Origin of the sequence: Tabrizicola sp., assembly GCF_041913445.1 — a bacterium.
In the GTDB taxonomy this organism is placed as follows: Bacteria; Pseudomonadota; Alphaproteobacteria; order Rhodobacterales; family Rhodobacteraceae; genus Tabrizicola.
Genome location: NZ_JAYSFG010000001.1, coordinates 1 through 53,871, shown reverse-complemented (window position 1 = coordinate 53,871; position 53,871 = coordinate 1). Strand labels below are relative to the sequence as shown.

Below are 53,871 nucleotides of genomic sequence, written 5' to 3'. Positions count from 1 at the left end.
GCCGCAACGATCCGGTCCTGGGCGCGCTCCCCGAGACCTTCCCGATCTTCCAGTGGCACTCCGACACCTTCACCCTGCCCACTGGCGCCACCCACCTCGCCCTCAGCCCCACCGCCCGCCACCAGGCCTTCCGCATCGGCCGCGCCACCTACGGCACCCAGTTCCATTTCGAGGCGAGCCGCTCCGTGGTCCAGGACTGGACCCGCACCTTCCCCGACCTCACCGACCGCATGTCCCCCGGCTGGACCACCCGCCACCCGGAACTCGCCCGGACGCGGGGGCAAGAGGCCGACGCCCACGGCCTCACCCTCGCCCGCGCCTGGGTCAGCCTGATCGCCTGACCTGATCCCTTTCACCTGGATCCAAATATTCTCCGGGGGTTTGGGGGTGGAAAACCCCCAACAACCGAGCCGGTTGCGCGCCCTTCGCGCGCAGAGGCGAGACAAAAGGCTCGCGCGTCAGCGCTCAATTCAAAAGTCGCCCCGGCCCGGCCCTCACGCCTCCGCCGCGTTGGTCACCGAGGCAAGCTTCCCCCCCGGCCAGCGCTTCAGCACCCACCAGGCGATCGCGGGGATCACCCCCAGCCCCACGGCAACCAGCGCCAGACCCGGCCAAAGCCAGGCCCCGCCCGCCACCAGCATGGCACTCGCCATCGCCGCCAGCGGAAAGGTGAAGGCCCCCCACAGGGGCGATGGACCCGACTCCGCCACCCAGCGCCAGCCGGCCAGAAGCAGGATCGCATAGACCGTCCCCAGCCCCAGGAACAGCGACGCCAGCACCGGCTTGCCCAGAAGCCCCGCCACCAGCGCCAGCAGTGCAGCCGGGGCCAGATGAATCGCCAGCAAAGGCCGCAGGGGCGCAGGCGGCAGGGCCCCCGCGAACTGTCGCAGGCTCAGGCCCCAGATCACCACCACCACCGGGATCAGCGCCCAGAACAGCACCTCGGCAAGGATCTCCCACCCGAGTGCCAGTGCCGGTCCCGCCGCCACGATGAAGCCCACGAAGCTCAGATGCAGCGTCGGGTTCACCGTGCGCGCCTCAGGCGGCAGGCCCGCCAGCAGCCGCACCAGCAGCACCGCCAGCACCAGATGGCCCACCAGCGCCGCGATCAGCAAGACCGCCCCCACCGGTGCGCTGTAGACCCCGACCAGCCCTGCCGCGACCATCCCGCCCATCGTCAGCGTCGCCAGCCCGGACCGCCCCGGCAGGACCCGCAGGTCCTCCCTCACCACACCCGGCCGCCGCACCAGCTTCACCGCGTAAGCCACGGCCGCGAAAGCCCAAAGCGCGACCACCAGCCCGGCAACAAGGTCGCCCGGCCCTATGTCCCAGCCCAGCCGCCCCAGACCAATCCGCAACGCCGAGGCCAGCCCCAAAAGCCCCAGGATCGACGGGAACACCGCCGGCGGCATTCGGGCGAAAAGCTTAGGTCGCCGCGGCGGAAATTCGGGCGGCGGATAGCGCTTCGGGCGCGGCTCACGGGTCATTCGGGCCTCCGGTCAGGCGGGATCATGGTGAAGCAATCGCAAAGGCCCGCGCCCAAGTCCTTGATCCTGCTCAACCCGAATTCCCGTTCACCGTGGACATTACCCCCGCAGGACCGGAAACCAGTCCTCCCGCAGCCGCTGCCCCGCGACCATCCCATGCCCCGGAAAGGGCGGCGAGGTCGGCCCCGGTCGCTCCACATACCGCGCGTCCTCGCCCACCAGCCGCAGCGAAAACGCCCGCCGCCGGTTCTGCGTGGTGTTCCCCCGCGCCCCGTGCAGCGTCCGGAAGTTGAAGGCCACCGCGTCCCCCGGCTCCATCTCCCACTCCCGGATCTCCATCCCCTCCGCCTCGGGGTCCGGGACCGGCATGTAGTCGTCCTCGCCGGGATAGAAGTTCGTCTCCGACATCCACCGCGTCGGCAGCACGTCCTTCGGCCACAGATGCGACCCCGCCACGCAGCGCAACGCTGCCTCCTTCACCGGGTCGAGCGGGGACCAGAACGACACCGTCTGCTTGCCTTCCACGAAGTAATACGGCCCGTCCGTGTGCCAGGGCGTGGGCTTCGTGGTCCCCGGCTCCTTCACCAGCACGTGGTCGTGGAACATCTGCACCCGTTCCGACCCCATCAGCTTCGCCGCCACCTCCGCCACCCCCGACTGCCGGATCACCGCCGCGAATTCGGGCACCTTGGTCCAGTTGCAGTAGTCGTCGAAGAAATACCCCGGCTCCCCCGGCTTCAACGTCGCCATCTGGTTCGTCGGGGCCGCCATGTTCCGAGCGACCCCCGCCCGCAGCATCTCCACCCAGTCGGCCCAAAGCCCCTTCACCAGCACCACCCCGTCGCGCTGGTAGGCCTCGACCATCTCTTCCGTCACCGTGACCATGCGGCACCTCCCCTTTGGCCCGCACCCTGCCCCGACGGACCCGTCAGGGCAAGACCAGGCAGGTCGCCCCCAGCCGCCGCAACTCCGCCCCCGTCCCCAGCTTGAACCGCGCGAGCCCCGGCGCGGCCTCGCTGTCCACCGACCCCAGGTCTAGCCATCGGACCCCCTCGGTCCACAGGGCCTCGGCCGCGCGGGTCAGCATCAGCTGGTGCACCCCTGCCGCACGCGCCACAGGCGAAGCCCAGGCAAGATGGTAGCTGGCCGAGCTCCCGTGCCGGACCAGGCACATCGCCGCCTGCATCGCGCCCGCCTGCCGCCATTCCCAGATCCGCAGCGCTTCCTCCGGCAAAGCCCGGGTGAAACCGACCGGCAGCGCCCGGTACCGCCGGTCCCTGCGCTGCGCCGCTTCGGCCGCCACCAGGGCCTCCAGCGTCGCGCCATCCCCGCGCCGGACGCGCAGACCCGCCCGCTCTGCCTGCCGAAGATGGCCACGCCAGTTCCGCGCCATCGCGTCACGCAGGTCCGGCCCCAGTGCCCAGACGGCATGGTGCATGGGCGTCACGAGCGGCACCAGCCCGAATCCCGCCACCCCCACCTCCGGCGTGGCCAGCGTCAGCCCTGGCCAGCGCGCGAGCCGTCGCAGCCCCGCACGGTCCAACCCGGCCACGCGAGAGATCAGCCGCACCCGCCCCCGCTCGACCGCCAGCACGCCGTCCAGCCATCGCACCCGCGCCCCACAGTCAGCAACCGCAGCCGCATAGACCGCGCTTTGTTGCAAGGGCTGGAACTCTGGAGTGACGCCGCAATCGAACATGACGCCATTAACGCCAGGGAAACCTTTCCGGGCCCTTAATGCCGTATGAAACCCGTCTCTCTACGCAAGTTCTCCGCCCCGACGCCGCGGCTCACCCTCTGGGTGCCAGCCGCGCTCGCCCTGGCACTCTCGCTTTTCTGGCTTGGCCTCCTTGCCCTGATTCCGCCCTGACCCTACGGAAAACTTTGACGCCCCGGTGACCCCCCGTTATGGTCCCCCGGTCCAAACCGTGTTGAGTAGCCGCACCGCGATGAACCTGAAGGAACTCGCCCAGAAACTCGGCCTCTCGGTTTCGCGTGCCCTGAACGGTTACCCCGAGGTCAATGAGGCCACCCGCGAACGGGTCATGGCCGCCGCCAAGGAACACAACTACCACCCGAACACCCGCGCGATCCGCCTGGCCACCGGCCGCGCGATGGCCGTGGGCCACGTGATTCCCATTGCCACAAGGCATGAGATCGTGAACCCCATCTTCGCCGACTTCATCGCCGGCGCGGGCGAGACCTACAGCCGCAACGACTATGACATGCTCCTCTCCGTCGTCCCCGACGAAGACGAAGAGCAGACCTACCGCACCATGAAGGTGAAGGGGAACGTCGACGGCGTGATCGTCCATTCCCCGCGCGAGAACGACCCCCGGATTCCGCTTCTGAACGAGATCGGACTGCCCTTCGTCGTCCACGGCCGCGCCACTGGCACCAGCGCCCCCTATTCCTGGCTGGACGTGAACAACCGCCGGGCCTTCCTGCGTGCGACCGAATATCTTCTGGACCTCGGCCACCGCCGCATCGGCCTGATCAACGGGCTCGAATACATGGATTTCGCCATCCGCCGCCGCCGCGGCTATGTCGAGGCGCTGGAGGCGCGGGGTCTGACGCCGGACCCATCCCTCATGGCATCGGACGAGATGACCGAAGTCGCGGGCTTCCGCGCCGCCGAACGGATGCTGCGGCTCCCCGACCCCCCCACCGCCTTCCTTGCCGCCTCGATGATTTCGGGCATGGGCGCGCGCCGCGCCGTCGAGGGTGCGAAGCTCACCCTTGGCCGGGACGTCTCTGTGATCGTCTTCGACGACGACCTCAGCTACATGAAGAACGGCGAGGGCACGCCGATCTTCACGGCCGTGCGTTCCTCTGTCCGCGAGGCGGGCCGGCTGGTGGCCGAGCTGCTTCTGGACCGCATCGCCAACCCTGACCAGCCCCCGGTTGAGCGGATGCTCGACGCCGAACTGGTCGAGGGCAGTTCGACCGGTCCCGCGCCGAAACCCTGATCCGAAGCGCTTTCAAAGGACTGGCGCGGCCCGCCGTTTCCCCGTATCACCCCTGCCATCTGCCCCACCTGATCCCGGACCGGCCCATGACCCTTGCGATCCTTGCCGATATCGGCGGCACCAACACTCGCGTCGCACTGGCCGACGGCACCCGCGTGCGGCTCGACTCGATCCGCCGCTTCCCCAATGCCGAATACCAGGCGCGGGGCCAGGACATCGCCCATGTGCTGCGCGACTACCTTGACCAGACAGGGGCCAGCGTCTCGGGCGTCTGCGTCGCGGCGGCGGGGCCCGTGCAGGATGGCGTTGCCGAGATGACGAACCTCGCCTGGGTGATCGACGCCGACAAGCTGACCGGCGCGACGGGCGCAACCCGCGTGGCGCTTCTGAACGACCTGCAGGCCCAGGGCCAGGCGCTTGGCCATGTCGCGCCCGAAAACCTGCGCCGCGTCATCGACGGCCCGCAGACGCAAGGCGCGATGCTGGTCGTGGGCCTCGGCACCGGCGTCAACGCTGCCCCCGTCCACCCCGCGCCCCGGGGCCGTGTCGTTCCGCCCTCGGAATGTGGCCACGTGAACATGCCCGTCCGGACCGAGGAAGACTTCCAGCTTATCCGCTTCATCGAGCAGAAGCTGCGCGCCGAAGGCGATGTCCCCCATGCCGGGGTCGAGGAAGTGCTTGCCGGCCGCGGCCTGGCCAATCTTCACGCCTTCGCCGCCTATGCCGCCGGCCATCCGGCCAGCCTGACCTCGGCCGAGGTGCTGGCCGCGCTCGACGCGGGCGATGCGATCGCCACCCATGCGGCAAAGCTTTACGTGCATATCCTGGGCCAGATGCTTGCCGACCTGGCGCTGATCCACCTGCCCTATGGCGGGATCTTCCTGATCGGCGGCATGGCCCGCGCGATGACCCCGCATTTCGGCCGGTTCGGCCTTCAAAGCTCATTCCGCGAGGCACGGCGGGTGGATCTTCTGCAGAAGGACTTCTCGGTCACCGTGGTCGAAGACGACTACGCCGCCCTGACCGGCTGCGCAGTGTATCTCGAAGCGCAGGGCTGATCCCTGCGCCTGCGAAATACAATACTTATGCCCTATCAATGACTTGCCGGCCGAATTTCAACCGGGTTCTGGCCGATGCAGGCTTCTCAGCCCTTACCCGCTGATCCCCAACCGCTCGCGGATGAACTGCAGCGCCACGCCAAGCCCGTCCGGCGCGATCCCGTGCCCCGTGCCCTTCATGACATGGCCATAGGTCGGAAACCCCGCCGCCGTCAGTGCGTCCCCTGCCTTCCCCATGTCCGAGAACGGCACCACCGGGTCCTGATCGCCATGGACCAGCAGCACCGGAGGTTTCACCTTCGTCTCAGCCGCCAGGGCCTCGGGGCGCAAGAGGCGGCCGGAGATCGCCACGATTCCCGCAACCGCCCGGTCGCGCCGGGGGGCGACATGCATCGACATCATCGCGCCCTGGCTGAAGCCCATCAGCACCAGCCGGTCCGGCGTCAGGCCCTCGTCCTCCAGCACCTGGTCCAGGAAGGCATCCAGATCCGCGGCCGAGGCGACCAGCCCCGCATCGGCCTCCGCCTGGGCCGAGCCATCCAGCCAGGGAACCGGGAACCACTGGAACCCGAAGCCCCCGCCCCGGCACGGCTCGGGCGCGTCGGGGGCGACGAAGGCCAACCCCGGCAGATGCGGCGCCATCGGGTCGGCGAGGCCCAGAAGGTCAGCCCCATTCGCACCATAGCCATGCAGAAAGACGATCAACCCCGTGGCTTGGCCCTTCTCGGCCCCGGCACGGCCATAGCGCAATTCCCGCATCCTCAGATCCCTTCCCGCTCCTTGGCAACCCGGTAGTAGGCCCAAAGGATGCGCGCCGCAACCGACCGCCAGGGCGACCAGTCCTCGGCCATCCTGCGCAACACCTTGTCCGTAGGCCGCGCCTCCAGCCGGAACAGAAGCCGCGCCGCCTCCTGGAGGGCCAGGTCACCAGGAGCGAACACATCCGCCCGCCCCAGGGCGAACATCGCATAAATCTCAGCCGTCCAGACTCCGATCCCGGGAACCGCAACCAAAGTCCGCACGACATCTTCATCAGGAACGCCTCGCAAGCCATTGAAATCGATACCAGCCTGCGCCAGCGCCCGCCCGTAGCGCGCCTTCTGCCGGCTCAACCCCGCCGCCCGCAACTCCTCATCCGAAGCCGCCGCCATTGCCGCCGCCTCGGTCAGGCCCATCGCCTCCAGCCGCCCCCAGATCGCCCGCGCCGAGGCGACCGAGACCTGCTGCCCCACGATCGCCCGCAGAAGTGCTGCAAATCCGTCCGCCTCGCGCCGCAACGGAAGCGGCTCGCACAAGGCCAGCGCCTCGGCAAACTTCGGCTCCCGGCGGCCAAGCCAGTCCGCGCCTTCCGCAACGCAGTCCAGCGAAGTGATGATCCGTCCCACCATGTTTCATCTTTGCCCAAATATCCTCGCCGAAGGCAACCGACATCGCCCCTTGCCGTTCCGCATCAAGGCTCCTACCGATAGACATGCCCAACGACTCCATCGCCCGCCGCAACGTCCTCGTCCTCGTCGCCGCCCAAGCCATCCTCGGCGCGCAACTGCCGATGATCTTCACCATCGCCGGACTGGCAGGCTCCTCTCTCGCCCCGAACGTCTGCTGGGCCACGCTGCCCATCACGATGATGGTGATCGGCTCGATGCTGACCGCGACCCCGCTCTCCATGCTGATGCAGCGCTTCGGCCGCCGGACAGGCTTCTTCTTCGGCGCCGCCGGGGGCGCGGCAGGCGCCGCCATCGGTGCCTGGGGCCTCTCGACCAGCAGCTTCACCCTCTTCTGCCTCGGCGCGCTCATTTCGGGCATCTACATGTCCGCAAACGGTTTTTACCGCTTCGCCGCCGTCGATACCGCCTCGGAAGCCTTCCGCCCCAAGGCCATCTCCTGGGTCATGGCCGGGGGCCTCCTCTCCGCCGTCGTCGGCCCGCAACTCGTGAAGGTCACCGCCGACGAGATGGCCGTCCCCTTCCTCGGCTCCTATCTTGCCGTGATCGCTCTCAACCTCGTGGGCTCCTTCCTCTTCCTCGCGCTCGACATCCCCAAGCCCAAGCCCCCGGCCGAGGGCAGCCCGCTGGGTCGCAGCCGGGCCGAACTGATCCGGACGCCTACGATCCTGGTCGCGATGATCTGCGCTACGGTCTCCTACGCGCTGATGAACCTGGTGATGACGTCCTCACCCCTCGCGGTGGTGGGCTGCGGCTTCACCAAGGGCAACGCCGCCGACATCGTCACCGCCCATGTCCTCGCGATGTATGCGCCCTCGTTCTTCACCGGCCACCTGATCGCGCGCTTCGGGACCGAGCGGATCATCGCAATCGGCCTCACGATCCTCGCCGCCGCCGGGGCCGTCGCGATGGCGGGCGTGCAGCTGGAGAACTTCTTCATCGCCCTCATCCTCCTCGGCCTCGGCTGGAACTTCGGCTTCATCGGCGCCACGACGATGCTGACCAGCGCCCAACGCCCCGAGGAGCGTGGTCGCCTGCAGGGCCTGAACGACCTCGTGGTTTTCGGCGGCGTCACGATGGCCAGCTTCTCTTCGGGCGGGCTGATGAACTGCTCGGGCGGCTCGGTGCAGGCGGGCTGGCAGATGGTCAACCTCGCCATGCTGCCATTCCTCGTGCTCGCGGGGGGCGCGCTGATCTGGCTCTGGCTCCGCCCCGAGACGCGTCGCGCCTGAGCCCGATTTCTTCGAAGAAATCGGTCCGGAGTTTTCGAAAACTCCGGCCCTACCAGCGACCCGTAAGCGCCTGCCAGAGCAGTCCCCAGCGTTTTCCGGCCTCGGACATTTCAGGTGAGGATCGCCCGCCAACCACCTGACGCAAAAGCGCTTCCGTCTGCCAGCCCGCCAGCAGCGCCGGCGCGATCTCCTTCGACACCGCCTTGCGCCCCTTCCGGGCCTGGGCAAGCTTCTCCAGCCCTCGCCGCGCCAGGTCCTGGGGACCGAGGCCCTCGGGCAACGGCTGCCGCCCCCGCGCCGCAAGGGCCGGGATGGCGCGTATATACATCGCCGCCGCCGCCGCCCAGCCATAGGCCCGCACCGGGGCTTCCGCCGAATCCGGCGCCCCTAGCGCCCGGGCGGCCAACCAGACCAGTCCCGCACCGGTATCCTCGAGATACTCCGCCAGCCCCTCCACCCCGTCATGCGGCTCGCGGTGGATGTCCCAGCGTCGCGCGGCGATCAGGCGATCCATCACCTCGACCGGCAGGCCGAAGTCCCGGATCAACTCGTGCAGCGGCCCCGCCACCTCATGCGCCCGCGCCGCGCCCGAGGCGGCATTCTCGACCACGTCGCGCCACCATTGCAGGCGCATCTCCGCGATCAGCGGCTCCTGCGTCACCCAAGGGGCGCGCGCAACCTCCAGGTTGAAGGCGTAAAGCGGGAAAAGCTGCGCCCGCGCGTCGACCGGCGCCGCCATCACCGCACGGAACCGGTCCGGGTCGCCCCGTTGCACCAGCTCCGCGCAGGCGGCCACGCTCACTTCGGCGCTCCGAAATCGCGGATCAGCTTCCACTGGATCGCGTCGAGAAGCGCCTCGAAGGACGCGTCGATGATGTTCGCGCTGACCCCCACCGTCGACCAGCGATGCCCCTGCCCGTCCTCGCTGTCGATGATGACCCGCGTCACGGCCTCGGTCCCGCCATTGGTGATGCGCACCTTGAAGTCGACCAGCTTCATGTCGTCGATGCAGGCCTGGTAGGGCCCCAGGTCCTTGGCCAGCGCCTTGGCCAGCGCGTTCACCGGCCCGCGGTCGTGGCCGTCCTCGTCCATGCTGTCCGAGACCGACATGTTCTTCCGGTCACCGATCTTCACCACCACCACGGCTTCCGAAAGTGAGATCATCCGGTCGTACCTGTTCTTCCGCCGCTCCACCGTCACCCGGTAGCGCTTGACCTCGAAGAACTCCGGACACAGCCCCAACTCCCGCCGCGCGACCAGCTCGAAACTGGCCTGCGCCCCGTCATAGGCATAGCCCTGATCCTCGCGGGCCTTTACCACCTCGATGATCCGGCCCAACCGCGCGTCCTTCGGGTCCACCTCGATCCCCGCCGCGGCCAGCCGGGCGCGCAGGTTCGACAGCCCCGCCTGGTTCGACATCGGGATGACCCGCTCGTTCCCCACCAGCGCGGGATCGATGTGTTCGTAGGTCGTCGGGTCCTTCAGGATCGCGCTGGCATGGAGCCCCGCCTTGTGGGCGAAGGCGCTCGCGCCCACATAAGGGGCAGACCGCAGCGGCACCCGGTTCAGGATGTCGTCCAGCATGCGGGACGTCTTCAACAGCCCGGCCAAAGCCTCCGGCGTCACGCCTGTCTCGAAGCGGCTCGCGTAGGGCTCCTTGAGCAGCAGCGTCGGGATCAGCGTCGTCAGGTTCGCGTTCCCGCAGCGCTCTCCCAGCCCGTTCAGCGTTCCCTGGATCTGCCGCGCCCCGGCCTCCACCGCCGCCAAGGAGTTTGCAACCGCGTTCCCGGTGTCGTCGTGGCAGTGGATTCCGAGCCGGTCACCCGGGATGCCCGCCGCGATCACCTCGGCCGTCACCCGGCCCACCTCGGCCGGCAGCGTCCCGCCGTTGGTGTCGCAGAGGACGATCCAGCGCGCGCCTGCGTTGAGGGCAGCTTTCAGGCAGGACAGGGCGTAGGCGGGGTTCGCGCGGTAGCCGTCGAAGAAGTGCTCGGCATCGAACAGCGCCTCGCGGCCCTTGGCTACCAGGTGGCGGATCGAGGAGGCGATGGCCTCGCGGTTTTCGTCCAGGGTCACGCCGAGGGCGGTGGTGACGTGGAAATCGTGGGTCTTGCCGACGAGGCAGACCGCCGGGGTGCCTGCATTCAAGACGGCGGCGAGGACGTCGTCGTTCTCGGCCGACCGGCCCACGCGGCGGGTCATGCCGAAGGCGGTGAGGGTGGCTTTGGTCGCCGGGGGGGCGGCGAAGAAGTCGGAGTCGGTCGGGTTCGCGCCGGGCCAGCCGCCCTCGATATGGTCGACCCCCAGCCGGTCAAGGGCCCGGGCGATCTGGGCCTTCTCGGCGGTGGAAAACTGGACGCCCTGGGTCTGCTGGCCGTCCCGCAGGGTGGTGTCGAAGAGGAAAAGGCGGTCGCGGGTCATGGGCGTGTCCACGCAGGACAGGATTTCAGGGCGAGCGATTTCAAGGACTTGCGCGCGGGCGTTAACCTGGTGTCAACGGTTGGGCCGGGCCAAAATCCTTCGAAGGATTTTGCAAATTTCTTCGAAGAAATTTGTCCGGAGTTTTCGAAAACTCCGTAGTCGCGCGGGGTGGTCACTGAAGCGCCTCCAGCTTAGCCGGGTCGAAGTTGGGACCGGGGACGAGTTCGATGCCTGCCTTGGACATCCGGACCTCGACCCCTGCGGCGATCAGGGCGGCTTTCAGAGCATCGACGGCGGAGAAGTCCTTGGATGCCATCGCGGCGGTGCGCAAGCTCGACAGACGCTCTGTCTGCACGCTCAGGTCAACTTCGGGTGCAGAGGCCCAGTCGCCAAGCCCGTCGCTCAACAGCCCAAGAAGCCCCGCCGACGCCTTCATCCCCGCCCAGTCCCCCTCGCCCGCCGCCGCATGCAGCGCGGCCAGTGCCCCGGCTGTGTTCAGGTCATCCGCCAGCGCCTCGACCACGCCGGGCAGTGGCACTGACGCCTCAACCGACGCCGTCGCCGCCCGCCACTTCCGCAGCGTCGCCTCGGCCTGCCGAGCCTTCTCGGCCGTCCAGTCCATCGGGCTGCGGTAATGCGTCATAAGGAAGACGAAGCGGATCACCTCCCCCGGGATCCCCTGGTCCAAGAGATCCCGCACCGTAAAGAAGTTGCCCAATGACTTGGACATCTTCTTCCCCTCGACCTGCAGCATCTCGTTGTGCAGCCAGTAGTGCGCGAAATCCCCGTGCGGATGGGCGCAGGCGCTCTGCGCGATTTCGTTCTCATGGTGCGGGAACTGCAGGTCCAGCCCTCCGCCGTGGATGTCGAACGACTCCCCCAGAAGCTCATGCGCCATGGCCGAGCATTCGATGTGCCAGCCCGGCCGCCCCTTGCCCCAAGGCGAGGCCCAGCCCGGCTCCTGCCCCGAGGACGGCTTCCACAGCACGAAATCCATCGGGTCTTCCTTGAACGGAGCGACCTCGACCCGAGCGCCGGCGATCATGTCGTCCACGCTGCGGCCCGACAGCTTGCCGTAGTCCTTGTAGGACCGCACCCGGAACAGCACGTGTCCTTCGACGGCATAGGCATGTCCCGAGGCGATCAGCCCCTCCGTCATCGCGATCATCTGGCCGATGAATTCCGTCGCGCGGGGCTCGTGGTTCGGCCGCAAGGCCCCCAAAGCGTCCATGTCGGCGTGATACCAGGCGATCGTCTCTTCGGTCCGCTGGTGGATCAGCTCCTCCAGCGTGCCCGGGGCGCCTGCCTTCTGCCGCCGTAAGGCCTCGGCGTTGATCTTGTCGTCGACGTCGGTGAAGTTGCGCACATAGGTCACGTGGTCCGGCCCGTAGACGTGGCGGAGGAGGCGATACAAAGTGTCGAACACCACCACGGGCCTGGCATTGCCCAAGTGCGCGCGGTCATAGACGGTGGGGCCGCAGACATACATCCGCACGTCGTCCGCCCGGATCGGAACGAATTCCTCTTTCCGGCGCGTCTTCGAATTCGTCAGGCGGATCGTCACCATGTCAGTCCCTCAGGCACGCGGGCATCCCGCGCGGGGTGGCTGTTCAATCCGGGAGAGGAATGACGAAGCGCCCGCGCGACCGAAGTCAGCGGGTAATGCAGCAGATGCAGATGTTGCGCAATGTCGTCATGGGTGGGACACTTACATCAGCCCCCGGCAACCGCCAAGGAAAATCCTGACCCATGCAGGACCGCGCCTTCGTGAACGCCCACTGCGCCCGCTTTCCGGGGGCCGAGGTCAGCCAGCCCTTCGGCCCCGACCACGACTGCTGGAAGGTCGGGGGCAAGATGTTCGCGATCATCGGACAGGCGGGCGACGGCGTCAGCGTGAAGACCGACCATGTCGAGACCGCGCGCCTGCTGATCGAGACCGGACGCGCGATCCGCGCGCCTTACCTGCACGCCTCCTGGGCGCGGATCCCCTTCGGCTGCGTCAGCGACGACGAATTGCGCGATCGCATCGACACCTCCTACGCGCTGATCCGGGCGGGCCTGCCGCGGAAGGTGCAGGCTGCGCTGGGATAGGCGTCAGTTGCCCTGGCGGCTGAAGCTGCCACGCACGTCGGGACCAAGGCCCAGCCAGCCAGCCACGGTCTTTGCGACATGGTCGGTGATCATCGACTTCTGGCTCTGCCCCTTCCGCCGCGCCTCGCGCATCGCCTTGCCAGAGAGCGCGGGCAGTTCGGCGCGGATCGGGGTCGGCGGCACCAGCACCTCGCCCGTGGCGGCATCGGCCACCTGCGCGACAAGGCGGATGTTGTGGACGCCGGCGTTCTCGAAGCGCTGTTCGGCCTCGAAAGTGAGGGCGTGGAAGCGGGTCACGGTCACCGCGATGATCACCCGCCGCCCGCCGGAGAGGCCCGCCGCGCCCCGGCGCACCGCGGTCTCGATGATGGCCTCGACCTGCGCATAGCGGTCGCCCATCGGGTCCTCGCGCCAGACGATATCGGCGGTGGGCAGGTAAGTCTTCGCCTCGGACGCCGTCAGCGTCCGGGGCACGCTGACCTGCACATCGCCCAGCTTCCAGCCTGCGGCCAGCACCGGGGGAACCTGGGTGTATTCGGTCTTGAAGCTGGCCCCCGGACCGACGCAGGCGGCAAGTGCGAGGCCGGTAAGGCCCATAAGGGCGGCACGACGGGTCAGGGACATGAAACCTCGCAACAAGGTGGTGACGCGGCGGACCTTAGCCAATCCCGATGGCCGGAAAAAGGAGCTTGCGTGTCGGCATGGGGGTGGAAGCTTGCCGATTTTCCGGCGACATGCTTTGTGCCGCGGGAAAACGGGGGGCTGGCGATGGATCACGAAGGCTTGCGGCACTGGTCGAAGCGGGCGGCGGACTGGGCGGCGGACTACCACGCGGGCCTGCGCGACCGCCCGGTGCGTGCGCCGCTTCATCCCGGGGCCATAGCCCGGCAACTGCCCGACGCGCCGCCCGACGCGCCCGAGCCGATGGAGACGATCTGGTCCGATTTCGAATCCATCGTGCCGGACGGCATGACCCATTGGCAGCATCCCCGCTTCTTCGCCTATTTCCCGGCGAATGCCGCCCCGGCCTCGATGCTGGCCGAACAGCTGGTCAATGCGATGGCTTGCAACGCCTTGATCTGGCAGACCTCTCCGGCCGCGACCGAGGTCGAGCAGGTGATGGTCGACTGGCTGCGCCAGGCCGTGGGCCTGCCCGAGGGCTTCGTGGGAACGATCCACGATTCCGCGACCAACGCCACGCTCTCGGCGGTGCTGACGATGCGCGAGAAGGCGCTGGAGTGGCGCGGCCTGGAGGAGGGTCTGTCCGGTGGGCCGGTGCTTCGCTTCTACGCCAGCGCCGAGACGCATTCCTCAGTCGACAAGGCGATCCGGGTGGCGGGGATCGGGCAGCGGAACCTGGTGAAGGTGGCGACGGATTCCGACCGAGCCATGACCGGCGCGGCGCTTCAGGCGGCCATTGCGGCGGACCGGGCGGCGGGCTTGCAGCCTGCGGGCGTGATCCTCTGCGCGGGCGGGACCAGCGTGGGCGCTTTCGACCGGATCGGCGAATGCATCGCGGTGGCGAGGGCCGAGGGCCTGCCCACCCATGTCGACGCGGCCTGGGCGGGCTCGGCCATGATCTGCCCAGAGTTCCGCGGGCTCTGGGCCGGGATCGAGGGCGCCGATTCGGTCGTCTTCAACCCGCACAAGTGGCTTGGGGCGCAGTTCGACTGCTCGGTCCAGCTTCTGTGCGATCCCGGCGCCCAGGTGCGCACCCTGGGCCTGCGTCCGACCTACCTGGAAACCGCGGGCCGAGAGGAGATCGTCAACTTCAACGAATGGACGGTGCCGCTGGGCCGCCGCTTCCGCGCGCTGAAGCTGTGGTTCGTGCTGCGCGCCTACGGGCTGGACGGCCTGCGCACGCGCATCCGCAACCATGTCGCCTGGGCGCATGAGGCGCGCGACGCGCTGGCCGCCCTGCCCGGGGTCGAGATCGTGACCGAGCCGCGGCTGTCGCTCTTCAGCTTCGCGCTGGCGACCGATGCCGCGACCGAGGCGCTGTTGCAGCGGATCAACGACGACGGGCGGATCTACCTGACCCAGACCCGCGTCGACGGGCGCTTTGCGATCCGGGTGCAGGTGGGATCATTTGACTGTTCCAAGGAAGATGTCATGCTGATCGCAACGACTGTTCAAGAAATGCTTGCCTCATGTTCCTCCGAGTCCTTTTCCTCGCGCTGACGCTTGCCGCGCCGGTTTTCGCCCAGACCCTTCCCGACCCGCAAAGCGACACTCTGTCGGATTTCGCCGACGTCCTTGACGCCACCGAAGAGGGCCGGATCTCCCGGCTTCTGACCGAAACGCGTGCGGCGACGGGCGTGCAGATGGTGGTGGTGACCATGCCGGGCATTGCCAGCCAGGGCGGCGCCGGACAACGGATCGAGGACTATGCCAAGACGCTTTTCAATGCCTGGGGCGTCGGCGAGGCAGACCGCAACGACGGCATCATGCTGCTTCTGGACGTCGAGGCGCGCGAGGCGCGGATTGCCCTCGGCGCAAGCTACGACCCCGTCTATGACGGCCGCGCCGCCCGGGTCCTGTCCACCGCCGTCCTGCCGTCCCTGCGCGCGGGCAACTATGCCGCGGGGATCGAGGCCGGCGTCGCCTCGGCGCGCGACCGGCTGATCACGCCCTTCCTCGCAGGGACGCCGGTCTCGGTGAATGACGGCTTCGAAAGCCCGGATGGCACGTCCGGGCCACTGAACCTGCTCCTGGGCGCGGGTGCGGTGGCCGGGATCGCGGGCTTCGCCTTCTGGCGCAGCCTCCGGTCGCGGAAGACCTGCCCCAACTGCGGTGCGCCGCGGCTGGACCGGACCAGCGAGGTGATCCAGATGCCCACCAAGCGCGAAACCGGCCTCGCGATGCACCACCTGACCTGTGCGGCCTGCGGCTTCAATGACCACAAGTCCTGCCCCATCGGCTGGTCCAGTCGTGAAGCCCGTCGCGGCCGCTCTTCCTTCGCGTCCGGCGGGGGCCGGTCCTCGGGCAGCAGCAGCGGCTTCGGCGGCGGGCGCTCCTCGGGAGGCGGGGCGAGCGGGAAATGGTAGCCCGTCCAGGTATTTGCGCGGCGCTCTTGATCCTGGCGCAGCCTGCCTTGGCGCAAAGCCCGCAGGACCGGATGTTTCCGGACGCTTCAACCTGCTACGCGCGTATCTACAGCGCCGGGCATCTGGCCCAGCACCCCGCCCAGCAGGTGACCACGATGCGGCTTTCTCCGGCCAAGCTAGGCGACGACCCGCGACTTCTCCTCCACGTCGAACTCGTCCTCCGTGGCACGCCGGGTGGGGCGTTCGAAGGCTATGGCCTGTGCGAGAACGAGGGCGGCTCGCTTTACTGTGCGATGGAGGGGGATGCGGGCGGCTTCAGCATCGACCAGCGGGACGACGGCGCGATCCTGGTGGCGGTGTCGAGCCTTGGCATGTCCTTCGAGAACGATTCGGGCTTCGTCACCCTTGAAAGGAACAAGGGCGACGACCGCAGTTTCCTTTTGCGCCCGTCGCCCTGCAAGTGATCTGCGGCGCGGGGCCTGCACCCCACGCCGCATGGATCCGCCTTAGAACTGCAGCGAGACCTTCGCCTTGACGGTGGTCGCGTCAAAGTCCACGCCGGTCGCGTCAAAGTCGTTGAAGTCGTGCTGCAGCACTTCGCCACCGACCGTCCAGCGGTCGTTCACCGCGTAGTCGAAGCCCAGGCCGTAGACGAGGCCATTGTCGCTATAGTCCACGCCGCCGACGGTGGCATCGGCCTGCGCCACACCCAGCGCACCGTAGACCAGGCTGTTGCCGATCTCGCGACCGGCGGTCAGCTTCAGGGCCGCGACGCTGTCAAGCTCGCCTGCCGTGTCGCCCAGGTCGATCGAGGCCTTGTCCCAGGTCAGTTCGGTACCGGCGACCCAGTTGCCCAGATCCCAGCGATAGCCCGCATGGACGCCGCCCAGCCAGCCGTAGCCGTCCAGGCCCTCGGGCGTGGAATCGACGTCACCGTAGCCCAGCTGAGCACCGACATAGGCGCCCGACCAATCCGGACCGGCCGGAACGACTTCCTGCATCACCGGCGCGATGACCGGCTCTTCAGCAACGGCAACGGGACCACCGGCGAAGGCCGGGGCGGTCAGGGCAACGGTAGCAAACAATGCTGCGATAGTTTTCATTTCTGTCTCCTTGTTCTGGCCGACCGTAACGCCCGTCTGTGCGGACAAGTTCCGGTCGGCTCGGATGAGGGAATGGGCATCTAGCCCCCCAAGGGCAATGCCACTTCACGCGCGCTTGATGGAACTTCATCCGGCACGGCGGAGATCAGCCGAGGAACCCGAGGATTTGGGCCGCTCTCCGCCGGTTCCCGTGGCTCAGGCCCGCTCGGCGAGATCCAGCCACTCGGCTTCGGCGGCCTCAAGCGCGGTCTGCCGTTCGGCAAGCGCCTCTGTGGCCTTGCGGAACTTGACCGGCTCGCGGCTGAAAAGGTCCGGGTCGGCCAAGAGGGTCGACAGCTTGGCGATCTCGGATTCCAGCTTTTCGATCAGGGCCGGCAGATCCTCCAGACGCTTCCGTTCCGTGAAGCTGAGCGCTTGGGATTTCGCCACCGGCTCGGGCTTCGACGCCGGAGCCGCCGAGGGCTTCGCAGCCGTTTTCGCTGACTCGGCAATCGCTTGCGGGCGTTGGTTCGCGTAGTCAGACCAGCCTCCGGGATAGACGGTGGCCTTGCCGTCGCCCTCCATCGCCACGGTCGAAGTCGCGATCCGGTCGATGAAATCGCGGTCGTGGCTGACCAGCAGCACCGTCCCGTCATATTCGCCCAGGATGTCCTGCAGAAGGTCCAGCGTCTCGACGTCGAGGTCGTTGGTCGGTTCGTCCAGGATCAGCAGGTTCGACGGCTGCGCCATCAGCTTGGCCAGGAGAAGCCGCGCGCGCTCGCCCCCCGACAGGCTGCGCACCGGGGCGCGGGCCTGCGCCTCCTGAAAGAGGAAGTCCTTGAGATACGCGACCACATGCTTCGGCGTGCCCCGCACCATCACCTGGTCGGACGAGCCAGACACGCGCATCAAGGGATCGACAGTCAGGTTGTCCCAAAGGCTCGCCTCCAGGTCCAGCCGCGTGCGCGTCTGGTCGAAGATGGCGATTTCCAGGTTGGTGCCCAGCGTCACCTTCCCGGCGTCAGGTTGAACTTCGCCCGTCAACATCTTGAGAAGCGTGGTCTTTCCCACCCCATTCGGGCCGACGAAAGCCACCCGGTCGCCCCGCAGGACGCGGATCGAGAAGTCCTTGACGATAAGCTTGTCGCCAAAGGACTTGGTGAGCCCCTCGGCCTCGATCACCTTCTTGCCCGAGGTCGGGCCCGACGCAAGCTCCAGCGCCGCCGTCCCCTGCCGCCGGATCTGCGCCGCGCGGTCCGCCCGAAGTTGCTGCAGCGCGCGGACGCGGCCCATGTTGCGCTTCCTGCGCGCGCTGATGCCTTCGACGGCCCACTTGGCCTCGTGCTTGATCTTGCGGTCCAGCTTGTGGCGCGCCTCGTCCTCTTCGGCCCAGACCGTCTCGCGCCACTCCTCGAAGCCCTCGAACCCGGCCTCGCGCCGGCGCACCTCGCCCCGGTCGATCCAGAGCGTGGCTTTCGACAGCGCGCGCAGGAAGGCGCGGTCGTGCGAGATGAGGACGAAGGCCGTGCGGGTGGTGGAAAGCTCGGCCTCCAGCCATTCGATGGCCTGGATGTCGAGGTGGTTGGTGGGTTCGTCCAGCAGCATCAGCTCGGGCGCCTCGGCCAGAAGCTTGGCCAGCGCGGCGCGGCGGCGCTCCCCTCCGCTGGCGGTAGCAACGGGGGTGGCCGGGTTGAACTTCAGCCCCTCGGCCACCACGGCCAGGCGGTAGTCCTGCCCTTCCGGCAGGTTCGAGGCCGCGAAATCGCCCAGCGTGGCAAAGCGCGACAGGTCCGGCTCCTGCTCCATGTAGCCCACGGTCACGCCGGGGGGCACGGTGCGGGTGCCCCGGTCAGCCTCGACCAGCCCCGCCATCACCTTCATCAGCGTCGATTTCCCCGACCCGTTGCGCCCGACCAGCGCGATGCGGTCCCCAGGCTGGACGGTGAGCGAAAGGTCGTCGAAGACCGGGTTCCCACCGAAGGTCAGCGAGATGGAGGAGAGCTGAAGAAGGGGTGCGCGTGCCATGCCGGCGAGGTAGAGGGGGATTTGACCGGCGTCAACGTATCAAGGTGCAGGACGCGGCATGGTGACGGAAAAGGAGATCCGCATGGCCCCGCTTGACGGCATCATCATTCTGGACCTGACCCATGTGCTGGCAGGTCCCTTCTGCACGCAGACTCTGCAGGACCTTGGCGCGCGGGTGATCAAGGTCGAACGGCCGGGGACGGGTGACGACACGCGGGCCTTCCCGCCGTTCGTGGCGGGCGAAAGCGCCTATTTCGCGACGCTGAACGCGGGCAAGCAGTCCATCGCGCTGGACCTGAAGGCTGCCGGGGACCGCGCGATCTTCGACCGCCTGGTGGCCCGCGCCGACGTGCTGGTGGAAAACTACCGTCCCGGCGTGATGGCGCGGCTGGGCTACGGGTGGGAGGTTCTGCACGCCAGGCATCCTCGCCTGGTTTACGCCGCGGTCTCCGGCTTCGGCCAGACCGGCCCGGACGCCCTGAAGCCCGCCTACGACATGGTGGTGCAGGCACGCGGGGGCGTGATGTCGATCACCGGCGAGACGGGTGGCCCTCCGGTACGCGTGGGGGCCTCGATAGGCGACATCGTGGCGGGGATGTATCTGGCGCAGGGGGTCCTGGCGGCGCTTTACCAGCGCGAGAAGACCGGCGAAGGGTCGTTCATCGACGTGGCCATGCTGGATTCCCAGCTGGCGATCCAGGAACACGCGGTGGCCATCGCCTCGGCGACCGGCGTGGCCCCCGTCCCGACCGGAGCGCGGCATCCCACCATCACTCCCTTCGCCACCTTCCGCGCCGCCGACGGGTTCGTGGTCATCGCGGCGGGCAATGACGCGATGTTCGGCAGGCTCTGCACGGTCCTCGGCCTCGACATCGCGGGCGACCCGCGCTTTGCCACCAACGTCGCGCGCTGCGAGAACCATGCGCTTCTGAAGCGGCTGATCGAGACGGTGACGCTGGGCGCGCCCGTCGCGCACTGGCTGCAGGTGCTGGACGCGGCGGGCCTGCCCACGGCGCGGGTGCAGGACATGGTCGAGGTGCTGAAGGACCCCCAGCTTCGCGCCCGGAACATGGTGCTTCCGGTCACGCCGCATCCCGGCGGGCCCGCCTTCATCGCCACGGGCAATCCGATCAAGATGTCGACGCTGCCCGAAGTCACGGCCCTGCCCCCGGCCCCAAGGCTGGACGGGGACAGGTCCGGGATCCTGGACTGGCTGGATCGGGACTAGGCCGGAACGACCTTGGCCCCGCGCCGCATCGGCAGCAGGAACAGGGCCAGGAACACGAGGTTCGGCAGGATGTTCAGCGCCGCCCCCGCTGCCACCGAGGCCGCACTGTCCACGAGGAACCAGCCCAGGACCGAGGCACGGATGATCCCCCGCACCGCGTCCGATGCGTGCTCCAGCGGCTCTCCGGCCAGCTGCCAGATCATCAGCCCCCAGCCCAGCATCACACCGCCCCCAATGGAAAGCGCAAGGCGCGTCTCGGAGGCCGCCAGCGTCTCGGCCCCGTCGAAGGGCCAGACCAGAAGGTCGGTCAGAAGCCGCACCCCGATGTTCAGCGCCGGAACCGCGGACAGCGCCAGTGCAAGCCCCGTCACCATCGTCACACCCGCCGCAAACCGCAGGCCTTTCTGTTCGGACGTCATCATGCATCTCCTTCTTCTGATGAGGCCCTCAGGAAAGCCTGTCCGGGGAAGCGGTCCAATTCCCTGACAGGTAAGTGTCTTGCACCCGCCCTTGCGCTAGACTGGCCGCAAGGAGACCCCCCATGCACGCCTTCCCCACCGCGCTTCGCCAGTGGCGCCGCACCCGTCGCCTGAGCCAGCTGGACCTTGCCACCGAGGCCGAGGTCTCGCCCCGTCACCTGGCGTTTCTGGAGACCGGGCGCTCGCGTCCCTCCAGGGGCATGGTCCTGCGGCTGGCCGAGGTCATGGGCCTGCCGCACGGCGACCAGAACGGCCTTCTCTCGGCCGCCGGGTTCGCGCCGCAGTTTCCGGTCCTGCCGCTGGCCGCCGAGGAGATGGCCCAGGTCCGCGCCGCGATGGGCTGGATGATCGACCGCCACGCCCCCTACCCCGCGCTGATCCTGGACCGGCTCTGGCGGATCGTCGCGATGAACCCGCCCGCCGCGCGGCTTTTCGGCGCGGTGGGGTTTGTCGAGGGCGCAAGCCTTCTGGACGCCCTGTCCGACGCCACGGTCTTCTCGACCCTGATCGAGAACTGGATCGAGGTCGGCCACCACACCGCGCTGCGCCTCAGGGCCGAAAGCGCCCGCGCCGGGGGGATCGACGCCTTGGACCGCGCCGTCGCCGCGCTGATGGCCAACCCCGAGATCGCCGCCCACCAGCCCCGCGCCACGGGCCGGGCCATCCTGCCGACGGTTTACCGGCTGGGCGACCGGCGGCTGGCGATGTTCTCTACCTATGCCCAGTTCGGTGCCGCCGAGGAGGTGGCGCTGTCGGACATGAAGATCGAACTGATGTTCCCCGCCGATGCGGAGGCGGAGGCCGAGTTCGCCCGTCTGGCCGAAGGGTAAGCGGGTCGGGACGGCTATCAGATTGAGCGCCTTGCGGCGCGAAGGCCTTTTGTCTCGCGCTTTTGCGTGAAGGACGCAAAAGCGCTCGGGTGGCCTCCGGCGGGGATATTTGCGCAAATGTGAAAGGGGATGGGGGGCGCGCGCTGCGTTGTGCCGCGCTGGTGACGGAATGGCGCTGCCAGTTGCCGCATTCCAGCATTGCGGTCGGCCAAAGCCGCATTAGAACCGGCAGAGCATGAGCCGCACCGCTGCCATCCGCATCGACGCGCAGGACTGCGCCCCCGCCCGCTGGGACGACCCGGCGCGCGGCACGCTGTCGTGGCGTACGCTCATTTCCGGCGAGGTGACCCCGAGCGAGGCGCTCGTCTGCGGCATCGCCGAGATGCAGCCCGGCGAGACCTTCGCGCTTCACCGCCATGCCGAGCCGGAGGTCTATTTCGGTCTTGCGGGCGAAGGTATCGTCCTTGTCGACGGGGCGGCGCATCGGCTGGCACCGGGGGTAGCCCTTTACATCCCCGGAATGGCCGAGCATGGCGTGCCCGAGGTGACCGAGCCCTTGCGTTGGTTCTACACCTTCGCCCGCGACCGTTTCGACCAGATCACCTACCACTTCACCCATGAAGACCCCGTACAGGGGCAGAGGCCAGAATGACCGATCAGGACGCACTCGTGATCTTCACTCCCTCGGGCAAGCGGGGGCGCTTTGCGCTGGGGACGCCGGTCCTGACCGCCGCGCGGCAGCTGGGGGTGGACCTCGATTCCGTCTGCGGCGGGCGCGGCATCTGTTCGAAGTGCCAGATCACGCCCGGATATGGCGAGTTCCCCAAGCACGGGGTGACGGTGGCCGAGGACGCGCTTTCGGAGTGGAATGCCGTCGAGGACCGCTACAAGCGCATCCGCGGGCTGATCGACGGGCGGCGGCTCGGCTGCCAGGCCAAGGTGATGGGCGACGTGGTCATCGACGTGCCGCCCGAATCCCAGGTCCACAAGCAGGTCATCCGCAAGTCCGCGACCGAGCGGGTCATGGTCATGGACCCCGCCACCCGCGCCGTCTATGTCGAGGTGGAAGAGCCCGACATGCACGAGCCCACCGGCGATTTCGAACGCCTGGCGCGCGCGCTGAAGGACCAGTGGCAGGTCGACGGGATCGAGGCCGACCTCTCGGTCCTGCGCCGGTTGCAGCCCGTCCTGCGCAAGGGCGAATGGAAGGCCACCGTCGTCCTGCACAAGGGCAACCATGATGCCAGGACCCGCGTGCTGGACATCTTCCCCGGCTTCCATGAAGGGCCGCTTCTGGGCCTTGCCGTCGACCTCGGCTCCACCACCATCGCCGCGCATCTCTGCGACCTCTCGGACGGCCGTGTCCTGGCGTCGTCGGGCCTGATGAACCCGCAGATCCGCTTTGGCGAGGACCTGATGTCCCGCGTCTCTTACGCGATGATGAACCCCGGCGGCGATGTCGAGATGACCCGCGTGGTGCGCGAGGCGATCGACACGCTGGCCAAGGCGATTGCCGAAGAGGCGGGCGTCGACCCGGCGGCGATCTACGAGATGGTCATCGTCTTCAACCCGGTCATGCATCACCTGTTCCTGGGCGTGGACCCGGTGGAACTGGGCCAGGCGCCCTTTGCGCTGGCGACCTCGGGCAGCCTCAGCCTCGATGCGCGCGACGTGGACCTGACGAGCCTCAACCGCAACGCCCGGGTCTATGTGCTGCCCTGCATCGCGGGCCATGTGGGGGCGGATGCGGCCGCCGTGGCATTGTCCGAACAGCCGAACCAATCCAAGGACATGGTCCTGATTGTTGACGTGGGCACCAATGCCGAGATCCTCCTCGGCAACGAAACCCGCGTCCTTGCCTGCTCCTCTCCCACCGGCCCCGCCTTCGAGGGCGCGCAGATCTCCAGCGGTCAGCGCGCGGCGCCAGGTGCCATCGAGCGGGTGGAGATCGACCCTGCGACGAAGGAGCCGCGCTTCCGGGTGATCGGCTCCGACCTCTGGTCCGACGATCCGGGCTTTGCCGCGGCGACCGCCACCACCGGCGTCACCGGCATCTGCGGGTCCGGCATCATCGAGGCTGTGGCCGAGATGCGGATGGCGGGCCTTGTGGACGCGGGGGGACTGATCGGCGGGCCGGACCAGACCGGGACGGCGCGCTGCGAGGCGACCGGGCGGACGCACAGCTACCTCCTTTACGACGGCAGCGCCGAGGGCGGCCCGAGGATCAGCGTCACTCAGGGCGACATCCGGGCAATCCAGCTGGCGAAATCGGCGCTTTACGCGGGCGCGCGGCTGTTGATGGACGAGATGGGCGTCGACACCGTGGACCGCGTGACGCTGGCCGGGGCCTTCGGCGCGCATATCAGCCCCAAGCACGCGATGGTCTTGGGGATGATCCCTGACGTGCCGCTCGACAAGGTCACCAGCGCCGGCAACGCCGCCGGGACCGGCGCGCGGATCGCGCTCTGCAGTGTCGCGGCACGCGACCAGATCGAGGCGACCGTCCACCAGATCCACAAGGTCGAGACCGCCATCGAGCCCCGCTTCCAGGAGCATTTCGTCAACGCCAACGCCATTCCGCACGCGGTCGATCCCTTCCCGAACCTGAACGGGATCGTCCATCTGCCTGATGTCAGCTTCAACACCAAGCAGTCCGGCGACGAGGGCGGGCGCAGGCGGCGGCGCGGATAAGTCCTTGCGTGCGGGGCGAAAATCCGTAACGTCGCCGGCATGGACGATCCCGTCGCCGATTTGATAACGAAATGCGCGGCGGGCGACCGCGCCGCCTTCCGCTCGCTCTATCGTGTCAGCTCGGCGAAACTCATGGGCGTGCTCCTCCGTATGTTGGGAGAACGCGCAGAGGCGGAGGATGCCTTGCAGGAGGTCTACACACGGGTTTGGCTCCGCGCCGGTCGCTATGATCCGACGAAGGGCCGGGGTATGACCTGGCTGATCGCCATCGCCCGCAACCTGGCCATCGACCGCCTGCGCGCGCGGCCCGAAGCGACCTCGGACGAGGGGTTGGACACCGTCCAGGACAGCACGCCTCGGGCCGAGACCCGGCTGGTGGCGCAGGGCGAGGCAAAGCGGATGGCCGACTGTTTCGACACGCTTGACCCCGACAAGGCCGACGCGGTGCGTGGGGCCTATCTGAACGGGCTGTCCTACCTGGACCTCGCCGCGCGCCATGCCGTGCCGCTCAACACCATGCGGACATGGCTGCGCCGCAGCCTTCTGAAGCTGAAGGAGTGTCTGGAAACATGACCGACGCTCCGCTCACCCCCCGCGAAGCCGAGGACGCGCTGGCGGCCGAATATGTGCTGGGCGTCCTCGACGCGGCCGAACGCGCCGAGGTCGAAGCCCGCATCAAGCGCGAACCCGCCTTTGCCGCCCGCGTCGCTGACTGGGAAGACAAGCTCTCGGGCCTGAACGACGGCTTTGCCGAGGCCCCTGCCCCGAACCTCCTGCCGAAGATCGAAGCGCGGCTGTTCCCCAAGCAGCCCGGCACCCGGAGGTTCGGGCTTCTGGGCTGGCTGTCGGGCGCTGTGGTCGCCACGGCTCTGTCGCTGGCCGCGGTCTCGGTCCTGGCCCCGCCGCGTCTGACGCCCGTCGCCACCCTTGCCACGGCGGACAACCGGCTCGCCTACCGTGTCACCCATTTCGGCGGCAGCCTGCAGGTCACCCGCGTGGCCGGGGTTCCGGCCGTCGCGGGTCAGGTGCACGAGCTTTGGGTCATCGCCCCCGGCGCCAACCCTGTCTCGCTAGGCCTCTTGCAGGACCGCCCGCTGACCGTCGCCTACCCGGTCCCGCCGGCGGGCTTCGTGCTGGCCGTGTCCATCGAACCCGAGGGCGGCTCGCCCACCGGCGCACCCACCGGCCCTGTGATCCTGACCGCCGAAATCGGCGCCTGATCACGAAAGCGTGAGCGCAATCGCCCCGCGAAACTTCGGCAGAAAGCCTCCGTTCCTTCAGGTGTGAGGCGGGAATGACCCCGCCCGTAACCGGAGGAAACGACCCGATGAAATCCCTGAAGCTTGCGACCGCGATCCTGGCCCTGACCACCGGCATGGCTCTGGCCGAGAACCCGATGGTCGGCGGCGCGCCGATGTACGAAGACAAGAACATCGTCGAGAACGCTGTCAATTCGAAGGACCACACCACGCTCGTCGCCGCCGTGCAGGCCGCGGGCCTGGTCGAGACGCTGCAGGGAGAAGGCCCCTTCACCGTCTTCGCGCCGACGAACGACGCTTTCGCCAAGCTGCCCGCCGGCACGGTCGAGACGCTTCTGAAGCCCGAGAACAAGGACCAGCTGACCAAGATCCTGACCTGCCATGTCGTCGCGGCCAACGCGCTTGCGGCCGACATCAACAAGATGATCGCCGATGACGGCGGCATGCACCCGGTCAAGACCGTGGGCGGCTGCGAATTCACCGCGATGGTCGAAGGCGACGCGATCAAGATCAAGGACGGCCAGGGCAATGTCGCCACCGTCACCATCGCCGACGTCAAGCAGTCGAACGGCGTGATCCACGTCATCGACACGGTGCTTCTGCCGGCGATGTGATCCCCGAACCTGGCGCGCGGGAGGGTCACTACTCCCGCGCGTCCGGACCGCGTCCGGGGCAAAGTCATGTCCCCTTCCACCCCCGGCCTCGGCAGGTCTTCGGGCGCAAGTCCGAAGACCTTTTCCTTATGAGCAAATGAAAAGGCCGCCCGAAGGCGGCCCCGTCCTATTCTGCGGCTTCCTTCGGAGGATCGCCGTCGGGCTTGTCGCCCTTGGGCTTGCGCGGGCCGCGCTGGCGGCGCGGGCGGTCCTCTTTCCCGGCCTCGGCAGGCTCGGGTGCAGGTTCGGGTTCGTTCCGGCCGCGCGTCTGCGATTCCGGCGTCTCGATCAGCCCGGTGTCGTCGCCGGCATCAAGGTCGATCACGTCGCTTGCCAAAGCCGGCTCTTCCGCCGGGAAGCTCCGCTCTTCGCGGAAGTCGCGGTTGAAATCGCGCCGCTCGCCACGGTCCGGCCGGTCGCCGCGGTCCTGCCGTTCGCCCCGGTCACGATCGCGATCCCGGTCGCGGCGGTCCTGCCGGTCCTGCCCCTCGCGCCGATCCTGCCCCTCGGGCCGGTCGCCGCGCGGCTGGTGCTGCTGTCCGCCGTTGCCGTTCTGGCCGCCTTGCTGGCCACCCTGCCCGCCGTTCTGCCCGCCGTTCTGCTGGTACTGCTGCTGGCGCGCCTCCTGTTCGGCCGCCATCTCCTTCATCGCCTCGGCGAGCATCCGGGTGTAATGCTCGGCATGCTGCAGGAAGTTCTCGGCCGCCACGCGGTCGTTCGACAGCTGCGCATCGCGCGCGAGCATCTGGTACTTCTCGATGATCTGCTGCGGCGTGCCACGGACCTTGCCCTCGGGACCCGAGGAATCGAACACGCGGTTGATGATGTTGCCGAGGGTGCGCGGGCGGTTCTGGTGGAACGCGAGCGTTTCTTGGAGGAGCGCATCTGGTCCTTTTGATGGCTTTGGCCTGCGACCGCCGCCCCTCATGGGCTGCAATTTCGGGTCAGCAGGGCCTGGGCAGTGCGTCATCGGCAGGTGGGAACCCGCGCGCGACATTGGCCACTAACCACAGGCTTTCCCGTGTGACAAGGGATAATTGTGCATTGGTGCGGGATTCAGCGCGGCTCAGGCGCAGCCGCAACTGTCCCCACCGGGTTTTTCGCCGCTCACCACCCGGTCGCGCCCGTCCAGATCGGGCAGGACACGCACGTCCTGTAACCCTGCGACAGCGAACAGATCGGCGACCGCGGCACCCTGCGTGGGCCCGATCTCCACCAGAAGCCGCCCGCCCGGCATCAGCCGCGCCCCCGCGCCCCGCGTGATGGCGCGGTAGGCGTCCAGCCCATCGCCCCCCGGCGTAAGCGCCAGATGCGGCTCCCAGTCGCGAACTTCGGGTGCCAGCGCGGGCATCTCCTCGGCGGCGATGTAGGGCGGGTTCGACACGATCAGGTCATAGGCGCCGGTCACGCCCGCGAACCAGTCCGACTTCCGGAACCGCGCCCGCGCCTCCAGCCCCAGGTCGCGGGTGTTCCCCATCGCCACCTGCAGCGCCGCGTCCGAGATGTCGGTCCCAAGCCCCCGCGCCATCGGCATGCCCTTGAGGCAGGAAAGCAGGATGCAGCCGCTTCCGGTGCCAAGGTCGAGCATCTTGAGGAAGGGCCGCGACAGAGCCTCGGCCACCAGGGTCTCGGTCTCCGGCCTCGGGTCCAGCACGTCGCGGGTGACGCGGAACGACAGGCCCCAGAACAGCCGCCGCCCGGTGATCTGCGCCACCGGCTGCCGCGCCCTGCGCGCTGCAAGGGCCGCGTCATACATCGCCTCTTGCGGCGGGGTCATCTCGTCCTGCAGCTTCAGCGTCAGCCGGTCATGGCCGATCCCCAGCGCATGGGCCAGAAGGACCCGCGCATCGCGCGCCGCGTCCTCGATCCCGGCCTCCTGCAACTCAGGGATCGCCCGGCGCAGCGCGTCCTGGGCCTTCATCCCTCCATCTCCGCCAGCCGTTCGGCCTGGTCATGGGCCACAAGCGCGTCGATGATCTCGCCCAGGTCGCCCGCCATGATCTGCGGCAGCGCGTAGAGTGTCAGGTTAATCCGGTGGTCGGTCATCCGGCCTTGCGGGAAGTTGTAGGTCCTGATCCGCTCGCTCCGGTCGCCAGAGCCGATCTGGCTCTTCCGGTCCGCCGCGCGTTCGGAATGCAGCCGTTCGCGTTCCGCCTCATAGAGCCGCGCCCGCAGGACCTGCATCGCGATCTCGCGGTTCCTGTGCTGCGACTTCTCCGAAGAGGTGACCACGATCCCCGTTGGCAGGTGCGTGATCCGGACGGCCGAATCCGTCGTGTTCACGTGCTGCCCGCCCGCGCCACTGGACCGCATCGTGTCGATCCGGATGTCACTGGCGGGGATGTCGATGTCCACTTCCTCGGCCTCGGGCAGCACCGCCACGGTGGCCGCCGAAGTATGGATTCGCCCCTGCGCCTCGGTCTCGGGCACCCGCTGCACGCGGTGGACGCCGGATTCGTATTTCATCCGGGCATAGACGCCCTCGCCCTCGATCAGGGCCGAGAATTCCTTCAGCCCCCCGACGTCCCCCGCCTGTTCGCTGATGATCTCGAACCGCCAGCCCATGCGCTCGGCATAGCGCTGGTACATCCGCGCCAGGTCACCGGCGAACAGCGCCGCCTCGTCGCCGCCCGTGCCCGGCCGGATTTCCAGGATCGCCGGCCGCGCGTCGGCCGCGTCCTTCGGCAGCAGCGCCAGCCGCAGGGCCTGCTCCATCTCGGGGATGCGCGCTTTTAGCCGGGGCAGCTCCTCCTCGGCCAGCGCCTTCATCTCGGGGTCGGCCAGCATCGCCTCGGCCTCGGCCAGGTCGTCCAGCGACCGGCGATAGGCGCTGATCTCCTCCACCACCGGCTTGAGGTCGGTGTATTCCTTGGAAATCCGCGCAATCTCGGACGGCGCGGCCGCACCTGCGTTCAGTTGCGCCTCGAGATACTCGAAACGCTCGGTGATCTGGGCAAGCTTGTCCAACGGAACCATGGCCGGGGGTTTGGCAGGCGGGTCCGCGGGCGTCAAGGCCCGGCTAGCGCGGGCCGTAGATGTCGATGATCCGGCGCCTGAGGCCGCCCAGGGCGCGATCGGTCCAAAAGAGCTTGCGGCCCTTGCGGTCGGTGAACTCCGCCCCTTCCGGCAGGGCCGCCAGGTCCTCGCCCTTCAGCTTCACGCCGGGGAAGGTCACTGCGATCAGCCCCTCGCGGCGGCGGCGGATCCAGGGCAGGCTCGCGCGCAGATGTACCAGCCAGCGCCAGGGCTGCATGTATTCGGTCGGGAACTTGACCACCAGCGAGGTCGGCACCGCCCGCATCACCGGCTGCGCGGACCAGGAGATGAAGCGTTCGTCCGCCATCATCGGCTTGATCCCATGCGTCCCGTGCCGGGCGACAAGCTCGCGGTAGCGGGCGGCGACATAGGTGGAATGGGCAGGATGGTAGACGACAACCGAGGAATTGCCCCGCGCATAGCGCTTGCCCTTCGTGGCCCGGTGCAGCCAGCGTGCGACCCGGCCGAAGGGAAGGAGCGCGCTTTGCAGGATGGCGATCGTCTCGGGTCCCTCCATGATCGTCAGAAGGCGCGACAGGTCACCGAAGACCAGGGTGTCGAGGTCCAGGAAGATGGCCGGCATGTCGGCGGGCACCACGCCCGGCTCGAAGAGGCAAAGCTTTGCCTGGCAGCCGCTCTGCCGCATCTCGGGCTGAAGGAACCAGTCGGGGATGTCGCGAAGCTCGACCCCGGGCTCCAGCCCCGGACGCGGACGGTCGGACAGAAGGACGAACCGCTTCAGGCCCTGGGCGTGCCTGCGCACCTGCTGGATCAGCCGGTTGATCTCGGCGACCGGATACCGCTCGCCCCAGGCGATCAGCACGCATTGCCAGGACGGAACGGGATGGGACATGGGGGCATCGACCGGACTGCAAGGGTTCACGCGCTCATCGCACGGCCGCCGGGGGCCGCGCAAGCCGCCCCGCGCCTCAGCCTTGGGTCAGCGCCTGCGCCCAAGCCTGCAGCCGCGCCGCGTTGACCCCCATGTCGCCGCGTCCGAAGCGCAGGCGGGCGTAGATGTAAAGCCCGTCCGGCCGGACCTCGGCCGTCGTGTAATCGGGAAAGCCCCAGAGCGCGCTGCGTGTCACCCAGGTGATCCGCCCCTCTTCCACGCTGCCCACAAGGCGCGTGGTGCGCGGGGTGGCCAGCGCCACGGTATCCAGCCGCGCCAGAAGCTCCCGCGCATCCGCGCTTTCCAGCCGCAGGCTTGCCGACCCTTCGGCCGGGACCACCACGCCCCAGGGCCCGTCACCAAGGGGCGCGACATGCCAGCGCGCGGGGTCCGAAGGCGCAAGGCGGACATAGCCCGCGAAGACCACCAGCGCCGCCAGAAGCCCCCAGACCAGCCATGCCGCCATGCGCCCTCTCCTCACCTTTGCGTCCGCGCCCAATGATAGAGGCAGATCAGCTCATAGGCCACATGCGCCCCGGCCACCGCCGTCGCCCCCGTGGTATCATAGGGCGGCGAGACCTCGACGACATCCCCGCCGACAAGGTTGATCCCCGCCAGGTCGCGCAGCATCGCCGCCACCTGCCAGCTTGCCAGCCCGCCCCAGACCGGAGTCCCCGTCCCGGGCGCAAAGGCCGGGTCCAGCGCGTCGATGTCGAAAGTGAGGTAGGTGGGCCGGTCGCCGACGATCCCCTTCACCGTCTCCACGACCCTTTGGACGCCCCACTCATGCGCCTCGCGCGCGGTGATGACGTTGACGCCCAGGTAATCCTCGGTCGTCGTCCGGATCCCGATCTGGACCGACCGCTTCGGATCGACGAGCCCCGCCTTGACCGACTTGTAGAACATCGTCCCATGGTCGATCCGCGCCGGGTTGTCGTCGGGCCAGAGGTCCGAATGCGCGTCGAAGTGGATCATCGAGACAGGTCCGAACTTCTCGGCATAGGCCTTCAGGATGGGATAGGTGATGAAGTGGTCACCCCCCAGCACGATGCTCCCCGCCCCCGCCTTCAGGATGGTGCGGATGTGGTTGGTCAGCGTCTCGGGAAACTCCGGCACATTGGCATAGTCGAAGGCCACGTCGCCGTAGTCGATGACGTTGAGGTCCTCCAGCGGGTCCGTCCCCCAGCCCGGCGGCGGGTCGTAGGGCATCAGCGCCGAGGCTTCGCGGATCGCCCGCGGGCCGAAGCGGGTGCCCGCGCGGTGGCTGACCGCCTGGTCGAAGGGAACTCCGGTGATCGCCAGGTCCACACCCGTCAGGTCCTTCGTATAGGTCCGCCGCAGGAAGGAGGTCGCGCCGCCGAAGGCGTTTTCATAGGAATAGCCCCGGTGCGAATTCCGGGTGAACGCAGTGTCGACCTGCGTCTTCGCGTCTTCAAGTGCCATGATTGGTCTCGGGTCTTGCAGCGCAGTCGTTCAGCGGAGACGCGCGGATCCGGTCCGGGCAAGAAACCCGCCCCGCGCGCGCCTGTCAAGCGGGCGATTTCTTCGAAGAAATCGCATCGGAGCCTTCGAAGGCTCCGGTCCGGAGTTTTCGAAAACTCCGGCCCCCTACCCGATCCGGTGCCCTTCCCGCACCAGCTCGTCCGTGACCTGCCGGATCGCGCGTTCCAGCACCTCGACCACCTCGTCCACCTGGGCCTCGGTGATCACCAGCGCCGGGGACATCACGTTCAGGTGCCCAAGCGGCCGCACCATCATCCCCATCGCCTCGGCCGCGTCCGAGATGCGCTTGGACTCGTTCACCCCGTCCGGCAGGGGCTCCTTGGTCAGCTTGTTGGCCACGTTCTCCACGCAGACCATCAGCCGCCGCCCCCGGACCTGCCCCACCAGCGGCAGCGCCTCCAGCCCCTTCAGCCGGTCCAGGAAATAGTCCCCGACCCGCGCCGCATTTTCCAAAAGGCCCTCGTCCTCGATGATCTCGATCGACTTCAGCGCCGCGGCGCAGGCGACCGGATGGCCGGAATAGGTGAAGCCGGATGTGAACCACCGCTCACCTTTCTGGGCCATCGCCTCCCAGATCCTGTCGCTGAAGATCAGCGCGCCGAGCGGCAGGTAGCCCGAGGTCAGGCCCTTCGCGCAGGTGATCATGTCCGGCACCACGCCGAACTCGGCCTCGCTGGCGAACCAGTGCCCCAGCCGCCCGAAGGCCGTCACCACCTCGTCCGCGATGAAGAGGATGTCGTGGCGCTGGCAGACCTCCCACATCCGGCGCAGGTAGCCCTGCGGCGGCATGATCACCCCGCCACTGGCCTGGATCGGTTCCGCGATGAACCCGCCGATCCGGTCCGCGCCTACGCGGTCGATCAGCGCCTCGAACTCCGCCACCAGCGCGTCGCAGAACTGGTTCTCGCTCATCCCCTCGGGCCGCCGGTAGGTGTTGGGCGGGGTCAGGTGGTGGATGCCGGTTTCCTTGTAGCGGAACTCCTCCACCCGGTCGCCGGGACGCTTGCCCACCGACTGCGACAGGTAGGTGGAGCCGTGGTAGGAATGATCCCGCGCCACGATGTCGGTCTTGTCGGGCCGGCCCATGCAGGACTGGTAGAACCATACCATCCGCACAGCCGTATCCACCGCCGTCGACCCGCCAGTCGTGAAATGCACCCGGTTCAGGTCGCCCGGGGCCAGCTGCGCCAGCTTCGCCGCCAGCCGCGCCGAGGGGTCATTCGTCACATCGACGAAGGTGTTCGAGAAAGCGAGCTTTTCGACCTGTGCGGCAATGGCCTGCGCCATGTCCTTCCGGCCCAGCCCCACATTGGTGCACCACATGCCGCCCACGGCATCCAGATAGCGCCGCCCCTCGGCATCCCAGAGGTAACAGCCCTCGCCTCGCTCGATCACCAGGGACCCCTCTCGTTCGAAGGGGCCGAAGTTGGTCCAGGGATGCAGAACGTGGCTGCGGTCCATTTCCCAAAGCGAATTCGGGCTGGGCCGTGCCAGGGCCATGGGGGCGGTCATGTGGGATCTCCGTGTTGAATGACACAAATGGATAACAAGCCGAGCCTAGCATTTTGATCAAAACCGGACCAGCCCCCACCCTGTTCCAAAGGTTGGGGGTGACCCAGATATGGTGTCCAAAGGTTGATCGGGACCCCATTAGGACCGTCGCCAGCCGAACCGGCAAACGGCCCCGATTCGCGGCTTTCATCTTTGCCGCAAATATCCTCGGGGGGTCCGGGGGGCGAAGCGCCCCCGGGGCCGCGTCCTAGAAAAGCTTCTGCTTCGCCTTCGCGACGCTGAACCCGTGCCCCTCGGCATTGGTGCAGGTCATGCCCGTCTTGGCCGAGACGCAAGAGATGCCGCCCAGCGACAGGGCCTCGCCATAGGGCAGAACCGGATTGCCCGGATCGGCCACCGTATCCGACACGCAGGCGAGGTAACCCTTGCCGCGATCGTCCACCGCGAAAGACGAACCCCAGTCGAACTCGCAATCCGCCGGCGCGCGGGTGTAGCTTGGCGTCAGCTCCCGCAGGTCGCAGCGGGCCGAGGCGAGGTTGTCACCCCGGAACAAGGCACAATGGATGTTGCCGGTGGGCGACTGGAAGGTAACGTAGTCGTCTGAAAAGGCGGGACCGGCCAGGACAAGGGCGGCGAAAAGGACCGACAGTCTCAAAGGGAATCTCCTGATGCGGCGAGGGACCGGCGGACCCCCAGAATGCGGGAAGAAGGCGTGACAATCCATCTCTCCGTCAAGGCAGCTTTCGCCTACACGCTGCCGGTCTTCGCCTGCGCCTTCGTCATCGGAGCCATCCGCGTGACACTGGTCGCGCCTGCCACGGGCCCCCTCCTCGCCGTGGCGCTGGAGGTGCCGCTTGTGCTGGCACTGTCCCGGCTCGTCGCGGGCCGCGTCCTGCGGCGCTGGTCCCCGGTCGGGTCACAACGCCATGCGATGGCAGCCTTGGCCTTCGCGCTTCTGATGCTGCTGGAGCTTGCGACGGCTGTAGCCTTCGGTCAGACCCCGGTGCAGTTCCTGACCGCCATGACCACGCTTGCCGGCGCCCTCGGCCTGGCCGGACAGATCGGTTTCGCACTGATCCCGCTTGTCCGTCAGGTCAGCGGCTGAGCCCGCTCCACCAGCCGCGCGAAGAAACTTGCGCCCACGGGTGCCGCCTCGTCGTTGAAGTCATAGGCCGGGTGGTGCAGCCCCGCCCCCGGCCCGGTGCCGAGGAACAGGTAGGCCCCCGGCCGCGCCTCCAGCATGTAGCTGAAATCCTCCGACCCCATCTCGCGGCCCGCCCGCGCATCGACCGCATCCGCGCCCGAGACTTCCCGGGCCACCTCGGCGGCAAACTCCGTCTCGTCCTCGTGGTTGATGGTCGCAGGATAACCCCAGTCGTAATGGATTTCGGCCCGCACCCCATAGGCCGCCGCATGGCCCTCGACGATCTCGTGGAACCGCTTCTTCAACAGCGCCCGCACATCCGGCTTGAAGCTGCGGATCGTCGCGCAGAAGAAGCCATCCTCGGGGATGATGTTGTTCGCCGTCCCGGTGTGGATCATCGTGACCGAGATCACCGCCTCGTCCATCGCATAGACATTGCGCGGGATGATCGTCTGCACCGCCTGGACCATGCCGACGATGGCCACCACCGGGTCCACGCATTCGTGCGGCGTCGCCCCGTGCCCGCCCTTCCCGGTCACCTTGACCGTGGCCGTGTCGACCGAGGCCATCAGCGGCCCCGGCGTGGTGTGGAAATGCCCGAAGGGCACATTAGGCGCATTGTGGATGCCATAGACCTGTCCGATCCCGAACCGGTCCATCACACCCTCCTGCACCATGACCTGCCCGCCGCCACCATCCTCTTCGGCCGGCTGGAAGATCAGCGCCACGGTGCCCCTGAAGTTCCGCGTCTCCGCCAGGTACTTCGCCGCGCCCAGAAGCATCGTCACATGCCCGTCATGCCCGCAGGCATGCATCTTCCCCTTCTCGGTCGAGGCATGGGGCGCCCCCGTCAGCTCTTCGATCGGCAGCGCATCCATGTCCGCCCGCAGCCCGATCACCGGCCCCTCGCCCTGGCCCTTGATCAGCGCCACGATCCCGGTCTTCGCGATCCCCTCGTGGATCTCGTCCACTCCGATCTCGCGCAGCCGTTCCACGATCCAGGCCGCCGTCCGGTGACAATCGAACGCGAGCTCCGGGTGCTGGTGCAGATACCGCCGCCACCCCTTCATTTCCTCGGCGTAAGAGGCGATACGGTTCAGAACGGGCATGTCGGACTCCTTCGGACGTGACCTTTGATCAAATCGCAAAACCCCGGTGGCCGCAATGACCCAATCCCCCCTTGACCGCGACGTCATCCAGCTTGCCCCCTCCGGAATCGACCGCCTCCTCGCCATCATGGCCGCGCTCCGCGACCCGCAGACCGGCTGCCCCTGGGACATCGAGCAGACCTTCGCCACCATCGCCCCCTACACGCTGGAGGAAGCCTTCGAGGTCGCCGACGCCATCGACCGCGCCGACTGGCCCGACCTGAAGGGCGAGCTTGGCGACCTCCTCTTCCAAGTGGTCTACCATTCCCAGATGGCCGCCGAGGCCGGGCACTTCACCTTCGCCGACGTGGTCACCGCCATCTCGGACAAGATGATCGCCCGCCACCCGCATGTCTTTGGCACCGAGTCCCGCGACAAGACTGCCGAACAGCAGACCCGCGACTGGGAGGCGCAGAAGGCCCGCGAACGCGGCCCCCAACGCACGCTCGACGGCATCGCCGCCTCGCTCCCCGCCCTGACCCGTGCCCTGAAACTCCAGAACCGCGCCGCCCGCGTTGGCTTCGACTGGCCCTCCACGGACGAAGTCCTCGACAAGCTCGTCGAGGAAGCCCGCGAGGTCGTCGAGGCCCGCGACACCCTCACCCACGCGGCGCTCACCGAGGAAATCGGCGACCTCCTCTTCGTCATGGCCAACCTCGCCCGCCACCTGAAGGTCGATCCCGAACAGGCCCTCCGCGCCGCCAACGCGAAATTCACCCGCCGCTTTGCCCGCATCGAGGACTGGCTCGCCGAACAAGGCAAGCGCCCCGCCGACAGCGACCTGGCCGAAATGGATGCGCTCTGGAACCGCGCCAAGGCCGAAGACAAGCTGGCCCCCTGACCTTTCATCTTTGCCCAAATATCCCCGCCGGAGGCTCCGACGCCTGTCCCAAGTGCTTCGGCAAATTTTCCGACCCTTTCACTCAACCTCTTGACCCAAGCAAAACAGTCAGGTTTAAGCGCCTCATGAAACCTGACAAAAGGAGTCAGCCAATGCTGCGTCTCTCGACCCTTGCCCTCCTCGCCTGCTCCGTCCCGGCCCTTGCGCAAGAGATCAACGTCTACTCGCACCGCCAGCCGGAACTGATCCAGCCGCTCGTCGACGCCTTCACCGCCGAGACCGGGATCAAGGTGAACGTGGCCTTCGTGGACAAGGGCATGGCCGAGCGTCTGGTGGCCGAGGGCGACCGTTCCCCCGCCGATCTCGTGCTGACCGTCGACATCGCGCGGCTCATGCAGATCGTCGAGGCCGATGTGGTCCAGCCGGTCCAGTCCGAGGTCCTGGAAGCCAACATCCCGGCCGAGCTTCGCGATCCGGAAGACAAGTGGTTCGGCCTGACCGCCCGCGCCCGGATCGTCTATGCCTCCAAGGACCGCGTGCAGCCCGGCGAGGTCACCACCTACGAAGACCTCGCTTCTGACAAGTGGAAGGGCCGCATCTGCTCGCGCTCGGGGCTCCATGACTACAACGTCGCTCTCCTTGGCGCGATCATTGCCCATCATGACGAGGCCTATGCGACCACCTGGGCCGAGGGCGTGAAGGCCAACCTCGCCCGCAAGCCCGACGGCGGCGACCGCGACCAGGTCAAGGCCATCGCGGCCGGCGAATGCGACATCGCCATCGGCAACACCTATTACATGGGCCAGATGCTGGCCGACCCGGAACAGGTCCCGGCGGCGGAATCGGTGAACATCGTCTTCCCGACCTTCGAGAACGGCGGCACCCACCTCAACATCTCGGGCGTGGCCATGACCAAATCCGCGCCGAACAAGGAAAACGCGCTGAAGTTCATGGAATGGCTCTCGGGCGACGCGGCGCAGAAGATCTACGCCGAGACGAACCACGAATACCCGGTGAAGCCGGGCGTCGAACGCTCTGCCCTCGTCACCTCCTGGGGCGAGTTCACGCCGGATTCGAAGACCCTCGCCGAAATCGCCGCACAGCGCCCCGCCGCGGTGAAGATCATGGAAACGGTCGACTTCGACGGTTGATGGGCCGCAGGTCGGGGTTCACCCCGACGCCCCTGGGGCGCGCCGAAAGCGCGCCCTTTTCAATTGCAGGAGACGAGCCGGGTGAACCCTTGCGCGACCTCCGCCAGCTCCTCCGGCGCAACCGGGGCCGCCGCTTCGGCCACCACCGGCTCGACCCCGTTCTGCGCCAGGAACAGCTTGGCAATCTCGCCCCGGATCGCGAAGTTCACGTTCTGCGGCACCGTGCCATAGCTCTCCATCGCATATGCATCGCTCAGCCGCGCCACGACCACGCCGACGACCTGACCCGCCCCGTTCAGCACCGGCCCGCCCGAGTTGCCAGGCTGCACCGGCGCTGAAATCTGCATGTTGATCCCGTCTCCTCCGATCCCCTTGGTGCTCGTGACCGCGCCGCGCGTCACGTTCAACCCGCCCAGAAGTCCCGACAGCGGATAGCCCACCACCGTCACGTCCGAATTCAACCGCGCCGGACTGTCGGCGAAGACCGCTGGCGCCGCTGCCGAAAGTCCATCCACCTGCAAAAGCGCCAGATCGAAGACCTCGTCCTCGGCCAGGACCTTGGCCACATGCCCGTCCACGGTCAGGCGGCTACAGCCCGAGATCACATGCTGGTTGGTCAGCATCGCGCCGGTCTCCGTGACGATGAACCCGGTTCCGGTCCCCGATGGTGCGGGCGCAGGGGCCGGATCGGACTTGGCGACGGTCGCACCCGGCGTTGGGGCCGAAGGGGATTTCGGCGCATCTTCCGCTGCCAGAAGTCCCGCCAGCACCTCGATGCCCGTCGCCAGCCTGCCCGGCGAAATCCCGATGGCCGGCGCATAGCCGGGCGCGATGCTTCCCGTGATCGCTGCAAGAGCCCCCGCGTCGCGATCCTGGCCCGAGATCATCAGCGTCGACCAGCCCCCGCCCCGCAGGTCCGACCGCGTGTAGAGCGTCACGCCCTCGACCGTCCGCGCCGAGGTGATCCACAGCTTCGGCTTGCGGACCGTATAGGCCTCACTCACCGCCTGACGCAGGGTGTACAGATGATAGCTCTTCGCCGCCGTACCGCTGTCGATGGTCATCGAATAGCCGATGGACCGGCCCGCGACGGTCATGTTGACGAATGTGTCCGACGGCGCACCGTCGACAAGCACAGCCGTCGGCACCAGGAAGGACATGTCCAAGGCCGAGATGTATTGCCGCTCCCACCCCTCGGCGTCGATCGCCGAAAAGGCCTGCATCGCGGCATAGACCGCATCGGCATTGGTGACGAATGCCGCCGATCCGCCGTTCTCTGCGGTAAACCGTTCCAAGGCGCGCTGACTGCCGCCGCCCCAGGCCCCGTCGATCAACCCGTTGTAGACATTGGCAAAGGCCAGCCCCGCCTGCAAAAGCCGTTTCTCCTGATCGGTCAGCAACCGGGCGTCGAACTCGTCCCGCAACTGATCGGCGGTGAAGGCCCGCGCCGGAGCGATCTGAATCAGGACCAGCAGGACAATGACAAGGATGCGCAAGATCACTTCTCCGGAGAATGCCCCATCCTTCGCGCGGAATGTGGCCCGGTCAAGGCTCGGGTGGCAGTTGAGGCGGACCACCATCGTTGCGCAGCGCAGTATGGAAGCAGTGAAGCGGCGGGAACGATCCGAACCTTACCAACTGCCTAATGCCCGCATCCAACCCCTTGATTTCCAAGCCTCCGAAAGCCTGTCCACCGTGGACAGCTCACCCCATGAACTCCACCGACAACACCGTCGGCAGATGCCGCGCGACCTCCTCCCAGGTCTCTCCCTCGTCCCTCGACAGGAACACCGACCCCGAGTTCGTCCCGAATGCCACCCCTCCGGGGCACGAGGCCATCCCCTGCCGCAGCACCGTGAAGAAGCAGTCCCGCTCCGGCAAGCCCTCCCCCTTCCCGGCCCAGGTTTCCCCCCCGTCCTCCGTCTTCCACACCAGCGCCCGCGCCCCCACCGGATACCGCCCCAGGGAATCCCCGTTCAGCGGAAACACCCAAGCCACCCCCGGCTTCTCTGGATGCGCCGCCACTGGAAACCCAAACGTCGACGGCAACCCCTCCGTCACCTCCTCCCAGACCGCGCCGCCATCGCGGCTGCGATACACCCCCTGGTGGTTCTGCATGTAGATCAGCCCCTCCACCGCCCCGAAGGCGAGGTTGTGGACGCAACTGAAGATCTCATCCTCCCGCCGGATCTCCTCGCCGTCCCAGAACCGCTCCAGCGCCCCCGCCGGCCCCGCCCTATTCCCCCTCCGGTTCCGCTGCTGCCAGCTCACCCCGCCATCCCGGCTCTCGAACACCCCCGCCGCCGAAATCCCGACCCAGATCCCGCCCTTCTGATCCGCCAGGATCGTGTGCAACGTCAGCCCCGCCGCCCCCGGCTGCCACTGATCGGCCCCCGGCTGGTCCGTCAAGGCCTCCAGCCTGCTCCACGAGACCCCACCATCCACACTCTCATACAGATAGGCCGGCTTCGACCCCGCCAGCACCCGCCCCCGATCGTAGCAAAGCGACCACAACTGCTCTGCCCCCGGAAACGGCCCCGTCGACACCGACCACTCCCCGCCACGGCGCCGCCAGACCCCCGCGCCATGCCACCCGCTCCCCCCGGCCGCGAGGATCTCGCCCCCGCGCCCGATCGCATGGTTGATCGGCCAGCCCTCGCAGAACGGCCCCTCCACCCGGCCGCCCTCCAGCACGAACAGCCCCTTCGTCGTCCCGACAAGTATCTCCATCGCCGCCTCCTCCGCGTGACGCCCGCAAGCCTACACCCGCCCCGCCACAGCGCACCGGCAAATTTCCTGACCATCTGGACAAATTCGGCCAGACCCCGCTTACTCCGCGCAAAGGAGTCGCCCATGCCCCGCAAGATCATCATCGACACCGACCCCGGCCAGGACGACGCCGTCGCCATCCTCCTCGCCCTTGCGAGCCCCGAGCTCGATGTCCTCGGCCTCACCGCCGTTGCCGGGAACGTGCCGCTGCCCCTTACCCAGAAGAACGCCCGCCAGATCGTCCAGCTTTCCGGCCACCAGACCCCGGTCTACGCCGGCTGCGACGCCCCCCTGAAACGCAAGCTCGTCACCGCCGAATACGTCCACGGCAAGACCGGCCTCGACGGCATCCCGCTGCCCGAGCCCACGCACCCCCTGCAGCCCGAACACGCCGTCGACTTCCTGATCGACACGCTGCGGCACCACGCCCCCGGCACCGTCACCCTCTGCCCCCTCGGCCCCCTGACCAACATCGCCACCGCCTTTAGCCGCGCCCCCGACATCATCCCCCGCGTGGCCGAGATCGTCCTGATGGGCGGCGCCTATTTCGAGGTCGGCAACGTCACCCCCGCGGCCGAGTTCAACATCTACGTCGACCCCGAAGCCGCGGAAATCGTGTTCAAATCCGGCGTGCCGCTGGTCGTCATGCCCTTGGACGTCACCCACAAGGCCCTGACCTCGCGGGCCTGGGTGGAGGAGATGCGCGCCCTCGGCACCCCCGTGGGTCAGGCCGTCGCCTCTTGGACCGATTTCTTCGAACGCTTCGACACCGCCAAATACGGCTCCGAAGGCGCCCCCCTGCACGACCCCTGCGTGATCGCCTACCTCTTGGAGCCCGCCCTCTTCCACGGCCGCCACATCAACGTGGAGATCGAGACGGGCTCCGAGCTCACCCTCGGCATGACCGTCGCCGACTGGTGGCGCGTGACGGGGCGGGAGCCCAACGCGATGTTCATGGGCTCCGTGGACCGGGAGGGGTTCTACCGGCTCTTGACGGAGCGGTTGGGGAGGTTGTGAAGTCTAGTCAACTATGCTGCTTACCTGTGCAGTGCCACCTCCATTTAAGTTACTTCAGAAATCATAAAGCATGATGTTTCGTATTTGCCATTTCTCCTTTGCATCGATTTTCAGTGTTGCTGTACGGTAGGCTGACCAAACTTTCCGAAGGTCTTTGAACACTTCACGAGCAATATAAGTTGAGCCACTCTTTTTATAGCTTCGGTCTATCCTTTCATCTTCAAGAGCGCGATGAATATCAAATTCAACGGCGCCCATCGATTGGGACTTCGCGAAAGCAATGATCTTCCAATCATCGAACCCTGCGTACGAGTCATAATTTAGTCTAGTCTGCCGTTCTGCAATGTCTGAACAGGAGCCAACTTTATGTATTTTTCCGGTAGTAGACGAAGCTATGTAAACAAAGCCCGGAGCGGAGTGCCTCCTTATGTAAGCAATTCTGGAAGTATCACATTGACAGCAGTGCCCAGAACGGAGCCGAATCCTGTGCCCTGAAAGACAGGGTATTCCCAAGCCGAATAGATAACCCTGTGATTTGGCTTCATCGCCCCAAGATGTTGCATTCCTGCCTCGAGCGTCAAAGAGCTGAGAAGGGAGTATCTTCTGAGAAACCAGAAAAACATACTCACTGTCAGAAAGGTCTTTCCGGTCGATCATGGCCTACCCTTAGCATTTTGATTTTGACTACCATTTTAGCAGAGTCGCGTAACGCGCCATGCTACTCAGTAAGCAGCGCCCGCGCGCTGTTAAGTAAACAACTTCACCACCGGCGATTACAACGTCCTCGTCGCCGCCGGGAACTCCAGCCACTCCGCCTGTGCCAGATACCACACTCTTGTGGCCTCGTCGTTCGCCTGCACCAGCACCGTCGCGATGCCGATGCTCTGGGCGTCCCGCGTCATCGTAGGGTGCGCTACAGCGCACCACCACGGCCAACCACTCGCGCACCGTCGTTAGAAGGGTAATCGCGGCATTCCATGAACGGTGCGCTGTAGCACACCCTACAATCACTCTCGCTTTCACCCTCCCTTAACCACCCCCTTAACAAACCCCTAACGTCCACGTGCAACCCATTGCTTTCAAATCATAATCCGAAAATGTCCACCGTGGACAGCCGTCGCCTTTGCGGCCCCCACCTCACCCCAGCGGCAGGACGACCGAGAACCGGCTCCCCTCGCCCACCACGCTCTCCACCCGCAGCCACCCCCGGTGCCGGCTCACGATGTGCTTCACGATGGCCAGCCCCAGCCCCGTCCCCCCCATCTCGCGCGAGCGGTGGGAATCGACGCGGTAGAACCGCTCCGTCAGCCGCGGCAGGTGGACCGGATCGATCCCCTCCCCCTCGTCCGCCACCTCCACCCGCACCGCCGGCCCCCGCACCGTCTCCTCCGCCGACAGCGAGACCCGCACCACCTGCCCCGCCCGCCCATATTTCAGCGCGTTCTCGACCAGGTTCGTGAAGACCTGCACCAGCTGGTCCCGGTCCCCCGGCACCTTCACCGGCGCGCCCACCAGCTCCACCCGGTCGCCCTTCTTCTCCGCCACCCCTTTCAGCGACCCGATCACCCCCTCCAGCACCCCGCGCAGCTCCACCGGGTCCTTCGGCCGCACCCTCTCCTCCGCCTCGACCCGCGAGAGCTGCAGAAGGTCCCGCACCAGCCGGTTCATCCGCCCCGCCTCGGCCTCCATGATCCCCAGGAACATCTCCCGCGCCTTCGGGTCGTCCTTGGCGGCGTTCTTCAGCGTCTCGATGAACCCCATCAGCGCGGTGAGCGGCGTCCGCAGCTCATGGGAGACGTTCGCCACGAAGTCCCGCCGCATCTCCCCCGCCCGCTCCACCTCGGTCACGTCGCGGAAGACGGCGAGCGCCAGGTCCCCCTGGGCCGAGACCGTCGCCTGGAACACCGCCTCCTGCCCCTCGCGGCGAAGGGTCATCCGCGCCTCCTGCACGCCGCCCTGCCGGGTGACAGCCCCGATCGCCTCCAGCACCGCCGGCGCGCGGACGGCCATCGCGGGATGGCGCCCGACCATGCCCGCGCCGAACAGCGCCTCGGCGGGGGGGTTCAACGCCAGGATGCGGTCGTCGCGGCGGACCAGCATCGCGGGCAGCGGCAGGCCGGCCAGCAGAGCTTGCGGATCAAGCGTGGTCATCGGCTTCGCTTCCCTTGCAACAATCGCGCCTCCACCCTTGTCTTGTGCAGGAATACCAGTAAATTCCCGGTTGTATATGTAAGTGGTGCGGGTCCGGCCTGTTTCCGGGATTTTTGGTCGGCCCCGATGCAAGTCCTGTCAGACAAAGAATTGGCGGCGCCTCACGCATGGAGAGGTCGAGAATTGTCGCAAAAGCTTAGGTGCCTGGTGATCGGCATTCCGGAAGCGCGCGCCGCCGAGGGCAGCCTGCGACCCGAGGAATTCGCTTCCATCGCGCTCGAGGCCTTCGAAACTCAGCTGCCGCTGCCGACCACGCTGGAGCTCGTGGTGACGCCGCTTTTCTGCAAGACCTTCGACGCGCTGGAAATTATCGAAAAGCTTGGGGCGCAGGACTACCGCAAGACGCTGCGGGTCGTGTCGCCGAAACTGCCGAACCGGCAGATCGTCCTGCGCGAGCTGAGAAGCCACGCCGCGCGGCAGGGGATCACCATCGAGCTTGTCGAGGAAGGCTGACGCCCTCACACCGGCGTCAGCCCGGCGCGGAAGCGGCGGGCGTTCGCCTGGTAGCCGGCGGCCGAGGCGAGGAGCCTAGCTCGTGCCGTCGGGTCCAGCTCGCGCACAACCTTTCCGGGAGAGCCCATCACCAGGCTGCCGTCGGGGATCACCTTCCCCTCCGTGATCAGCGCGCAGGCACCGATCAGGCAGCCATTGCCGATCTTCGCCCCGTTGAGGACCGTGGCCCCCATGCCGATCAGCGTGCCGTCACCGATGGTGCAGCCGTGCAGCATGGCCTTGTGGCCGATGGTGCAGTTCGCGCCGATGGTCAGCGGATAGCCCATGTCGGTATGCAAGACGCAGTTCTCCTGCACGTTCGACCCGGCGCCGATGCGGATTTCCTCGTTGTCGCCGCGCGCGACTGCGCCGAACCAGACCGAGGCATCGTCCTCGACGACGACCTTGCCGACCAGCACGGCCGTGTCGGCCACCCAGGCCGAGGGGGCAATCTGCGGGGCAACACCGTCAAGCGCATAGATCATCGGGCTTCGAACTCCTCGTTCAGGGACCGCACGAAGGCGGAAAGCTGCGGCTGGCGTTCTCGCTTCAGGCGTTCGGCGGTCAGGATCGTCTTCAGGCTGTCGAAAGTGCGGTCCAGGTCGTCGTTCACCAGCACGTAATCGTATTCGGCCCAATGGCTGATCTCGTCGCGGCTTTTCGCCATGCGGCCGGCGATCACCTCGTCGCTGTCCTGCGCGCGAGAGCGGAGGCGGCGGTCAAGCTCGGCAATCGAGGGGGGCAGGATGAAGATCGACACGACGTCGCCGCGCATCGCCTGTTTCACCTGCTGGCCGCCCTGCCAGTCGATGTCGAAAACGGTGTCGGTGCCCGCCTGCATCGCGGCCTCCACCGGCGCGCGGGGCGAGCCGTAGAAGTTGCCGAAGACCTCGGCATGTTCCAGCATCTGGCCGTCGCGGACCATCGCCTGAAACTCTTCGCGGCTCCGGAAATAGTATTCGCGGCCGTCCTGTTCGCCGGGCCGGGGCTTGCGGGTGGTGGCCGAAATCGAAAAGCGCATGGACGGGTCCCAGGCCATCAGCATGCGGGAAAGCGTCGATTTGCCGGCGCCCGAGGGCGAGGAGAGAATAAGAAGGAGCCCGCGGCGGGTCATCGGTCATTCCACATTCTGGACCTGCTCGCGCATCTGATCGATCACGGTTTTCAGGTCAAGGCCGATCCGGGTCAGGGCGAGGGACTGGGCCTTCGAGCACAAGGTGTTCGCCTCGCGCATGAATTCCTGCATCAGGAAGTCGAGCTTGCGGCCCGCAGGTTGACCCTCGGCCACGTGCGACCGGGCGGCGGCGACATGGGCTGTCAGGCGGTCCAGTTCCTCGGTCACGTCGGTCTTGACGGCAAGAAGGGCCAGTTCCTGCGCAAGCCGGGCCGGATCGACGACATCGGTCGCGGCCAGGACGCGCGCCACGGCCTCGCGCAGCGTCTCGGCCTGGGTCGCGGTGCGCGTGGCGCATTCCCTTTGCGCCTCGGAGGTCAGGTCGGCGATCCGGTCCAGCTGTGCCGTCAGCACCGTGGCCAGCGCCCGCCCCTCGGCCCCGCGCATGGTGTGGAAGTCGGCCAGCAGTGCCGGGAAGTCCGCCAGCAGCGCCTCGCGCAGCGGCGTGGTGTCCATCTCCTGCGCCGAAGCGTCGATCACCCCCCGCAGCGTCAGCACATCCGCCGCCGTCGGCTGGCGCAGCGTCACATGGGCGGCCATCGCTGCCGCCTCGACCCGCCCCAGCGCGGCCAGCGCGGCCGAAAGCGCGGTGTCGTTCAGGCGGAAGGCCGCGTCCTCGCGCCCCTCGTCCTGGGTCACCTTCAGAGTAAGGCTCACATTGCCGCGGGTGACCGATTTCTGCAGTTCGGACCGCAGCGCCGCCTCAAGCCCGTCGACCCAGTCCGGCACCCGGAGCCGCAAATCCAACCCCTTGCCGTTCACCGACCGCAGGTCCCAGGTCCAGCTGTAGCCAGCCCCCGCCCCCCGCCGGGCGGCAAAACCAGTCATCGAGATCATGCGGTCCTTTCAGCGCCACGGGCGCGACATTTACCATTTGAATAGATTTTCGGCCGAATCTTCAGGATCCGCGCTATTTTCTTCATGACGCGGCGGGCCCGCGACCCGCAAGGCCCACATTCGCGCCGAGGAGAGAATGATGTCGCTCAGCTTCCTGGATCGGTTTCGTCCGCAGCGTCCCCTGCAGACCCCGCTGGTCTTCGAGGGCTTGGCGCAGGTCCGCGCCTATTGGGAAAGCTTGCGCCGCGACGCGGGCTTGCCACGGCGCACCGACATCGATCCCCGGGGATTGAGCGGCGTGCTGGACCGGGTCTTCCTGGCCGAACGGATCGGACGCGGGTTGGTGCAGGTGCGCATCGCCGGCTCTGGCCTGGCAGACTTTGCGGGGATGGACGTGCGTGGCCTGCCGCTAAGCTGTCTCTTCGCCGCCGAGTCGCGGGCCCAGCTTGGCGTCAGCATCGAGCGGGTGTTCGACATGCCCGCCGTGGCGGAACTGGACCTCGGCCGGGACCGTGGCGGCGGGGGCGGGTTGATCGCGCGACTACTACTTCTGCCGTTGGCCGATGAGGGCGGGGCAAAGCTGATACTGGGGGCAGTCAGCTTTGTTCCGGGGCCGACGGCGCGATGCAAGTTGCAGATCCGTAGCTGGCGCGATGCGTGCCTGCCGCGGGCCCCCCTGCCCGAAAGCCCGCCGGAGGCCGCGCCCGTCCGGCGGTTCGGCCACCTGTCGCTGGTGCATGTCAGCGACTGAAAAAGGCGGCAGGTTGCCCCACCGCCCCTATCCCGACTTCTGAAACGCCCTTAAAGCGCGACGCGACGCGCGGCTTCCCGCTGCGACGACAGCTCTTCCGCCACCAGGAACGCCAGTTCCAGCGACTGGCTGGCGTTGAGGCGCGGGTCGCAGGCGGTGTGGTAGCGGTCGGCCAGGTTTTCGTCGCTGACCGCGCGCAGACCGCCGGTGCATTCGGTCACATCCTGGCCCGTCATCTCGAAATGCACGCCGCCCGGCTGGGTGCCTTCCGCCTTGTGGATGGCGAAGAACTCACGCACTTCGCGCAGGACGCTGTCGAAGGGACGGGTCTTGTAGCCCGAGGCCGCCTTGATCGTGTTGCCATGCATCGGGTCGCAGGACCAGACGACGTTGGCACCTTCCTCGCGGACGGTCTTGATCAGGCGCGGCAGATGCTCGCCCACCTTGCCCGCGCCGAAGCGCGCGATCAGGGTCAGACGGCCCGGCTCGTTCTCCGGGTTCAGCTTGGCCATCAGGACCTTCAAGTCGTCCGCGGTGGTCGAGGGACCGCACTTCAGGCCGATGGGGTTCAGGACGCCCCGGCAGAATTCGACATGCGCGCCGTCGGGCTGGCGGGTGCGGTCGCCGATCCAGATCATGTGGCCGGACCCGGCGACATTCTGCCCGGTGATGGAGTCGACGCGGCAGAGCGCCTCTTCGTATTCCAGCAGCAGCGCTTCGTGGCTGGTGTAGAAGTCGACGCGGGAAAGCTCGTTCGCGGTGTCGCTGTTGACGCCCGCCGCGTTCATGAAGTCCAGCGCGTCCGAAATGCGGTTCGCCATCTCGCGGTAGCGTTCGGCCTTGTCGTGTTCGGCAAAGCCCAGCGTCCAGGAATGTACGCGGTGGATGTCGGCAAAACCGCCGGTGGAGAAGGCGCGCAGCAGGTTCAAGGATGCGGCCGCCTGGGTATAGGCCTGCAGCATCCGGTTCGGATCGGGGATCCGCGCCTCGGGCGTCGGGTCGAAGCCGTTGATGATGTCGCCCTTGTAGCTGGGCAGTTCGACGCCGTTGATCACCTCGGTCGGCGCGCTGCGCGGCTTGGCGAACTGGCCCGCCATCCGACCCACCTTGATGACCGGCACCTTGGCGGCATAGGTCAGCACCACGGCCATCTGCAGCATGACGCGGAAGGTGTCGCGGATGTTGTCCGCGCTGAATTCGGCGAAGCTTTCGGCGCAGTCGCCGCCCTGCAGCAGGAAGGCCTTGCCTTCGGCCGCCAGCGCAAGCTGCTTCTTCAGCCGCCGCGCCTCACCGGCAAAGACCAGCGGGGGATACTTCGACAGCTGCGCCTCGACACCATTCAGCGCTGCCTGATCGGGATAATCCGGCATCTGGATCCGCGGTTTCGCGCGCCATGCCGTCTTCGTCCATCCCTTGGTCATCGTTCCACTCCGGAGCCTTGCAATCGGCCAGCGGTATACGCCCCCGTTTCCGCCTTTGCAAAGGGCGATTGGGCGAAAACCGACGCTTTCAGCCCTTGCGAATGCCGGGAATATGCGTTTCCTTGGCCCGCAAACGACATTATCAGGTCGCAGACATGACGCTCGCGCCGCGCAAAGCCACCCAGACGCAGAAGACCAGCACCACCCGGCGGTTCGTCTTCGTGCTCTTGGACAAGTTCACGATGATCTCTTTCGCCGGGGCCATCGAACCTTTGCGGCTGGCCAACCGTGTCGCGGGCGAGACGCTTTACACCTGGGTCCTGGCGGGTGAGGGCAGTGAAAAGAGCTGCTCGAACGGCGCCACCTTCCGGCTGGACATCGGGCTTGAGGAAATGGACCGCGAGGACACCATCCTCGTCTGCGGCGGCCTCGACATCCAGCGCACCACGACCAAGGGCGTGGTCAACTGGCTGCGGCGCGAGGCGCGGCGGGGGGTCACCATCGGCGGCATCTGCACCGGGGGCCATGCGCTGGCGAAGGCGGGGCTTCTGGACGGCAAGAAGGCCACCATCCACTGGGAAAACCAGGATGGCTTCGCCGAGGAATTCGAGGACGTGAAGCTGACGAAGTCGGTCTACGTCATGGACGGCAATCGCTGGACCACGGCGGGCGGCATTTCCTCCCTGGACCTGATGCTGAAGATCATCGCCGCCGACCATGGCGAGGATCTGGCCAACACGGTGGCGGACCAGCTGATCTATTCCTCGATCCGGACCGACCAGGACACGCAGCGCCTGTCGATCCCGACGCGGATCGGGGTGCGGCATCCGAAGCTTTCCCAGGTCATCCAGATGATGGAGGGCAACATCGAGGACCCGATGTCCCCCGCCGACCTGGCCGAGGAGGTGGGCATGTCGACCCGCCAGCTGGAGCGCCTGTTCCGCCGCTACCTCAACCGCAGCCCCAAGCGGTACTACATGGAGTTGCGCCTGCAGAAGGCGCGGAACCTGCTCATGCAGACCGACATGAGCGTCATCAACGTGGCGCTCGCCTGCGGTTTCGCTTCGCCCTCCCACTTCTCGAAGTGCTACCGCAGCCACTACAGCACCACCCCCTACCGCGAGCGTGGCACGCAAGGCATGCCCGGCGCGGTGCCGGCGCGCCTGTCGATCTGAGGCGCGAACACACTGGTTAACACCACGTAACCAGAAATCGGCAAGCCATTGATATTTCTTCGGTAAGTGGCGCTTGTCCACCGTGGACACTATTCGGCCGGGGCCATCCGGTAGACCGCCCCGTCATAGACCGACAGGAACCAGATCGACCCATCCGGCGCCTCGACCACGTCGCGGACCCGGCCGGTCTGGTCGCTTTCGATCCGCTCCTCGGCGAAGCCCGTGGAAGCCGGGCTGTCGGGATCCAGCCGGCCCAGGAAGTTCGAATTCAGCGACCCGAAGAAGATGTCCCCCGTCCACTCCGGCACCAGCTTGCCCGAGTAGACCATCAGCCCCGACGGCGCGATCGAGGGGTCCCAGTAGTGCAGCGGCTGCTCCATCCCCTGCACCTCAGTCCCGCGCCCGATGGGGTCGCCGTTGTAGTTCCGCCCGTAAGAGATCTCTGGCCAACCGTAGTTGCGCCCCGTTTCGGGGGCGTTCAGCTCGTCCCCGCCCTGGGCGCCATGCTCGACGGTCAGGAGCCGCCCGGTCAGGTCAAGCGCCGCACCCTGGATGTTGCGGTGGCCGATGGAAGATACCCCCGGCCGCCAGCCGTCCCGGGCCACGGCGGGGCTGCCGTCGCGGTTCAGCAGGATCACCTTGCCCGCTGTCAGCAACGGGTCCTGCGCCTCCATTCCCCCCGGGCCGGTTCCCCGGTCTCCGGTGGTCAGCGCAATGGAGCCGTCCGGCATCTCGACCAGTCGCGACCCGAAATGCCGCCCGCCGGGGTAACCCTCGCCCGCATGGACGGTGCGGAAGTCCTCAAGCGTGGTACCGTCTTCCGACAGCCGCCCCACCCCCGCCGCGGTGGTCACCCCGCCGTCGGCAGCGGCCGAATAGCTGAGCCAGACCTCACGGCTGGAGGCGAAATCCCCCGGCACCATGACGTCGAGAAGGCCACCCTGCCCGTCAGCCACGACCTCCGGGACCCCGGTCACCGGCTCTGCCGCGCCGTCGCGGACCAGAAGCAGCCGTCCGTCGCGTTCGGTCACCAGGAAAGTGCCATCCGGCAGGAAGTCCAATCCCCACGGTTCCTCAAGACCGTCGACCACGGGCGTGACGGTCATCGCCCCGGCAGAGGTCTGCAGGTCGGCGGCCATGGCGGACTGCGGCAGAAGGGCGACAGCGGACAGAAGGCAGAGCGAGGACTTCAAGATCTGGATCCCTTTCTTCTGGGGGCGCAACGGGATTGGCAACGCCCGGTGATACGCTGTAAAGGTAGGTCTCCCGAGGATTGTGTCGACTCACATGCCATAACAGTGTCGTCAACATGTCGACAAAATGGGCCTTTTCTTTTCACGCGGCCCGCACTACCGTCGGCGCAGGATTTCGATCCAACTAGGGAGATAATCAATGAAGAAACTTCTGCTGGCCGCTTCGGCCTGCGCGCTGATGGCTGGTGCCGCTGCTGCCGAGGACGTCAAGATCGGCATCCTGATCGGTTTCACCGGTCCCATCGAATCTCTGACCTCGCACATGGCCGCGGCGGCTGAACGGGCGATGGCCGAAGTGAACGCCTCGGGCAAGGCCAAGAACACCTACACCTCGGTCCGTGGTGACTCCACCTGCACCGACGCGGCGGCTGCCACCGCTGCGGCTGAACGGATGATCACCGCCGAAGGCGTCAAGGGCATCATCGGCGGCGACTGCTCGGGCGTGACCCGCGCTGTCCTGACCAACGTCGCCATGCCGAACGGCATCGTGATGGTCTCGCCCTCGGCCACCTCGCCGGCGCTGACCGCCGACCCGGACAACGGCCTTTTCTTCCGCACCGCCCCGTCGGATGCGCGCGAAGGCGAAGTCATGGCCGACATCCTGACCGAGAAGGGCATCAAGTCGATCGCCCTCACCTATTCGAACTCGGACTACGGCAAGGGCCTGGCGGAAGCCATCGCCTCGGCCTTCACCGCCAAGGGCGGCACCGTGACGATCAACGCGGCGCACGACGACGGCAAGGCCGACTATTCGGCCGAAGTCGCGGCGCTGGCTGCGGCGGGCGGCGACCTTCTGGTCGTGGCGGGCTACCTGGACCAGGGCGGCAAGGGCATCATCCAAGCCTCGCTCGACACCGGTGCCTTCTCGACCTTCGGTCTGCCCGGCGGCATGGTGGGTGACTCGCTTCCCGCAGCCATCGGCCCGGCTCTGGACGGGTCCTACGGCCAGGTCGCGCAGTCGGACAGCCCCGGCGCTGCGGTCCTGCAGGAAATGGGCAAGACCAACGACCCGGCCTTCGACGCCACCTCGCCCTACACCCCGGAAAGCTATGACGCCGCCGCGCTGATCATGCTGGCGATGGAAGCCTCGGGCTCGACCGATCCGGCCGTCTACAAGGAGAAGATCCTGGAGATCGCCAATGGTCCGGCCGACGGTTCGGGCACCAAGATCCTTCCGGGCGAGCTTGGCAAGGCGCTGGAGCTGATCGCTGCCGGCACCGCCATCGACTATGACGGCGCTTCGGGCGTGACGCTGATCGGACCGGGTGAATCGGCCGGCCGTTACAAGCAGTTCGAAGTCAAGGGCGGCAAGTACGAAACCGTCCAGTTCCGTTGATCTGATCGGGACATGAAACCAAGGCACGGCCCGGGAGAACCCCGGGCCGTTGCCCAAAAGAAGGCCCCCGCCATTGGCGAGACGGGTCGGGGATAGGGGAAGCACATGATCCGGGTCGAGAAGCTGCACAAGCATTTCGGCGGCTTTCATGCCGTTGACGGCGCATCCTTGGAGATCAAGACCGGCACCATCACCGGGCTGATCGGGCCGAACGGCGCGGGCAAGACCACGCTCTTCAACGTGATCGCCGGACGCTACACGCCGACCTCGGGCCAGGTCTTCATGGACGGCGAGGACATCACCGGCCTGCCGCCGCACAAGCTGTTCGACAAGGGCCTGCTGCGCACCTTCCAGATCGCGCATGAATTCGGCTCGATGACCGTGCGCGAGAACCTGATGATGGTCCCGCCGCGCCAGTCGGGCGAAAAGCTCTGGAACGCGCTGTTCTCGCGCGGGGCCGTTGCCGAGGAGGAAGAGCGCATCCGGCAGAAAGCCGACGAAGTGCTCGAATTCCTGACGATCAGCCACATCGCCGACGAGAAGGCCGGGATGATCTCGGGCGGGCAGAAGAAGCTGGTCGAGCTGGGGCGGACCATGATGGTCGATGCCAAGATCGTCTTCCTGGACGAAGTCGGCGCCGGGGTGAACCGGACGCTTCTGAACACCATCGGTGACGCCATCGTCCGCCTGAACAAGGAACGCGGTTACACCTTCTGCGTGATCGAGCATGACATGGACTTCATCGGCCGCCTTTGCGATCCCGTGATCTGCATGGCCGAGGGCAAGGTCCTGGCCGAAGGCACCGTGGACGAAGTGAAGAACGACGAACGGGTGATCGAGGCCTACCTGGGCCGCGGTCTGAAGAACAAGATCAAGGAGGGCGCAGCGTGAGGCCCCGCCTTGCCGCGTCCCCTGCCCTGCAACTGGATCTGACGGAATGAGCGCACCTTTCCTGATCGGCGAGAACATGACCGGCGGCTATGGCGCCGTCGACATCCTGCATTCCTGCACGCTTGCGGTCGAGCCGGGCGAAATCGCGGTGATCGTCGGTCCGAACGGCGCGGGCAAATCCACCGCGATGAAGGCGGTCTTCGGGATGCTGAAGCTGCGTCAGGGCAGCGTGAAGCTGATGGGCGAGGACATCACCTCGCTGTCCCCGCAGGCCCGCGTGCGCAAGGGCATGGGCTTCGTGCCGCAGACCCACAACATCTTCACCGGCATGACGGTCGAGGAAAACCTGGAAATGGGGGCCTTCATCCGCGAGGACGACACGATCCGCGACACGATGGAGCAGATCTACGGCCTCTTCCCGATCCTGAAGGAAAAGCGCTACCAGAAGGCCGGTGAGCTTTCTGGCGGCCAGCGCCAGCAGGTGGCCGTCGGCCGCGCCTTGATGACCCAGCCCAAGGTCCTGATGCTGGACGAACCCACGGCGGGCGTCAGCCCCATCGTGATGGACGAGCTTTTCGACCGGATCATCGAGATCGCGCGCACCGGGATTTCCATCCTGATGGTGGAACAGAACGCCCGCCAGGCGCTGGAGATCGCGGACAAGGGCTATGTCCTGGTCCAGGGGCGCAACCGTTACACCGACACCGGGGCGGCGCTGCTGGCCGATCCGGATGTCCGCAAGTCCTTCCTTGGAGGCTGAGATGAAACACGTTGCGCTGGCTGTCCTGGCCCTCTCGCCCGCCCCGGCCCTTGCCGGTTTCGAATGCACTGTCGAACGCCAGTGCGGCGGCGGCACCTGCGAGCCCTACCCCGGCGGCGCTTTCGCCATCGAGCAGACCGGCGACACCTGGACCGTCTCGGCCGATGGCCAGTCCTGGCAGGCCTTCGACGCGGGCTACATCGAGGACACGGGCGAGCTGGTCCTGGTGATGCCCCCTCAGGCCGGCATGTCCGGCATGATCAGCATCTACCCCCAGGGGCAGTTCATCTTCACCGCCCATGCCGCCGGTCCGGTGGCGATCAGCGGCGAGGGCGCCTGCGTCGCCACCGGCGGCTGAGCCCGTTTTCCCAATTCCTGGACCCAGCGTGACCTGATGGACATCCTAAACGCCCTTGTCGCCTTCCTGAACTTCATCGTCGTGCCGGGCCTTGCCTATGGCAGCCAACTGGCGCTTGGGGCGCTTGGCATCACGCTGATCTTCAGCGTCCTGCGCTTCTCCAACTTCGCGCATGGCGACACGATGGCCTTCGGGACGGCCT

At 67.3% G+C, this 53,871-nt stretch carries 57 protein-coding genes and 1 pseudogene (1 of these 58 only partly in view); 27 read left to right on the top strand and 31 right to left on the bottom strand.

The features are described from left to right. Window positions 1-341 carry the final stretch of a type 1 glutamine amidotransferase gene (locus ACE3Q6_RS00290; protein WP_374426391.1) on the top strand. 358 nt of this gene lie to the left of the window's left edge, so 341 of the gene's 699 nt are visible here — the last part of the coding sequence; its start codon lies beyond the left edge, outside the window; the stop codon is at window positions 339-341. Window positions 342-494: 153 nt separating this feature from the next. Here ACE3Q6_RS00290 and ACE3Q6_RS00285 read toward each other — a convergent pair whose 3' ends face one another. The 3 genes from ACE3Q6_RS00285 to ACE3Q6_RS00275 all read right to left on the bottom strand — a co-directional run bounded on the left by ACE3Q6_RS00285 (window position 495) and on the right by ACE3Q6_RS00275 (window position 3,186). Then, window positions 495-1,487, bottom strand: coding sequence for a tellurium resistance protein (locus ACE3Q6_RS00285; RefSeq protein WP_374426388.1), 993 nt, complete (start codon window positions 1,485-1,487; stop codon window positions 495-497). Between the two features lie 99 nt (window positions 1,488-1,586). Then, complete coding sequence (locus ACE3Q6_RS00280) at window positions 1,587-2,372, bottom strand: phytanoyl-CoA dioxygenase family protein (protein WP_374426385.1); 786 nt, start codon at window positions 2,370-2,372, stop codon at window positions 1,587-1,589. Between the two features lie 43 nt (window positions 2,373-2,415). Continuing rightward, complete coding sequence (locus tag ACE3Q6_RS00275) at window positions 2,416-3,186, bottom strand: GNAT family N-acetyltransferase (protein WP_374426382.1); 771 nt, start codon at window positions 3,184-3,186, stop codon at window positions 2,416-2,418. Between the two features lie 250 nt (window positions 3,187-3,436). Here ACE3Q6_RS00275 and ACE3Q6_RS00270 point away from each other — a divergent pair, with 250 nt between their 5' ends. Further along, complete coding sequence (locus ACE3Q6_RS00270; RefSeq protein ID WP_374427576.1) at window positions 3,437-4,456, top strand: LacI family DNA-binding transcriptional regulator; 1,020 nt, start codon at window positions 3,437-3,439, stop codon at window positions 4,454-4,456. Between the two features lie 71 nt (window positions 4,457-4,527). After that, the gene (locus ACE3Q6_RS00265) at window positions 4,528-5,514 is read left to right on the top strand and encodes an ROK family protein (RefSeq protein WP_374427567.1); all 987 of its coding nucleotides are present in this window, start codon (window positions 4,528-4,530) and stop codon (window positions 5,512-5,514) included. 93 nt (window positions 5,515-5,607) lie between these two features. On the opposite strand, the gene ACE3Q6_RS00260 is transcribed toward ACE3Q6_RS00265, so the two are convergent. Then, window positions 5,608-6,273 carry an alpha/beta hydrolase gene (locus tag ACE3Q6_RS00260; RefSeq protein WP_374426379.1) on the bottom strand — a complete coding sequence of 222 codons (666 nt, stop codon included), beginning with the start codon at window positions 6,271-6,273 and terminating at the stop codon, window positions 5,608-5,610. Between the two features lie 2 nt (window positions 6,274-6,275). Next, a complete protein-coding gene (locus ACE3Q6_RS00255; protein ID WP_374426376.1) occupies window positions 6,276-6,902 on the bottom strand; it encodes a DNA-3-methyladenine glycosylase in 627 nt (208 codons plus the stop codon). 83 nt (window positions 6,903-6,985) lie between these two features. Here ACE3Q6_RS00255 and ACE3Q6_RS00250 point away from each other — a divergent pair, with 83 nt between their 5' ends. Then, on the top strand, window positions 6,986-8,191 hold the full coding sequence (locus ACE3Q6_RS00250; RefSeq protein ID WP_374426373.1) for an MFS transporter: 1,206 nt from the start codon (window positions 6,986-6,988) through the stop codon (window positions 8,189-8,191). Window positions 8,192-8,240: 49 nt separating this feature from the next. Here the strand turns inward: ACE3Q6_RS00250 and ACE3Q6_RS00245 are convergent, their stop codons facing one another. The 3 genes from ACE3Q6_RS00245 to cysS all read right to left on the bottom strand — a co-directional run bounded on the left by ACE3Q6_RS00245 (window position 8,241) and on the right by cysS (window position 12,179). Further along, a complete protein-coding gene (locus ACE3Q6_RS00245) occupies window positions 8,241-8,993 on the bottom strand; it encodes a squalene/phytoene synthase family protein (protein WP_374426370.1) in 753 nt (250 codons plus the stop codon). Continuing rightward, window positions 8,990-10,612 carry a citramalate synthase gene (gene cimA, locus ACE3Q6_RS00240; protein WP_374426367.1) on the bottom strand — a complete coding sequence of 541 codons (1,623 nt, stop codon included), beginning with the start codon at window positions 10,610-10,612 and terminating at the stop codon, window positions 8,990-8,992. The genes ACE3Q6_RS00245 and cimA overlap by 4 nt, the downstream gene beginning before the upstream one ends. 172 nt (window positions 10,613-10,784) lie before the next feature. Then, window positions 10,785-12,179: a cysteine--tRNA ligase gene (gene cysS / locus ACE3Q6_RS00235; RefSeq protein ID WP_374426364.1), complete on the bottom strand. Its 1,395-nt coding sequence runs from the start codon at window positions 12,177-12,179 to the stop codon at window positions 10,785-10,787. 182 nt (window positions 12,180-12,361) lie between these two features. Here cysS and ACE3Q6_RS00230 point away from each other — a divergent pair, with 182 nt between their 5' ends. Then, window positions 12,362-12,703 (top strand): MmcQ/YjbR family DNA-binding protein, encoded by a 342-nt coding sequence (locus tag ACE3Q6_RS00230; protein WP_374426361.1) that lies wholly within the window; start codon window positions 12,362-12,364, stop codon window positions 12,701-12,703. Window positions 12,704-12,706: 3 nt separating this feature from the next. Here the strand turns inward: ACE3Q6_RS00230 and ACE3Q6_RS00225 are convergent, their stop codons facing one another. Then, window positions 12,707-13,327, bottom strand: a complete 621-nt coding sequence (locus tag ACE3Q6_RS00225) for a DUF6778 family protein (RefSeq protein WP_374426358.1) — start codon at window positions 13,325-13,327, stop codon at window positions 12,707-12,709. A 144-nt stretch (window positions 13,328-13,471) separates the two neighbouring features. Between ACE3Q6_RS00225 and ACE3Q6_RS00220 the strand changes: the two genes are divergently transcribed. Genes ACE3Q6_RS00220 through ACE3Q6_RS00210 form a run of 3 tightly spaced genes read left to right on the top strand, consistent with a single transcriptional unit; the run spans window position 13,472 to window position 16,214 of the window. After that, window positions 13,472-14,884: an aspartate aminotransferase family protein gene (locus tag ACE3Q6_RS00220; protein ID WP_374426355.1), complete on the top strand. Its 1,413-nt coding sequence runs from the start codon at window positions 13,472-13,474 to the stop codon at window positions 14,882-14,884. Further along, window positions 14,854-15,750: a TPM domain-containing protein gene (locus ACE3Q6_RS00215; protein WP_374426352.1), complete on the top strand. Its 897-nt coding sequence runs from the start codon at window positions 14,854-14,856 to the stop codon at window positions 15,748-15,750. The genes ACE3Q6_RS00220 and ACE3Q6_RS00215 overlap by 31 nt, the downstream gene beginning before the upstream one ends. Next, window positions 15,744-16,214: a hypothetical protein gene (locus tag ACE3Q6_RS00210; protein WP_374426349.1), complete on the top strand. Its 471-nt coding sequence runs from the start codon at window positions 15,744-15,746 to the stop codon at window positions 16,212-16,214. Before ACE3Q6_RS00215 ends, ACE3Q6_RS00210 begins: the two co-directional genes overlap by 7 nt. Window positions 16,215-16,256: 42 nt before the next feature. Here ACE3Q6_RS00210 and ACE3Q6_RS00205 read toward each other — a convergent pair whose 3' ends face one another. Both ACE3Q6_RS00205 and ACE3Q6_RS00200 read right to left on the bottom strand, forming a co-directional pair. Next, a complete protein-coding gene (locus ACE3Q6_RS00205; RefSeq protein WP_374426346.1) occupies window positions 16,257-16,853 on the bottom strand; it encodes an outer membrane protein in 597 nt (198 codons plus the stop codon). Between the two features lie 195 nt (window positions 16,854-17,048). Beyond that, window positions 17,049-18,857, bottom strand: a complete 1,809-nt coding sequence (locus ACE3Q6_RS00200) for an ABC-F family ATP-binding cassette domain-containing protein (protein WP_374426344.1) — start codon at window positions 18,855-18,857, stop codon at window positions 17,049-17,051. An 82-nt stretch (window positions 18,858-18,939) separates the two neighbouring features. On the opposite strand from ACE3Q6_RS00200, the gene ACE3Q6_RS00195 reads away from it, so the two are divergent. Further along, window positions 18,940-20,085 carry a CaiB/BaiF CoA transferase family protein gene (locus ACE3Q6_RS00195; RefSeq protein WP_374426342.1) on the top strand — a complete coding sequence of 382 codons (1,146 nt, stop codon included), beginning with the start codon at window positions 18,940-18,942 and terminating at the stop codon, window positions 20,083-20,085. Here the strand turns inward: ACE3Q6_RS00195 and ACE3Q6_RS00190 are convergent. After that, window positions 20,082-20,504 (bottom strand): hypothetical protein, encoded by a 423-nt coding sequence (locus ACE3Q6_RS00190; protein WP_374426339.1) that lies wholly within the window; start codon window positions 20,502-20,504, stop codon window positions 20,082-20,084. The genes ACE3Q6_RS00195 and ACE3Q6_RS00190 overlap by 4 nt on opposite strands. Window positions 20,505-20,626: 122 nt before the next feature. Between ACE3Q6_RS00190 and ACE3Q6_RS00185 the strand changes: the two genes are divergently transcribed. From ACE3Q6_RS00185 to ACE3Q6_RS00160, 6 genes are all read left to right on the top strand, one after another. Further along, window positions 20,627-21,394, top strand: a complete 768-nt coding sequence (locus ACE3Q6_RS00185) for a helix-turn-helix domain-containing protein (protein WP_374426336.1) — start codon at window positions 20,627-20,629, stop codon at window positions 21,392-21,394. Window positions 21,395-21,629: 235 nt separating this feature from the next. Beyond that, on the top strand, window positions 21,630-22,046 hold the full coding sequence (locus tag ACE3Q6_RS00180) for a cupin domain-containing protein (protein ID WP_374426333.1): 417 nt from the start codon (window positions 21,630-21,632) through the stop codon (window positions 22,044-22,046). Then, entirely contained in the window at window positions 22,043-24,085 is a 2,043-nt protein-coding gene (locus ACE3Q6_RS00175; RefSeq protein WP_374426331.1) for an ASKHA domain-containing protein, read from the top strand. The genes ACE3Q6_RS00180 and ACE3Q6_RS00175 overlap by 4 nt, the downstream gene beginning before the upstream one ends. Before the next feature lie 39 nt (window positions 24,086-24,124). Then, window positions 24,125-24,658 carry a sigma-70 family RNA polymerase sigma factor gene (locus ACE3Q6_RS00170; RefSeq protein WP_374426328.1) on the top strand — a complete coding sequence of 178 codons (534 nt, stop codon included), beginning with the start codon at window positions 24,125-24,127 and terminating at the stop codon, window positions 24,656-24,658. Next, window positions 24,655-25,305: an anti-sigma factor domain-containing protein gene (locus ACE3Q6_RS00165; RefSeq protein ID WP_374426325.1), complete on the top strand. Its 651-nt coding sequence runs from the start codon at window positions 24,655-24,657 to the stop codon at window positions 25,303-25,305. The genes ACE3Q6_RS00170 and ACE3Q6_RS00165 overlap by 4 nt, the downstream gene beginning before the upstream one ends. A 107-nt stretch (window positions 25,306-25,412) precedes the next feature. After that, the gene (locus tag ACE3Q6_RS00160) at window positions 25,413-25,958 is read left to right on the top strand and encodes a fasciclin domain-containing protein (protein WP_374427558.1); all 546 of its coding nucleotides are present in this window, start codon (window positions 25,413-25,415) and stop codon (window positions 25,956-25,958) included. 166 nt (window positions 25,959-26,124) lie between these two features. Here ACE3Q6_RS00160 and ACE3Q6_RS00155 read toward each other — a convergent pair whose 3' ends face one another. The 8 genes from ACE3Q6_RS00155 to ACE3Q6_RS00120 form a co-directional block, all read right to left on the bottom strand. Next, the gene (locus ACE3Q6_RS00155; protein WP_374426322.1) at window positions 26,125-26,811 is read right to left on the bottom strand and encodes a DUF4167 domain-containing protein; all 687 of its coding nucleotides are present in this window, start codon (window positions 26,809-26,811) and stop codon (window positions 26,125-26,127) included. A 252-nt stretch (window positions 26,812-27,063) separates the two neighbouring features. Next, on the bottom strand, window positions 27,064-27,918 hold the full coding sequence (prmC, locus tag ACE3Q6_RS00150; RefSeq protein ID WP_374426319.1) for a peptide chain release factor N(5)-glutamine methyltransferase: 855 nt from the start codon (window positions 27,916-27,918) through the stop codon (window positions 27,064-27,066). After that, the gene (gene prfA, locus ACE3Q6_RS00145) at window positions 27,915-28,973 is read right to left on the bottom strand and encodes a peptide chain release factor 1 (protein ID WP_374426316.1); all 1,059 of its coding nucleotides are present in this window, start codon (window positions 28,971-28,973) and stop codon (window positions 27,915-27,917) included. The genes prmC and prfA overlap by 4 nt, the downstream gene beginning before the upstream one ends. 43 nt (window positions 28,974-29,016) lie before the next feature. Continuing rightward, window positions 29,017-29,886 carry a hypothetical protein gene (locus tag ACE3Q6_RS00140; RefSeq protein ID WP_374426313.1) on the bottom strand — a complete coding sequence of 290 codons (870 nt, stop codon included), beginning with the start codon at window positions 29,884-29,886 and terminating at the stop codon, window positions 29,017-29,019. A 76-nt stretch (window positions 29,887-29,962) separates the two neighbouring features. Next, window positions 29,963-30,391, bottom strand: coding sequence for a DUF1499 domain-containing protein (locus tag ACE3Q6_RS00135; protein ID WP_374426310.1), 429 nt, complete (start codon window positions 30,389-30,391; stop codon window positions 29,963-29,965). An 11-nt stretch (window positions 30,392-30,402) separates the two neighbouring features. After that, the gene (gene speB / locus ACE3Q6_RS00130; protein ID WP_374426308.1) at window positions 30,403-31,368 is read right to left on the bottom strand and encodes an agmatinase; all 966 of its coding nucleotides are present in this window, start codon (window positions 31,366-31,368) and stop codon (window positions 30,403-30,405) included. A gap of 165 nt (window positions 31,369-31,533) precedes the next feature. Next, on the bottom strand, window positions 31,534-32,940 hold the full coding sequence (locus ACE3Q6_RS00125) for an aminotransferase (protein WP_374426305.1): 1,407 nt from the start codon (window positions 32,938-32,940) through the stop codon (window positions 31,534-31,536). A gap of 247 nt (window positions 32,941-33,187) precedes the next feature. After that, window positions 33,188-33,595, bottom strand: a complete 408-nt coding sequence (locus ACE3Q6_RS00120; RefSeq protein WP_374426302.1) for a DUF6636 domain-containing protein — start codon at window positions 33,593-33,595, stop codon at window positions 33,188-33,190. A gap of 57 nt (window positions 33,596-33,652) precedes the next feature. On the opposite strand from ACE3Q6_RS00120, the gene ACE3Q6_RS00115 reads away from it, so the two are divergent. After that, window positions 33,653-34,045 carry a hypothetical protein gene (locus ACE3Q6_RS00115; protein WP_374426299.1) on the top strand — a complete coding sequence of 131 codons (393 nt, stop codon included), beginning with the start codon at window positions 33,653-33,655 and terminating at the stop codon, window positions 34,043-34,045. Here the strand turns inward: ACE3Q6_RS00115 and ACE3Q6_RS00110 are convergent. After that, a complete protein-coding gene (locus tag ACE3Q6_RS00110; RefSeq protein WP_374426296.1) occupies window positions 34,030-35,193 on the bottom strand; it encodes a M20 aminoacylase family protein in 1,164 nt (387 codons plus the stop codon). The two genes, ACE3Q6_RS00115 and ACE3Q6_RS00110, sit on opposite strands and share 16 nt — an antisense overlap. Before the next feature lie 55 nt (window positions 35,194-35,248). Here ACE3Q6_RS00110 and mazG point away from each other — a divergent pair, with 55 nt between their 5' ends. Both mazG and ACE3Q6_RS00100 read left to right on the top strand, forming a co-directional pair. After that, on the top strand, window positions 35,249-36,073 hold the full coding sequence (gene mazG, locus ACE3Q6_RS00105; RefSeq protein ID WP_374426293.1) for a nucleoside triphosphate pyrophosphohydrolase: 825 nt from the start codon (window positions 35,249-35,251) through the stop codon (window positions 36,071-36,073). Between the two features lie 152 nt (window positions 36,074-36,225). After that, window positions 36,226-37,224, top strand: coding sequence for a Fe(3+) ABC transporter substrate-binding protein (locus tag ACE3Q6_RS00100; RefSeq protein ID WP_374426290.1), 999 nt, complete (start codon window positions 36,226-36,228; stop codon window positions 37,222-37,224). Window positions 37,225-37,283: 59 nt separating this feature from the next. Here ACE3Q6_RS00100 and ACE3Q6_RS00095 read toward each other — a convergent pair whose 3' ends face one another. Both ACE3Q6_RS00095 and ACE3Q6_RS00090 read right to left on the bottom strand, forming a co-directional pair. Further along, window positions 37,284-38,720, bottom strand: coding sequence for a S1C family serine protease (locus ACE3Q6_RS00095; RefSeq protein WP_374426287.1), 1,437 nt, complete (start codon window positions 38,718-38,720; stop codon window positions 37,284-37,286). A 208-nt stretch (window positions 38,721-38,928) separates the two neighbouring features. Beyond that, on the bottom strand, window positions 38,929-39,954 hold the full coding sequence (locus ACE3Q6_RS00090; RefSeq protein ID WP_374426284.1) for a WD40/YVTN/BNR-like repeat-containing protein: 1,026 nt from the start codon (window positions 39,952-39,954) through the stop codon (window positions 38,929-38,931). A 123-nt stretch (window positions 39,955-40,077) separates the two neighbouring features. Between ACE3Q6_RS00090 and ACE3Q6_RS00085 the strand changes: the two genes are divergently transcribed. Then, the gene (locus tag ACE3Q6_RS00085) at window positions 40,078-41,010 is read left to right on the top strand and encodes a nucleoside hydrolase (protein WP_374426282.1); all 933 of its coding nucleotides are present in this window, start codon (window positions 40,078-40,080) and stop codon (window positions 41,008-41,010) included. A gap of 54 nt (window positions 41,011-41,064) precedes the next feature. Here ACE3Q6_RS00085 and ACE3Q6_RS00080 read toward each other — a convergent pair whose 3' ends face one another. The 3 genes from ACE3Q6_RS00080 to ACE3Q6_RS00070 all read right to left on the bottom strand — a co-directional run bounded on the left by ACE3Q6_RS00080 (window position 41,065) and on the right by ACE3Q6_RS00070 (window position 43,161). Next, entirely contained in the window at window positions 41,065-41,667 is a 603-nt protein-coding gene (locus ACE3Q6_RS00080; protein WP_374426279.1) for a GIY-YIG nuclease family protein, read from the bottom strand. 116 nt (window positions 41,668-41,783) lie between these two features. Continuing rightward, on the bottom strand, window positions 41,784-41,912 hold the full coding sequence (locus ACE3Q6_RS00075; RefSeq protein ID WP_374426276.1) for a hypothetical protein: 129 nt from the start codon (window positions 41,910-41,912) through the stop codon (window positions 41,784-41,786). A 235-nt stretch (window positions 41,913-42,147) separates the two neighbouring features. After that, window positions 42,148-43,161, bottom strand: a complete 1,014-nt coding sequence (locus ACE3Q6_RS00070) for a sensor histidine kinase (RefSeq protein WP_374426274.1) — start codon at window positions 43,159-43,161, stop codon at window positions 42,148-42,150. A 207-nt stretch (window positions 43,162-43,368) separates the two neighbouring features. Here ACE3Q6_RS00070 and ACE3Q6_RS00065 point away from each other — a divergent pair, with 207 nt between their 5' ends. Beyond that, the gene (locus tag ACE3Q6_RS00065) at window positions 43,369-43,674 is read left to right on the top strand and encodes a hypothetical protein (RefSeq protein WP_374426271.1); all 306 of its coding nucleotides are present in this window, start codon (window positions 43,369-43,371) and stop codon (window positions 43,672-43,674) included. Window positions 43,675-43,679: 5 nt separating this feature from the next. Here the strand turns inward: ACE3Q6_RS00065 and ACE3Q6_RS00060 are convergent, their stop codons facing one another. From ACE3Q6_RS00060 to ACE3Q6_RS00050, 3 genes are read right to left on the bottom strand one after another with little or no spacing between them, the layout of a single operon-like run. Then, window positions 43,680-44,198 (bottom strand): gamma carbonic anhydrase family protein, encoded by a 519-nt coding sequence (locus ACE3Q6_RS00060; protein WP_374426268.1) that lies wholly within the window; start codon window positions 44,196-44,198, stop codon window positions 43,680-43,682. Then, a complete protein-coding gene (gene gmk / locus ACE3Q6_RS00055; RefSeq protein ID WP_374426265.1) occupies window positions 44,195-44,827 on the bottom strand; it encodes a guanylate kinase in 633 nt (210 codons plus the stop codon). The genes ACE3Q6_RS00060 and gmk overlap by 4 nt, the downstream gene beginning before the upstream one ends. 3 nt (window positions 44,828-44,830) lie before the next feature. Then, window positions 44,831-45,724: a YicC/YloC family endoribonuclease gene (locus ACE3Q6_RS00050; RefSeq protein ID WP_374426262.1), complete on the bottom strand. Its 894-nt coding sequence runs from the start codon at window positions 45,722-45,724 to the stop codon at window positions 44,831-44,833. Between the two features lie 139 nt (window positions 45,725-45,863). Between ACE3Q6_RS00050 and ACE3Q6_RS00045 the strand changes: the two genes are divergently transcribed. Then, window positions 45,864-46,475 (top strand): PAS domain-containing protein, encoded by a 612-nt coding sequence (locus ACE3Q6_RS00045; RefSeq protein ID WP_374426259.1) that lies wholly within the window; start codon window positions 45,864-45,866, stop codon window positions 46,473-46,475. A 50-nt stretch (window positions 46,476-46,525) separates the two neighbouring features. Here ACE3Q6_RS00045 and ACE3Q6_RS00040 read toward each other — a convergent pair whose 3' ends face one another. Continuing rightward, window positions 46,526-47,896: a class II 3-deoxy-7-phosphoheptulonate synthase gene (locus ACE3Q6_RS00040; RefSeq protein ID WP_374426256.1), complete on the bottom strand. Its 1,371-nt coding sequence runs from the start codon at window positions 47,894-47,896 to the stop codon at window positions 46,526-46,528. A 155-nt stretch (window positions 47,897-48,051) separates the two neighbouring features. Here ACE3Q6_RS00040 and ACE3Q6_RS00035 point away from each other — a divergent pair, with 155 nt between their 5' ends. Continuing rightward, complete coding sequence (locus tag ACE3Q6_RS00035) at window positions 48,052-49,071, top strand: GlxA family transcriptional regulator (RefSeq protein ID WP_374426254.1); 1,020 nt, start codon at window positions 48,052-48,054, stop codon at window positions 49,069-49,071. Window positions 49,072-49,160: 89 nt separating this feature from the next. Here the strand turns inward: ACE3Q6_RS00035 and ACE3Q6_RS00030 are convergent, their stop codons facing one another. Then, window positions 49,161-50,264 carry a PQQ-dependent sugar dehydrogenase gene (locus ACE3Q6_RS00030; protein ID WP_374426251.1) on the bottom strand — a complete coding sequence of 368 codons (1,104 nt, stop codon included), beginning with the start codon at window positions 50,262-50,264 and terminating at the stop codon, window positions 49,161-49,163. A gap of 199 nt (window positions 50,265-50,463) precedes the next feature. On the opposite strand from ACE3Q6_RS00030, the gene ACE3Q6_RS00025 reads away from it, so the two are divergent. The 5 genes and pseudogenes from ACE3Q6_RS00025 to ACE3Q6_RS00005 all read left to right on the top strand — a co-directional run. Beyond that, the gene (locus tag ACE3Q6_RS00025; protein ID WP_374426248.1) at window positions 50,464-51,660 is read left to right on the top strand and encodes an ABC transporter substrate-binding protein; all 1,197 of its coding nucleotides are present in this window, start codon (window positions 50,464-50,466) and stop codon (window positions 51,658-51,660) included. A 105-nt stretch (window positions 51,661-51,765) separates the two neighbouring features. Then, on the top strand, window positions 51,766-52,551 hold the full coding sequence (locus ACE3Q6_RS00020) for an ABC transporter ATP-binding protein (RefSeq protein WP_374426246.1): 786 nt from the start codon (window positions 51,766-51,768) through the stop codon (window positions 52,549-52,551). A 46-nt stretch (window positions 52,552-52,597) separates the two neighbouring features. Then, window positions 52,598-53,311 carry an ABC transporter ATP-binding protein gene (locus ACE3Q6_RS00015; RefSeq protein ID WP_374426243.1) on the top strand — a complete coding sequence of 238 codons (714 nt, stop codon included), beginning with the start codon at window positions 52,598-52,600 and terminating at the stop codon, window positions 53,309-53,311. 1 nt (window position 53,312) lies between these two features. Then, complete coding sequence (locus tag ACE3Q6_RS00010; protein ID WP_374426240.1) at window positions 53,313-53,669, top strand: hypothetical protein; 357 nt, start codon at window positions 53,313-53,315, stop codon at window positions 53,667-53,669. Between the two features lie 36 nt (window positions 53,670-53,705). Beyond that, window positions 53,706-53,871: pseudogene (locus ACE3Q6_RS00005) on the top strand (branched-chain amino acid ABC transporter permease); the annotation flags it as partial.

Bases quoted from the DNA above. Each gene is read 5' to 3' on its own strand.
- ACE3Q6_RS00085 (WP_374426282.1), top strand. From the start codon at position 40,078: ATGCCCCGCAAGATCATCATCGACACCGACCCCGGCCAGGACGACGCC.
- cysS (WP_374426364.1), bottom strand. From the start codon at position 12,179: ATGGTGACGATCCGCCTGACGAATTCGAAGACGCGCCGGAAAGAGGAA.
- ACE3Q6_RS00175 (WP_374426331.1), top strand. From the start codon at position 22,043: ATGACCGATCAGGACGCACTCGTGATCTTCACTCCCTCGGGCAAGCGG.
- ACE3Q6_RS00270 (WP_374427576.1), top strand. From the start codon at position 3,437: ATGAACCTGAAGGAACTCGCCCAGAAACTCGGCCTCTCGGTTTCGCGT.
- ACE3Q6_RS00165 (WP_374426325.1), top strand. From the start codon at position 24,655: ATGACCGACGCTCCGCTCACCCCCCGCGAAGCCGAGGACGCGCTGGCG.
- ACE3Q6_RS00050 (WP_374426262.1), bottom strand. From the start codon at position 45,724: ATGATCTCGATGACTGGTTTTGCCGCCCGGCGGGGGGCGGGGGCTGGC.
- ACE3Q6_RS00180 (WP_374426333.1), top strand. From the start codon at position 21,630: ATGAGCCGCACCGCTGCCATCCGCATCGACGCGCAGGACTGCGCCCCC.
- ACE3Q6_RS00220 (WP_374426355.1), top strand. From the start codon at position 13,472: ATGGATCACGAAGGCTTGCGGCACTGGTCGAAGCGGGCGGCGGACTGG.
- ACE3Q6_RS00215 (WP_374426352.1), top strand. From the start codon at position 14,854: ATGTTCCTCCGAGTCCTTTTCCTCGCGCTGACGCTTGCCGCGCCGGTT.
- speB (WP_374426308.1), bottom strand. From the start codon at position 31,368: ATGGCACTTGAAGACGCGAAGACGCAGGTCGACACTGCGTTCACCCGG.
- ACE3Q6_RS00110 (WP_374426296.1), bottom strand. From the start codon at position 35,193: ATGCCCGTTCTGAACCGTATCGCCTCTTACGCCGAGGAAATGAAGGGG.
- ACE3Q6_RS00255 (WP_374426376.1), bottom strand. From the start codon at position 6,902: ATGGTGGGACGGATCATCACTTCGCTGGACTGCGTTGCGGAAGGCGCG.
- ACE3Q6_RS00210 (WP_374426349.1), top strand. From the start codon at position 15,744: ATGGTAGCCCGTCCAGGTATTTGCGCGGCGCTCTTGATCCTGGCGCAG.
- gmk (WP_374426265.1), bottom strand. From the start codon at position 44,827: ATGACCCGCCGCGGGCTCCTTCTTATTCTCTCCTCGCCCTCGGGCGCC.
- ACE3Q6_RS00135 (WP_374426310.1), bottom strand. From the start codon at position 30,391: ATGGCGGCATGGCTGGTCTGGGGGCTTCTGGCGGCGCTGGTGGTCTTC.
- ACE3Q6_RS00125 (WP_374426305.1), bottom strand. From the start codon at position 32,940: ATGACCGCCCCCATGGCCCTGGCACGGCCCAGCCCGAATTCGCTTTGG.
- ACE3Q6_RS00090 (WP_374426284.1), bottom strand. From the start codon at position 39,954: ATGGAGATACTTGTCGGGACGACGAAGGGGCTGTTCGTGCTGGAGGGC.
- ACE3Q6_RS00020 (WP_374426246.1), top strand. From the start codon at position 51,766: ATGATCCGGGTCGAGAAGCTGCACAAGCATTTCGGCGGCTTTCATGCC.
- ACE3Q6_RS00010 (WP_374426240.1), top strand. From the start codon at position 53,313: ATGAAACACGTTGCGCTGGCTGTCCTGGCCCTCTCGCCCGCCCCGGCC.
- ACE3Q6_RS00035 (WP_374426254.1), top strand. From the start codon at position 48,052: ATGACGCTCGCGCCGCGCAAAGCCACCCAGACGCAGAAGACCAGCACC.
- ACE3Q6_RS00185 (WP_374426336.1), top strand. From the start codon at position 20,627: ATGCACGCCTTCCCCACCGCGCTTCGCCAGTGGCGCCGCACCCGTCGC.
- ACE3Q6_RS00280 (WP_374426385.1), bottom strand. From the start codon at position 2,372: ATGGTCACGGTGACGGAAGAGATGGTCGAGGCCTACCAGCGCGACGGG.
- cimA (WP_374426367.1), bottom strand. From the start codon at position 10,612: ATGACCCGCGACCGCCTTTTCCTCTTCGACACCACCCTGCGGGACGGC.
- ACE3Q6_RS00195 (WP_374426342.1), top strand. From the start codon at position 18,940: ATGGCCCCGCTTGACGGCATCATCATTCTGGACCTGACCCATGTGCTG.
- ACE3Q6_RS00015 (WP_374426243.1), top strand. From the start codon at position 52,598: ATGAGCGCACCTTTCCTGATCGGCGAGAACATGACCGGCGGCTATGGC.
- ACE3Q6_RS00225 (WP_374426358.1), bottom strand. From the start codon at position 13,327: ATGTCCCTGACCCGTCGTGCCGCCCTTATGGGCCTTACCGGCCTCGCA.
- ACE3Q6_RS00190 (WP_374426339.1), bottom strand. From the start codon at position 20,504: ATGACGTCCGAACAGAAAGGCCTGCGGTTTGCGGCGGGTGTGACGATG.
- ACE3Q6_RS00025 (WP_374426248.1), top strand. From the start codon at position 50,464: ATGAAGAAACTTCTGCTGGCCGCTTCGGCCTGCGCGCTGATGGCTGGT.
- ACE3Q6_RS00160 (WP_374427558.1), top strand. From the start codon at position 25,413: ATGAAATCCCTGAAGCTTGCGACCGCGATCCTGGCCCTGACCACCGGC.
- ACE3Q6_RS00040 (WP_374426256.1), bottom strand. From the start codon at position 47,896: ATGACCAAGGGATGGACGAAGACGGCATGGCGCGCGAAACCGCGGATC.
- prfA (WP_374426316.1), bottom strand. From the start codon at position 28,973: ATGGTTCCGTTGGACAAGCTTGCCCAGATCACCGAGCGTTTCGAGTAT.
- ACE3Q6_RS00200 (WP_374426344.1), bottom strand. From the start codon at position 18,857: ATGGCACGCGCACCCCTTCTTCAGCTCTCCTCCATCTCGCTGACCTTC.
- mazG (WP_374426293.1), top strand. From the start codon at position 35,249: ATGACCCAATCCCCCCTTGACCGCGACGTCATCCAGCTTGCCCCCTCC.
- ACE3Q6_RS00075 (WP_374426276.1), bottom strand. From the start codon at position 41,912: ATGACGCGGGACGCCCAGAGCATCGGCATCGCGACGGTGCTGGTGCAG.
- ACE3Q6_RS00260 (WP_374426379.1), bottom strand. From the start codon at position 6,273: ATGCGGGAATTGCGCTATGGCCGTGCCGGGGCCGAGAAGGGCCAAGCC.
- ACE3Q6_RS00045 (WP_374426259.1), top strand. From the start codon at position 45,864: ATGTCGCTCAGCTTCCTGGATCGGTTTCGTCCGCAGCGTCCCCTGCAG.
- ACE3Q6_RS00275 (WP_374426382.1), bottom strand. From the start codon at position 3,186: ATGTTCGATTGCGGCGTCACTCCAGAGTTCCAGCCCTTGCAACAAAGC.
- prmC (WP_374426319.1), bottom strand. From the start codon at position 27,918: ATGAAGGCCCAGGACGCGCTGCGCCGGGCGATCCCTGAGTTGCAGGAG.
- ACE3Q6_RS00205 (WP_374426346.1), bottom strand. From the start codon at position 16,853: ATGAAAACTATCGCAGCATTGTTTGCTACCGTTGCCCTGACCGCCCCG.
- ACE3Q6_RS00250 (WP_374426373.1), top strand. From the start codon at position 6,986: ATGCCCAACGACTCCATCGCCCGCCGCAACGTCCTCGTCCTCGTCGCC.
- ACE3Q6_RS00060 (WP_374426268.1), bottom strand. From the start codon at position 44,198: ATGATCTATGCGCTTGACGGTGTTGCCCCGCAGATTGCCCCCTCGGCC.
- ACE3Q6_RS00230 (WP_374426361.1), top strand. From the start codon at position 12,362: ATGCAGGACCGCGCCTTCGTGAACGCCCACTGCGCCCGCTTTCCGGGG.
- ACE3Q6_RS00285 (WP_374426388.1), bottom strand. From the start codon at position 1,487: ATGACCCGTGAGCCGCGCCCGAAGCGCTATCCGCCGCCCGAATTTCCG.
- ACE3Q6_RS00070 (WP_374426274.1), bottom strand. From the start codon at position 43,161: ATGACCACGCTTGATCCGCAAGCTCTGCTGGCCGGCCTGCCGCTGCCC.
- ACE3Q6_RS00100 (WP_374426290.1), top strand. From the start codon at position 36,226: ATGCTGCGTCTCTCGACCCTTGCCCTCCTCGCCTGCTCCGTCCCGGCC.
- ACE3Q6_RS00170 (WP_374426328.1), top strand. From the start codon at position 24,125: ATGGACGATCCCGTCGCCGATTTGATAACGAAATGCGCGGCGGGCGAC.
- ACE3Q6_RS00140 (WP_374426313.1), bottom strand. From the start codon at position 29,886: ATGTCCCATCCCGTTCCGTCCTGGCAATGCGTGCTGATCGCCTGGGGC.
- ACE3Q6_RS00080 (WP_374426279.1), bottom strand. From the start codon at position 41,667: ATGATCGACCGGAAAGACCTTTCTGACAGTGAGTATGTTTTTCTGGTT.